The organism is Microbulbifer sp. YPW1 (genome assembly GCF_013367775.1).
Taxonomy (GTDB): Bacteria; Pseudomonadota; Gammaproteobacteria; order Pseudomonadales; family Cellvibrionaceae; genus Microbulbifer.
The window spans coordinates 1,807,030-1,864,700 of the sequence record NZ_CP055157.1; the positions used below are offsets into that span (position 1 = coordinate 1,807,030).

Genomic DNA, 57,671 nt, shown 5'->3' on the forward strand with positions numbered 1-57,671 from the left:
AGTTCAAGTTCCAGCTCGAGTTCCAGTAGTTCGAGCTCAAGTAGTGGTGGATCTAGCTCGAGTAGCAGCTCCAGTTCCAGTAGCGGCGGTGGCGGCACTTCATATACGATTTCCACCGCGCTTGGTGTTGGCCTTGCCGCCGAGCCCGCATCTGCCACTGTTGAAGAGGGCGGTACCGCAAGTTTCACCCTTTCGCAGGTCGAAGCGGGTTACGCTTTAGAAAATATCGCTGGTTGTGGTGGTAGTTATGATTCCGCCACCGGCGTTTACACCACTGGCCCGATAACCGCAGATTGTGAAGTGGTAGCGAGTAGCCAATTAGCGGTAAATCTGCAGCCCTATACGATTACCGCAACGCAACCGTCTATCGTCACCATGATTCAGCGGGTGGTGGATCGTAGCAGTGGTGAGCCGGTTACCAGCCTTACCCTGGATGACTTCAACGTTCTGGAAAATGACACGCCTATTGCGGAGCGCGAAGCCTTTCTGGATCTTGAGCCGATTGATCAGATTCCCTACCAGCTGAAGACCGTGTTGATGCTGGATGTCAGCTCGAGTGTGACGTCTTCTGACCTGGTCGATGTAAAAGCTGCGGCTGAAAAAATCGTCGATAATCTTATTCAAAACCAGCAGATTGCTGTTTACGTGTTTGATGACACGGTCCGCAGAGTGAGTGATTTCAGCAGCGACAAGGAGGCCTTGAAAGCGGCAATTGACGGCATCACCGGCGGCGGCCCTTCAACAAATCTGTATGGTGCAGTGGTCAACGGTTTCAGCCAATGGAACAACAGTTTCACCCTTGATCAGGTGACCCATGGGGCTCTGATTCTGATTACCGATGGCAACGATACGGCTTCGTCTTCTACGCTTGACGCAGCTCTCGCAGCCAAAGGCGACAAGGATTTCTTCGCGCTTACCGTTGGCAGCGAAATCGATCCGGATCCGCTGGTACAAATTGTGCTGGGTGAGAAGCTGGATACCATCGTCGATTCCGACCGCGCCTTGGCTTCGAAACGACTTTTCAGTGTAAGCAATTACGGTGAGGTGGATACGGGTCTGCAGCAGATTGCGGCGGAAGTAGAGCGGCTGACGCAAGGCTTGTATTTCCTCTACTACGCCACGCCCAAGCGCTCCGGAACTCATACGGTGACTGTGAGTATCGAAAACAATGCACCCTGCTCCGAGCTGGATGTAAATTGTGTGACGTCACTTTCCGGAAATTTTTCTGCAAGTGGATTTAGCAATGTCTTGCCCGAATTGCTGTTCAGCGGGCCGGAAGGCACTCTGCGGCCGGGAAATACATACCAGCTTTCCGGGCGCGTGCGCTGGTCAAACCCGCCGTACGAATTTACCTGGGCACTGGAAAATCTTGATGGCCAGATGACGCTCGAGGTAAACCCGGAAGATCCCAGCAAGGCAACTCTCAGCATCGCCTCTTCTGCCCAGGTGAGCAAAGGTTCCGTTACGCTTTCTGTTCTATTGCAGGGCGGCAGTGGCGATGAACTGGTCAATACGGTGGATTACGAGGCCGGTATCTCAGTAAGCGGCCCGGACGGTACGATACTCGACACTATCCAGCTCAGGGGCGGACAGTCCTTGGCACTTACTGCAGATGTTGCCTGTGATCAATGTAGCTGGTGGCTTAATAATTCTGCAGTGGCCAGCCTTAATGTCACTACCGGCAATCGCGTGAACCTTTCTGCAGGAAGTTCCACTGGATACACCAAGCTAACGATTCAGGATCAGTTGTCTGGTGTGTCTTCGAGTTACGCTGTCGAAGTCGGCTTCCGCCCCGGGACCAGCGAGGATGTACAGGTATCCTATTACGACTCTCACGCTTTAACCTTGAAGGCGGATGGCAGCCTGTGGGCATGGGGCTGGAACATCAACGGTGCCTTGGGCACGGGTGACACGTCCTCCGTCTACGTACCTACTCGAGTGGGCATAGATAGCGACTGGATCAATGTAGCGGCAGGCAGTCAATCCTCCTTCGCTATTAAGTCTGATGGCACCCTGTGGGCCTGGGGATCAAACCACGCTTATCGACTGGGTACCGGAGATGAGAATCTCGTTGAGCAGCACCTTCCCGTGCAAGTCGGTGAAGACAGCGACTGGGTGAAGGTTTTCGCGGGTGAAGGCCGCGGTTTCGCGATCAAGTCCGATGGCAGTCTTTGGGCCTGGGGTAGTAATAGTCGCGGAATGCTCGGCACCGGTCCTGATTCACCTACCGCTGCGGAAACGCCCGTACAAATCGGTACCGATACCGATTGGGTTAGTATCTCGGCAGCTCGATACCACACTGTGGCGCTGAAAAGCGATGGCAGTTTGTGGGCCTGGGGTCACAATAACGTCGGTCAACTGGGTAACGGAAATTTCGATGCACAGTACAGCCCGGTGCGAGTGGGCGAAGACACGGATTGGACCGTGGTAGACGCTGGTAACTCTCACACCGTTGCGCTGAAATCCGATGGCAGTCTGTGGGCCTGGGGAGATAATGGCAATTATCAGCTGGGCTCAAGCGATAATACGCTAGACCTAAATGTTCCCACCCAGGTCGGCGACGACACGGATTGGATTTCGGTGGATGCCGGCGCGAATCATACGGTTGCGGTTAAATCCGGTGGCAGCCTGTGGGCCTGGGGAAGAAATGTTGACGGGCAAGCGGGTATCGATAGCACCGACAACTATGTGGTCGTGCCGACACAGGTCGGAGGCGCTTCCAGCTGGAGCAGCGTAGTCGCCGGAACGGCTACGACCTTTGCGATCAGCAGGGATGGCTATTTGTGGGGCTGGGGAGATAACGAGAACTACCGTCTGGCAGTTGGTTCCATGACCGATAAAAGGGCACCTGTAGTTGTTGGCTTCTAATTTAAGTAGTTAACCGTTAGGCAACCATTCCAAATTAAAGGGGGCTTTGTGCCCCCTTTTTATTTTGTTTGCAGATCATGCGCATGGGGTATCCGGCTGCCAGCAAGGTTGTCAGGTTTGATTAAAAATTGATTGTCACCGACTAAAAAGCGCCCTAAAGTTCGCCGGCATTCCGGTGAGCCCAAAAGATCGGGCCCTTTCCCCTCCTCGAGGATGCTCACCCGCCGCTGCCTACCTCTCCTCATTTATCTGTCCGGCAGCGTTTTGTCCTCGTTTTTCGCGCCCGGGTGGGTTTCATGCTCAGTTATCGTCACGGTTTTCATGCCGGCAATTTTGCCGACGTGCTCAAGCACTGCGTGCTTGTGGAAATTATTTCCTACTTGCAAAAGAAAGGTGCGCCTTTCGACTATATCGATACCCATGCGGGTGCGGGCGGGTATGCCCTGACATCGGATATGGCGCAGAAAAACTGCGAGTACCTCAATGGGATCGGCCAGCTCTACGGGCGTTGCGAACTACCGGGACTGCAGAATTATCTGCGTCTGATCGAGGGGCTGAACCCGCAGGGCAGATTGCAGCAGTATCCCGGCTCGCCGTTGATTGCCGCACAGCTGCTGCGCCCCCAGGACAAGGCCTGGTTGTTCGAGCTGCATCCCAGCGATGCGGAAAAGCTGCGTCAGACCCTCTCCCGCGGGCGCCAGTGTCGGGTGCGCGAGGAAGATGGATTTGCCGGGCTGTCGAGCCTGCTGCCGTGCAGCTCCCGTCGCGCCCTGATCCTGATCGATCCGCCCTATGAACAGAAAGCGGACTACCAGCGGATAGTAACCGCGTTACAGCTGATTCACCGCAAGATGGCCACTGCCACGGTGGCGCTCTGGTACCCGGTTGTGGAGCGCCATCGCATTGATGCGCTGGAAAAGCAGATCGCCGGATCCGGCATACGCAATATCGAGCTGTTCGAATTGGGTATCCGCGCCGATGCGGATGGCCTCGGCATGACCTCCTCCGGCATGATCGTGGTCAATCCCCCCTGGACCCTGCGCAAGCAGATGCAGGAATTGTTGCCCGCGCTGGCCGCAGACCTGAGTGCCGATGGCAAGGCTCACTACCGCTGTGTGACCCTGGTTGCCGAATAAGGGGGGGCGGATCGGGCGGCGCTGCGCGTCTCAACTTGTCACCCCCCGGAAGATTGTTGTATGTTTTCCAGACAGAACAATAATCAACCGGGCGCGTGATAGAAGCGGCGACTCTCCCGAGCAGTGGTTCGGCAGGATGAAAGGCTGCTATCGCGTCACCGGGATCCCCGCTATCTGCCCCTGTGGCAATCGCCGGGAACAGCGATGACGATTTGCCTATGTCCAAGGCCTGCCTCAGGTCACTACCCGCCCTTTTGCTGGCGGCACACGTAAGTGCCGTACCGGCGGCATTTGCCGTGGATGCCGCTCAGAGGCCGGAGGGTAATATTGGACCGGGAAATTCCGCACAGGCCGCCACCTACCAATTCCAGATTCCCCCACAGCCGCTCGACCAGTCACTACTGGCATTCTCACGTCAGACCGGGCTGGCGGTGATGGTTGCCACCGCCCAGGATCGCGCTGTCAGCACTCCGGGCGGCGAGGCGCCGGCGGTCGCTGGCGAATACACCGCCGAAGCCGCGCTGGAGCAGCTGCTGGCGCAGTCGGATTTCCGCTACCGGCGGGTGGATGGCCAGGGAGTAGTGATTCTGCCCCCGAAATCGACAGCAGCAGAGGCGGAGACAGAGGCGCAGCTTATCGCCGAGGCGCGCCCACTGCTGGAGGAGATTGAGGTGGTGGCGAGCAAGCGCCGCACCAGTCTCCAGCAGACGCCCATGACCGTCACCGCGATCAGTGGCGGCACCCTGGAAGAGCGCAATATCGATAGCCTGGAGAAACTCGCGGCAGAAGTGCCCAGCCTGCAGGTGGCGCGCAATGGAGACCACACCGCATCCATGCTCTACCTGCGCGGGGTCGGGTCTGATAACCACACCGAGGCGGGGGATTCCGGGGTCGCCACCCATGTGGATGGGATATTCAGCAGCCGGGTACAGGGTTCGGCGGTCCTGCTTTATGACCTGGATCGGGTTGAAGTGCTGCGCGGTCCCCAGGGCACCCTGTTCGGGCGCAACTCCACTGGCGGGGTGATCAACTACCACACGGCGCGACCGCAGGACGAATGGTCGTCGGAAATGTCAGTCACTCTGGGCAACTACCGGCAGCACAAGATCAGTGCCGTTGCCAATGCACCGATCAGCGACAACTGGGCACTGCGCTGGGCGGGGGTATCCGAACAGGTCGACAGCTATACCGACTACACCGAAGATTCGGTTCACGCGGATCGCGACAGCCGCTATAACAACACCCACCTGTTCAGTCACCGCCTCAGCTCGAGCTGGCAGATCACGGATAGTCTCGACTGGTGGCTCAGCTACGAGCGCTTTGAGGATCGCGGCGCCGGCAGTCTGCCGGTGGTGGATTATGCCACCCCGGTCACCATCGATACCCCCGGGCGCACCCGGTTGGACCAGGACGCGTTGCGCAGCCGCATAGCGCTCAGTTTGCCCGGCGGTGCGTCACTATCCTATATCTCCGGTTATGGCTTTACCCGTCGCGCCCAGGACTGGGATGCGGATCGCAGCGGCGCGGTGGGCAGCGAGACAGACCCGGCCATCTATCACCAGAGCAATCGCACCATCTGGTCGAAATACCGCGCGCGTCAGCACGAACTGCAGCTGAAAAGCCGCGACGACCAGCGGTTGCGCTGGCTGCTGGCGTATTTCAACTTTGCGGAAAAGAATGCGATCCGCTTCGACCTGGAGCATCAGGAGCCTGACGGCAGCGGTTGGGGCGGTGCGCCGGCACACAGCTTCCTGCAACCGGACCGGGGTTCCCGGTTGGATGCGGCATACGGCCAACTGGATTACGACCTGAGCGCGCAATGGCGGGTCAGCGTCGGCGCCAGAAGCGGTCGCGACCAGCGCTATGATCGCGTCGGGCGCAACATCGCCTGCCCGGACCTGATCCGCAGCGATCGCGGTGGCGAGCTGGGTTCCGTCGCGGTCAATCGCGAATCCGCTGATCCGGATCAGTGTTATGTAGCAAACTACAATGACGTCGACCGCACCTGGCGCAGCACCACCGCCATGGCGCGCCTTACCTATCACCCTTCCGACCAGACCCTGCTCTATCTGCACTATGCCGAGGGATTCAAACCGGGCATCGTGCAGGACGGCGCCAAGCTCAGTGGCACATACCTTGGTGTCGATGACCCGAATTACCGGCAGGCGCTGGAAACATTGCTCGAGCGCAATAACCGCGGCGCCGCCTTTGTCGGCCCGGAAACCAGTGCCAACCTGGAGCTGGGCTTCAAGCTGGGCCTGCTGGATGGCGCCATGACCCTGAACGGGGCGCTGTTTGATACCCGCTACCGCGACCTGCAGGTCTCTGGCATCGCCGTGGAGGAAGATGGCACCGAGTTGATTCGCAGCTCTAATGCCCCATCCGCCACCATTCGCGGCATGGAGCTGGAGCTGAACTGGGCCAGTAGTCTCAACGGGCGGGTTGCGGGCTTCATATCCCTGCTTGATGCGCACTACGATCACTTCCTCGCGGTGGATAGCGAGTTTCCCGATCACGGCCAGACCTGGAACCCGGGCGCCGGTGACCCGCAATTCCCCAACCTGGTGGATTTCAGCGGCAACCGCCTGAAGCAGGTACCAGAGATCAGTCTCGGCCTGAACTACCGCCATAGCCTCTCACTGGGTAACTGGGCGCGCGCTACCGCACGGCTGGGGGTGCAGTTCGCCTCGGATATGTACTTCGATGAGGCCAATCGAGGCAGTCGCAGCGGCATGTTGCTGGATAACCGCAGCGGTGAGTGGCAGCAGGATCCCGCCGGTCCCGCGGACAACATCGACCGTCAGCCCGCCTGGAGCCGCTGGAATACCGGTATCAAGCTTGAGCCCTACCGAGGCAACTGGTGGCTTGATCTCTACGGAGAAAACCTCACCAATACCGCCGTCGCCAACGATGTGCAGGAGGCGGATATTGCGGTACCTGAGTACTACTACGGCGCGCCGCGTACCTTCGGCCTGCGGCTTGGCGTTCAGATCGACTGAATAGCGTCGCGTGTTCATTATTTTTTTATCGTGGGGGGACGATCCGTTTCTCTTGACCGTTCTATCGACAAGAGAAATAGATTTCAGCGCCCGCCAGAGGCGTCTTCCATACAGACAAATACAACAAAAATGATGGTGAAGAGAATCCATGGCAACAGCGTGGGCTAGCCAATTGGCGACCGATAACGACAAGGACCTGGATTACTACTACCGCGAATATCACCAGGAACTCTGTCGGTATGCGGTGAGTAAGTTCGGACTGTCGCACAGCGAGGCCGAGGACCTGGTGCAGGAAGCATTTGCGCGCATGGCGCCCCAGCTCCGGGTTGGCGATATCGAACATGTGCGGGCCTTCCTGTATCGCTCTGTGCACAACGCCACGATTGACGCGTTGCGCAAGGGGCAGGTGCGGGAGAGTTATGCACAGTCGGTGCAGGACGACCCAGACCGGGAGCAGGACAGCCTGAGCCCGGAGCGCGTTGCCACCAGCCGGCAGTTCCTGGGCCTGATCAATCGCGCCCTGTGGAGCATGCCCCACAAGCGCCGCCGGCTGTTGTTGATGAATCGTGTCGATGGTCTCTCCTACGCGGAAATAGCGCGGAGGGAAGGACTCTCGGCAACCGTAGTTAAAAAGCATGTAGCGAAAGCCCTGGCTGGGTGTCAGGAAGCGCTGCGTGCACATGGTGGAGAATTGTGATGACGACTGGCAACAGTCACCTGCAGACAGATATCCGGCGCGTGGAAGCCGAAGCCCGTGAGTGGTTTATGCTTCGCGGCGAGCGCAGCCTCTCGGGTGACGAGCAGTCCGCGTTTGACGAGTGGATGCAGCAGGTACACAACCGCGGCGCTTACCAGCGCCTGGAACAGATCGATCGCAGCCTGGCAGCCCTCGCCGCCGGCGCGGAGGGCGCACGCCTGCGCCAGCCTGGGGGGCTCTCAGGCTGGCTCGACAAGCTGAATAACTACTTCGGTATTGCGCCGGTCGCCGGTCTCGCGTTTGCCTGCACATTGATGCTCGCCGTGGGGGTGGTTTACCTGGCCCCATGGCAGGCTGAGCCGGGGCCCCAGGCCTACGCCGCGGAACTGGCACAGCAACGCACCGTAACCCTCGACGACGGTAGTCGGGTAACTCTCGGCGGCGACTCCGCCATTGAGGTCGCGTTCAGCGATGACCGCCGCAGCGTGAAACTCCTGCGCGGACAGGCGTTCTTCGAGGTCTCCAGGGATCCTGCGCGCCCGTTCTATGTGGGCGCCCGCGACGCGGAGATCCGCGTGGTAGGCACCCGCTTTGATGTGCATGCCGGCAGTACCCTGCACCCCGCGACAAAAGTCACTGTCGAGGAGGGTATCGTCGATGTCGCCAGTCGTCCGGCAGGCGAGGCTGCTGTTAGCCAAAGCGGCCCGAAGGTGCGCTTGGTTGCCGGTCAGCAGGTCAGGGTTGAGCAGTCCCGGCTGAGCCATGTCACCACCGTGGATAGCACCCAGGTTGCCAGCTGGCGTCAGGGAAAATTCAGCTATCGCGACGCACCGCTGTCCGAGGTAGTTGCCGATGCCAATCGCTATCGCCAAAAGCGTATTGTGATTGGCACTCGCGAACTGGAAAACCTGCGCGTGACTACGGCGTTCACCGCTGATCAGGCCGATACCCTGGTGGCAATGCTTGAACAGTCATTACCGGTGCGGGTGTTCAAGGAGCCCGATGGCCGTGTGGTGATCTGGCCGGGTACCGTGGAAGATTAAACGACTGATTAAGTAAAAAAGCCCGGAGATTTCCGGGCTTTTTTATGTGTGCTTGTTACGAATGTTTGGTATTTCGCTGTTATTCAGTAAGGCGCACCGTAGTTTTAGGGGGCATCATTGCGCCTGGTCATGCGCGTCTCTGGCTTCGCGAAGTATTTTCCAGCCACCGCGGATAACCACGAGCGAAATAATACTTCCGATAATCAAGTCGGGCAGCCGGCTACCGAGAAGTGCAACAAGTACGCCGGCGACTATCACCCCGAGATTAGCGATCACATCGTTTGCGGAAAATATCCACGAGGCTCGCATATGCATGCCCCCTTCGCGGTGTTTTGAAATCAGGGCGAGACAGATGATATTGGCGATCAGTGCCACAGCACCGACGCTCATGATCAGCAGGCTATGTGGCTCGCTACCAAAAAGCAGCCTCCTGAGCACTTCGAGCAGAACTCCCGCGCCTAATAGTATCTGCAGGATACCGCTGATTCTGGCTGCGCGAACTTGCAGCATAACGCCCCGGCCTACCGCGTAGAGAGAAATTCCATATACCAGTGCATCGGCCAGCATATCGAGTGAATCGGCTATCAGCCCGGTGGACTGTGCCAGCCAGCCCAGAATCAGTTCGACAGCGAACATCAAACCGTTGATGGATAGCAGCGCGATTAAGGTTTTTCTCTCGAGCTTCTCTGCTTGTGCAGGATTGCAGCCACAATCGGACATTTTTAAGTTTTCACCCTGGGCTCTATTAATGAACTATTCGCTGCGTTCTACCCTCCACGGAGGGTTCAGGCGATTATTTCCCGCCCAGTAGAGCTTGATCTTGTTGCCCGACGGATCATGCAGTACTGCCTCCCGCCAAAGATATGGCATATCTGTAGGCTCCTGGTCGAAGGCAAATCCTTTTTCCTTGAGATTCGCTACCAGCGTATCCAGCGTGCTATTTTCAAAGTAGATGACGGTGCGGCTTGTAAAATCTTCAGATTCCAGTGAGAGGGAAAATGTGGAGTTTCCCTCGGGGCATTCAAAGCGGGCGTAATGGGGCGTATCCACGATTTGCAGAAAACCCATGCGCCGGTAGAAGTCTGTAGATTCTTCCATGTTTGAAACCGGTAGGGTTACCTGGTTCAAATCCATTCTTTAATCCTGCAAGTAACGAAATGAATTGGCTGAGAGGTTTTTTCCCGTTAGGGAAAAGCGCAAGCTCTGATTGAATATATTAGTCGGGGCTGTCTATCGATTTGATGGCAGTATGTACAAGGCCATCTATCAAATTGTCCTTCACCGAACGGTTTTTTCTTTTTTCGTCCTGCCTTCTCTGCTCTAGCATTTTTTCTCGGGGAGTTTTCCCCAAGTCTCGAATATCCTCGTCACTTTTGGAGGTATATGCATCTGGATCTCCAGACCACAAGTCTGCATGCAACATGTCTTCCTGGCTTGCGCACCCTGAACCAGCTGCGACAAAAATAGCGATAAGAACAAATTTATTTTTCATTATTCCTTGGGGCTCCGGATGGCCGGTAGATTGCTCTGAGTATGGCCTGGCAAGAATGCTAGGGACATTAAACCTCTATGTTGATGGCAAATCTATCGTAGCAGTCACTTCAACTTTCCTCGGTATCCGTTATTGCTTGATGCAGACCTTAGGTTGGTTGAAATTTGGGCAGCTTGTTCGGGTAAGGATTTGCGGCGAATGACGCTCTGGGATGAGAGGGTATTTTTCTGGAGTGGTTTTTTGGATGGGAGCGAAGTGCTTGCTGCAAATCGCTGGCGCGCCCCGTCGAACAGCGGTTGTTCTCGATTGCCCGGCGCAAGCATAAAAAAAGCCGCACCCTTTCGGGAGCGGCTTTTTGTATGGTGCCCAGAGGCGGAATCGAAGCATCTTCTAGCGGTCCTATGGTGTCTATAGGTTAAACAGCTGAACTTGTGGATAACCACAACTATAACCACAGATTACCAATATCTTATAAGTTACAACTCCCGTTTTCATCATGTGGAGAGCCAAGCCATAGAATTTTAGCAATTCCCACCATCGATGCCACGCTGGGCACTAGTGCTCAGGTAAACTGATGCTCTCATACAGGTTTTGGGCTGCAAGCTTGGCCTCGGCGTCTTGCTCGGGGCTAATTGGATCAAGTGTGACACCGTCTCTGCCATCGACAAGCATCGGCCCGCCGATGTCATCGTCATAGAGGGAGCCGTCCTCGTGGAAGGCGTAATATTCATCCTTTGTCAGGTCCGTACCCACCAATCGTGATAGATAGACCCAGGTCCAGCATCTGACTAGATTGTCACTATCATACGCTTCAAGCAGCTTCAGCATTGCATTCGTGTCACCATTCTCAGCACTAACCGTAAGCCGATATTTCGCTCCCTGGTCATGTCCAATTTGCTCAGCGATTTCCGCGATTTCCGCTGGATCGACGTCAATATCGGGGCATGACTGATCGAAAAAGGTGGTGTCGCCAAAGCTTTCCGCCAAATCGAGCAGCGCCATGGGGTAGTTCTGACGTCCAGCCTCCCGAAGGTGGTACTCGTATTTCTTAGTTTGGTTGAGGCGTGCCTCATAAGCTTCGGCCCACTCCTTTTCTACCCCAACTAGAATGCGCCCACTTTGGGCTTGCTCAAACCAGTATGAACTTCCCATTCCAATTTGCCTATGGTCACCGTTGGGGGCATAGATCAATGCAAGTGCATAGTGAGCCTTGGCGTTGCCTTTACTGGCCGCCATCTCCAAACTGTCCAGCAGTAATGGCCCGGTCCGGTCTGGATCATCGAAGCCAAATAGCTCTTCTTCGGTGTCCTCAAAGTAGTCATCTAGCATCCGTAATTCTCCCCTTAGTGAATTGATAAGGGATGAAATACTCACGACGCCTATTTTGTTTTCCGTTAAGAATGCTATCAGCGTGGCCGCGGCTAGATCAGCCGCGTCTCGTTGATATCCAAGGTCGATACAGCGCTGGACGACATGCTCGGTTTTCGGTAAAACCGGACTGCCATGCTTCCGAAAGTGGCCAAAAACATGTTCGACGTTGAATGCTGCGTAGGACTTGAAGTCGAATGAAGACGCCAATAGTTCGTAAACGTGAGCTCTCTTGATTGAGCAGCCTGTATTGGCATGGAGGGATTTCTGCGTGGAATACGCAAGTTCTTTGATAGTCATTTCAAACCTTTCCAAAGTACGCGTCGATTTCGGGGTAGGCGCACACGTTTAAGTCCCCGACGACGAGGTCTATAGAGAGGTTTTTTGACGAATATGAAAGGGACGCCTTTTTTTACTCGTGTGCAAGTAGGGTGGGCACCTTAGAAGGAAGTCTATCGAAGTTCCAAATATCTGTCTACTGAGCCATTTTTTGATTTGGCAAAGTCTATCGCGAAGCTGGCGTGGAGAGATGAGCCTAAATAAGGGCAACCGACAAATGATGTCTGCCTCGGCTTTTAAAACGCAATATGTGGCTGCGCCCATTTCTAGCTGATGTTTGTAAGTGGGGCGGAAACAGTTGATCACAACACTAAAGGAGACTAACTGATCCGGTCAAATGAAGAAATTGGCTTCTTGGGGAGTCTATGCAGATATTCTAAGGAGTCTCTTATAGAGAGTTGTTGCTGGTGGTGGGAGCAGGAATCTCTCATTGTTTCGAATAAGAATGACGTCGGTAGTCTACCCGGGACCGATACCTTTAAGTAGTTCTCCAGTAACTTAGTAAGGGCAAACTGTACACCTAGGTAGAATTTATACTCGCCGTCACCAAATATGAGTTCAATAAACTTGCCTAATCTATCGAAACGAACTTTATCTTTACCGCTTCGTATGTGATGCAGCGAACACGCTAAGCCATCATTCCCTTCCGGCATTCCTAGTTTTACTGCTAAGGCCGTCCAGCTTAACTCTTCTTCTAAGTGGTTCTCGGATAATTTCTTAAAATTTTCCCAATACAAGTTGTTAATGCTACCTCGATCATACACATCAGGTAGTAATCTTCCCAATAAGCAGTCACTAGGATTGGTATTATTTGAGCCGGAGGCTTGTGTCGTGATTTCTGCGTCCATGACGCCAGACAGCCAGAATATAAACAAGCCAAGTATATTCCATCTATCTGATCTGCTGGGGATAGCAAATTTTCGTTTCTCACTGGGTAGTAAATTGACAGGTTCAAATCCTCGCAGTAACTCGGAGAACCTATGATCCCGATAAAAAGATAGAGTTCTTTTAGTTTGGCTTATGTTTTCATTGGATAGTTCGGTTAAAGCAAAATGCTCATTGCAAATTAGATTTTCCAGTATGGCAGCGGTATATGGAACTTCTTCAGTTAACCACGCGATGGTATCTAAAGCATTTGCGGTGCAGACGGCACCATATCCAACGTAGCCATCGTTGAAATATCGAAATGAAAGGTCGTGACCTTGCTTTTCGAAGAAGTCGATTGCCCAATTTGAAATTTTGTCCCGAGACTTCCACTTAATTTTTGAAAATGGATTATCCAACACTTTATTAATTGTGTTGTGGCTTGCTGGAAGAGGGATTGATAGGCGTTCTGATAATTTCTTAAAAAGAGTTGCCTTTGATCCTACTTCTAAAAGTGGGTACAAAACCTCCGTAGGCTGAACTATGACGCTCCAGTCCAGTATTTTGGCAGATCTTGCCATTCCTTAAGTTTCCTATCGTAATTCGCCTACAACGTTCTTGGCGCCGTTCTCTATGGCGAAATTTTTGAAAATTCTACCCACTGTAGCCCAAGGGGCAGGCTATCTACAATGACTACAAATTGGTCTAACAGCTATTTAGAGGTAACGCGTGAAATAAGAATATATATCTGTGTTCATTGAAGCTTTGGGGTGCGAGTTGTACCGCCGATTCGCAAAGGATCATTTTTTCGTCAGGGCAGCGGTATCAATATGAGTGGTGAGCGAGAGACGGATCCCATCCGTCAAAGACTAAAGTCAGATGGTTATGCGTTGCTCAAAAATAGGGCAGTCAAGGAGGCGCTTAATATATGTTCGAAGCTAGGCAAAACGATTCGTCATGATGATGTTTGGGTTGACCCTAACTCACGAGCACATATCAACTCTGATTGCCTGCTTGATTTTCATACTGACCATAGCAGGGCAAAGTACATAGCCTGGTATTGTTTAAAGCAAAGCAGCTGCGGTGGTGAGTCAATGCTCTTAGATTCCTACAAAGTTTTAGATCATCTTAGAGAGTATGAAATCAAGAGCTTAAGAAAAATTTATCTCTATCAGCACTTTGTATTTGAGGGAGACGCTCGCTCTTGGCCATTACTAAGTGATGTGGATGGAGCGCCGCAAATTTACTATGCAAGTTGGCTAATTGATTCTGTGGATCAGAGAAAACGAGAAATAAGAAAATTAAATCGGCTATTAAATTTGGCCGAAAAAATTAAAATTCGACTAACGCCAGGTGATTTTTTGGTGATTGATAATAGAAGAATTTTGCATGGAAGGGGAGAAATCAAAGGGACTAAAGATCGGCATTTAAGACGTTTTTGGTTGGCGTAAATCAGGAGAGTTGTTAATGAGTCATGTAATACATAGAGCAGAGAATCTGGTTTATCCGGATTCGATCAGTGAATCTAGAGTACGGTACCTCATTGAGGAAAAGGGGATTATGAAAGCAGTAGCTGAGCTTGATCTAGAAATGGTCAAGATGAAGCTGAAAGAGGAAGAGGAGGGGCTTGGTTGGAGTGACGAGCAGTGCGAGAGCGCTGAGATTGAATATAAGAGATACCTTCATCTTTGTAGCGTTTTTGGTAAAGGAATCGTTCCAAATAAAATAATGGATTACATGTGGCATTTTCACATTCTTGACACTATTGCTTATCATGAAGACTGCGGGAAAGTGTTTGGAGGATACATGCACCATTACCCCTATTTTGGGATGCGAGGAAATGAAGATGCTAGAGACTTAGAGGATTCCTTCAATAAGTCGAGAATGCTCTACCTTAATGAGTTTGGTGAGGATATCGCGCGAGAAGAACATTCAAAGTGCTGGCATGATTGTCAGAATAGATGTTGGCATGCTTGCCCGTCTCATGGAGAAATGCATGCGGCATAGTGAATAAAGGGAATGGTAACGGCACCTTGATAAATTGGTGCCGTTAATTGGATTAGTTCAGACTTGGCAAGAAACAGAGACTTAGCACATGGCTGGATGCCTCACCCAAATCATGCCTTTGGCGGCCTTTCTCCTATTGGTTTGATTGAGAAAAGAGGCATGTTGGGAATGTATATTTTCAGGAGTTTTCTGTACCAATGAAAAATCTTTGAATAGACAAATTAGATAGCCACTAAATTATTCTTTCTGGCCATCAATGTTCGGGCGGTACGAGGCTCGAGTACTGCGCGCTAATGTCCCGGGTTAAGTCTGCCAGAGGGTCAACCTGTTCATGGCCGAATGCCGGTACTGCCCGCACAGCCTTGAGTGCCGCCCCCAGGCCCAGCAGCCAAGTCTTGAATTCATAGTCGTACCAGAGCTTGTGGATACGGAGTAGCACTCGCGGCACGGGTTCATGCTGAAGAAATTCATGTTCCGTTAGGTGTTTTTTCTCTTCTTTGGGATGAAATCGCATTTCTGATAGGTGAATCGCCACGGGGCCTTCTACTTCCAGTTCAAGTTTCTCTAGTTCGCCCCAGTTGCCGGGAATACGAGGCTTTATTGTTGGATTTGTGTAGTCGATAGAGTGATTTCTTTCCTTGAGGGGGAAGTCATCGACACTATCTGTAATTCCAATATCGATACTGAAGCGGTGCAGGGCCATCTCTTCATAGATGCCCTTGCGTTCGTCGGTGGTACACACGAGGTAACTGATCTGCTCGCGGCGCACCAGCCGCACCGGAAAATAGATGATCTCCCGACCACCCTGATAGCGCGCCGGGAACCCCATTTCTTCCTCAAGTGCTCGCAATGCCACTTGCTCGTGTAGGCGTAACCGTTGCGTATCGGTATTCGGGAATATCCCCGGATAACGCGCAGAGTATCGTAACCTCTTAATGAGACTGTCTATCTTCTGGTTGGAACTAGTGGATTTGATTAGTCTAACCAACGCCTTGCGTTCATTTTTTGGAAGAAAGAACTCATTGAACTTGCCTACCAGAAGTAAGTGAAGGCGCAGGCTGCGGGGGTGCAATATCTCCGGTTCAGCGGTTAACTTGTAGCAACGTACTTTTCCTGGCCGATGTGGGCCTTTTTCATTTTTCTTATTTTTAACCCCGGCTTCGTTTTTTTTCTTTTCCGATTTTGGTGGCCTGGGGATCGGCTCTATTTCTTCGTCGTGTTTACCCCAGTCATTAACACACACGACGCCGCCATGCTCACTGTTGTACTGTCGCAAAAAGGCCTCGGCTTGGTCCTTAAGGAGGCGGCGGTTGCTTGCGCTGGTGAGGCTGGTGGTAGACATGATCTCTTCAAGAGCCTTGCTGAGCCTCAACCCTTTTGTACTATCAGCCCTGAACAGCATCCACAGTAACCTGTACTTGGCTTCCTCATCGAATTCCGCTCTCTTGTCCAATTACCGTCCCCTCAATACTGTCTTGGCGTCCCAAGATTTCCGTCCCGCAAGCTTAAATAAAACCTACGATTACATTCGTAGGTTCCCTTTGTATGCTGGACTTGTCAAATCGGGAGACACCAAATGAATCGAAAAATCCTCCGTGACCCCAAGGGCCAGCTGCTGGGCTGGATCCAGTCAGACCCTTCCACTGGCCACATACTTGCCTACCGCGCTGGCGGCAATGTGCTTGGCTGGTACATACCCAACTTCGGGCCTGGAGGCCGGACCTTCGACAACAAGGGCCAGCCGTTGGGCCAGGGCAACCACTTGTCCAGCCTGTTCTACCGCTAAGTCAGTCGCCAGGAAAAGGAGCGCACAGCATGAAGAAAGCCATCCCGCAGAAAGATCTCCCTTTGAGCGATTATCTAGAGTCGGTGGGCCTGTGGATTGCCGGTGTGGGCAGCCAATACTTTGGGCCGCTGACCAACGGCTGCATGCTGTCGGAAGAGGTGGGCGAGGTTAATCGCTTGCTGTGCCGACAGTACGGCGAGCAGCGCTATAAAGCCGGTGAGGAACCGGCCAATTTCAAACGGGCCCTGGCAGATGAACTCGCGGATGTCATGTTTGTGCTGGCCTGTATTGCCAACGAGCAAGATATCGACCTAGCTGATGCGCTTGTGCGCAACCTGCAGAAAAAGAATACCCGCGACCGCAGTCGTTACAGCCAGCCCGAGCACAAGGAGCAAGCCTATGCAGGTTAAGCGGCGCGATCGCCTTCCCGAGGCCCTGCTATTCCGCAATATCGTCATCCGGGATGCGGTGGCAGCGGAGTACTGCCGCAAGGACGACGACATGACGGTTTTCATCTATGCCAAGGCAAAAAATTGCATCCTCAATGGCAGTCACCCGCTGAACGTCCCGTACAAGGGTGAGCTTGCGCTCGAACTTGTTTTTACCGGGGTGGATGCCTCTTTCCGGGGAGTGCCCACTGGCGAGCACAGCAATATGCCGATTTTTGAAGACTTCTTTGAGGGCGGTGAGGTGCTGCTATTGCCCTCCGTGATAAGTGAGGACACCCGGCCGCTGGGTCTGCCCTGGCGACCGGAGGAAAAGCCGCGCCCATACCGGATCTACACCCAGTATGGTTTTTTCGATGACGACGACGGGTACCGCAACCCGCCTACGGCCAGTATCTACTGTAAAGAGCAGTTCCACTATGTGCGCAAGGGCATGTCGTTCCATGGCGACTTTCTCTGGGATATCCGCGCCGCTTCAGCCCACGCCTGTATCGATTTCGGTCACCCGGAAGTATCCGCTGGTTAAACATTGATTTGTGCGCCAGTTCACACTTATATTGGGTGAACTGGCGGTATCACAATAAAAGATTCGACAAGAACTCCAAAAAACGAGAGATAAGGAAGTTGCATGCCCCAGAGTTCCGCTGTTCCCCAGCGCTCGACATTGCTGACCAAATCGCGATTCAAGCGTGCCCTGGAATGCCCCACCAAGCTGTATTACGCCGAACAACCCGGCTACGCCAATCAGAGCCTGGAAGATGATTTCTTGGCTGAGCTGGCCAAAGGCGGTCACCAGGTGGGCGCGCTGGCCAAGTGCTATTTCCCCGGTGGAGAAGACCTTGCTGGAATATCCCCAGAAGAAGCTCTGGTGCGCACGCAGGAGCTGTTGCAACGGGACCAGGTCACTATCTTCGAAGCGGCTATCCAGCATGGCCAGTTGTTGGTGCGGGTGGATATCCTGGTCAAGGACGCTGGCCGTTACCAGCTGATCGAGGTCAAGGCCAAGTCCTGCGACCCCCTCGACCTTCACTTCATGAAAAAGCGTGGCGAAGGCATCGTCAAGGACTGGGAACCTTACCTGTGCGACGTTGCCTTCCAGAAAGTGGTGCTCGAAAAAGCACTGAGCACGTGCAATATCGACAGCTACCTGATGCTGGCGAACAAACAAGCACGCGCTGCCACCGATGGTCTGAACAGCAAGTTCCGCGTGGCGGGCGACCACAGTGTAATCGTCTCCCCTGAACTGAGCGCGGAAGACCTAGCCAGCGAGCTGCTGGTCAAGGTGGATGTCAACGAGCCGTTGGCCTATATCCGCACAATGTGCGAGTACCACGGCCACACATTCGAGGGCTATATCGCCACCGCCGCCGATGCCTTGCAGCGGAGCGAGCGCTTGCGTGGGTGCGTTGGCGCCCATTGTAAGAAGTGCGAATTCCGCTGCACTCTGGAAGATGAGGCCAATGGCCTGCAAAGCGGCTTCCGCGAATGTTGGAAGGAGGCCATGGGATGGCAAGATCAGGACTTTGAGGACCCGTTGGTGCTCGAAATCGCCAACTTCCGCAAAGCCGATAAGCTGCTAGCGCAGGGTAAGGTCAAAATGATCGATCTGGACGAGGCTGATATCAGTCCCGCACCAGGGGACAAGCTGGGCATGTCCAACAGTGAACGCCAGTGGCTTCAGGTGCAAAAGGTTCAGCAGGGCGACACCAGCCCGGAGATCGATATCGACGGCCTGCGTGCGGAGATGCAGGGCTGGACCTACCCCCTGCACTTTATCGACTTCGAAACCATCACCGCTGCCCTGCCATTCACCAGCGGCCGCCGTCCCTACGAAGGCGTTGCGTTTCAGTTCTCACACCATGTAGTCCTCGAGGACGGCACGGTGGAGCACGCCCACCAGTTCCTAGATACAGAGCCCGGGCACTTCCCCAGCTTCGATTTTATCCGCGCTCTGAAGCAGGCGCTGGAAGGCGACAACGGCACTATCTTCCGCTATGCGGCCCATGAAAACAGCTTCCTCAATCTTATCCACAGCCAGCTGCACGACAGCGACCTGCCGCAGGAAGAAGTACAGGAGCTATGCGCGTTTATCGAGTCCATCTCCCATTCCAAGGAAGATAGCGAACTTACCTGGAATGGCGCGCGGGATATGGTCGACCTGCTGGAGCTGGTCAAGCGCTATGCCTACTACCCGCAAACCAGGGGCTCCAATTCGATCAAGTATGTGCTGCCGGCTGTGTTGAATCACTCTTCCTTCCTACAGGAAAAATACGGCCAGCCCATCTATGGTGCGACAGGCGGAATCCCCAGCTTCAATTTCCAAAACTGGCAGTGGGTCCAGGTGGAACACGGCCAGGTACGCGACCCGTACAAGCTTCTTCCCAAGATGTTCGAGGATGTGCCAGAGAATATCGATGAGTTGCTGTCGGAGGGCGATAGCCTCGCCAATGGTGGGGCGGCGTTAACGGCTTATGCCAGGATTCAGTTTACTGACTTGAGTTCATATGAGCGCGGGGAGTTGCGGGCGGCGCTTCTGAAGTACTGTGAGCTGGATACTCTCGCAATGGTGATGATTTATGAAGCTTGGCAGGCACAAGCGAATAACCGATAAGGAACTAGCTGTAAGATGAAAAAGTTGGCCGAGTGCATCGCTCAATATATCGAAGATCAATGTGGAGATGCGTCACTGCAGTTCTGGTTGAGTCAAAACTACATCTGGCCGAAGAAAGCTGGGGACCGTGAGGCGCTCTATGAAAAATTTAATCTGCAGGACTGGACTGAGTCTGCAGTCGACGTACGCGACGATAGCTGCTATGTAAAAACCAGCAAAATCAAAGCGGCAGTAGAAAAAGTACTGGCCGGAACTGCCGGCGATGCCGACCAATTCAGCGCAATACGATTTTTTCTCAATGATTGGGGCAAGGTTAATGTCAGCGATGAAACTTTGAGAAGGCTCGTAAAGCTGCGAATAGGAATGGCAGGCCCTGATGACGTTTTGGCTCCTGCTGGCACAATTGATGGCATCAATCGGCCGCGCTCCCGCTTCGCCCTAAAAGCAACTGGTACAGAAAAAACGGGAAATGTCAGCAGTTGGTCCAAGTACCTCGCTGTCGCTTTCCCGGAATGGGCTCTCATCTATGATTCCCGAGTGGCCTACGCCATCAACGCGATCATCTACCTGCACGGCCTGGCGGACGAGCCTCTGTGGCCGATGCCCGATGGCGTCAATAGCAAGCTCAACCTCATTGATATCGAAACCATTATCCTTGCCAGCCAAGGCAGACAAAGACGTGCTTTTGAAAAGCTCAGGGCCTTGCAGGGGGCGCCTCACCGGGTGAGTAGATTCCGCGACACTTTGTATCACGATGATAAGGATACATACCAACTTTACTTAGCATTGATCGAGAAGGTGCACAGTATTCTCGAGCAGTCAGGCAAAGTAGCCTGTACCAGTGCAGGGCAGATCGAGGCATTCCTGTTTATGGTGGCAGATGGCGACCTGTTCGAGATGATTGCCGAGCGCGCACTCGCGCCGGCGGTCTGATCTTCATTTCTCACTCATTGTTACATACAACTGGCGCCCCCCTCAGTGGGGGCCGCTTTGGTAGTTTTCAGGGCGTCTTTGGCCACGCCACAGAATGAAGAGCTCTGGATCATAACGACCCTGTACAGGTTCGCCGCTTGTGCGCAATCTTTTCTGCGCTTGGTTAAATGGTGCAGGCTCATACCGAAGCCAGCATAGTGGCAGTCGGAACTGAGCGGTAGCCCATCGTTGCTGCTTGTGTTGCTTGTGACGCTCGGTTTACATGGAGCGGATGATTCGTGCCGGCTGATCAATAATCTGCCAAAGAAATTCAGAGTAACGGCTAGAAATACCTGTCCTACTAGTTCAGCTGTATGTGCCGCCTAGGCGTATCAATGCCTTTTAAGGGGAGTGAATTATGCTATATATACCGGCGCCGAGCATGATAAGAATGAAAATCCAAAGTTGCTTCTGGCCCTGCTTTCTTTCCCATTGCTTTTCAGCACGTAACTTCTTTGCGTAGATGAGGCCATCTTGCGCCTCTTCTAGGCTCCATTCAGCTTTCGTTGGATTACTTTTCGCTTCTTCGACGGCTACTTCCCATTCATGGATGCAATTTTCAAAGTAAGCGTCAAGCTCCTTGGCCGACATATTGTCTCGGTACTTCATGTTTTGTCGTCTTGTTACTACTTATTATCTGATTTGCGAATCGCTGTAGTGGCAACAAGCAACAGCCGCTATACGGCTGTTTTAGTGCTACCACCATGTTGTGTAATGCGAGGTCTACATTTTATCTTGACCGCCCCACGCGTAAAAGCTTCGTCGGAGGCTTTGCTCGACCACACATAAGCTTCACCGGTTCCAAGATGGCTCATCCTGTCTGAGGTCAAGTCACCAAGTGCTGCATTGGCTTTCTGAATGTGTCTCAACCAGGCAGGTGAATTGAACTTGTGCATGATGATCTGCGATGAAAGTTCGATCAGTGAGACTGGTACCGAAGGGGGGTCCTGCGAGGCAACCATGATACTAGTCCCCTTGTGTCGCATTTCACGAACAACTTCTACCAAACCAGAAATCAAATCATCGTTTTCGATGTATTTATGTGCTTCATCGAAGACCACCAGTTTATTGAAGGTACTTCCTTGGTAGGTCGCTTCCGAAAAGATTTGTAACATAACCACAAATAGACCGAGAGCTTCATCTTTTTCAATATACTCGTCGCGAAGGTCCACGATTATCAGGCGGCCAGGCCTTATAAGATCTTGAAGTCGCTGGTTATCATCAATGTACTCAGATGCAAACAAAAGGCGAGTCTGAGCCAAATCTTTAAGATGATCCGATAAGCTTGAAGACTCAATGCCGGCTCGCAAAGCCTCCAAAGTCAGATTGTCGCGCAGCCCCCTCATGATGAGATTAATTTGCCGCATGTACATGCTCTGGCTTCCAATCGCACCCATAAGAAATTTCCAGTGTGCCGCCTTTAACTCTGAGGCAGAGAAGGCTATCGGCTTGACCTCGATATCTGGGTACTCGGCTCGGCGATCATCTACCTTATTTTCGGGAGTAAGAATTAGCACATCCTTTAGCGCTTCCGGATTTGCCTGGTAGCGCTCACGAAGTATCTGGATCTCTTCATCTACCGAATTGGCGCGATTCATTGAGGTAAATTCCGGCGCATAATCCTGCGTCGGGCTGTAATGAAAAATTACTGTGGCGAGAGGACTTGGTAGCACATTGATGTGTTCTACAGGCATGGAAGCCATCTCTATGGCTGTACCAAGGGTATAGCTTTTGCCGCCACCCTGTACTCCAAAGAGGCTAATGGTATGGGTGTGATTGAGGTCTAACGCTATTTTCCTGCCGGAAACCTCTCCGAGCAATCCGTATTGGGGCGAATCGCCATTCACACCCAGCATAATGTCATAGCTGACCTCGCATTGAGGTTTAGTTTGAGATTCAGATTCAAGCTCGGGTTTCTGGGTGGTTCCTTCTGGCACACTATCGACGACGGTAGGCTCGATATCCTCTTCTCGTCCTTCACGCTCAATAACGGAGGGGAGAGCTATTTTCTCGACAGGTTCTTTCTGTGCGTCATTCTCGTCTTTGCCAGAAGCCGCTCCTTCTTCTGCGGCAGGGGATGCTGGCTGGGGAATTTGTGTCTCCGATTCATCATCCCATAGTTCTTCTAAAGTCCAGGACGTCGACCGTTCTCTTTCAGGTGCGATAAAGTCTGCGGTTTTTAGCTTTGGCACACCCGGAATAAACAACTCACTGAGAAAACTAACTGTCGGTTCTTCTTCAGATACGCTAGTGGCTGGTTTGCGGCAGTTTTCTAGTAATTCACGAATTAGATCTTTACCTATGCGGTAAAATTCAATGCCTACCTCTCTATCTGGAGGCTCGGTTCCTGGTTTGTCGAAATCAAAAATCAGTGCACAGCGTCTGAACTGCAGGGCGTAACCCTGCTCTATAGATTCAAGAAAGCCCCGTGCTTCCTGTGCAGCAGCCGTATCAAAGATGCCGTAACGTAGAGAGCGCTCCAAATAGAAATGTAGAATCTGAACTAGTTCACGACTTTTAAGCAGTCTGTCTGGACGATCCGGATTTTTCAGAACTGGGTCGAAATGACGCTGGAGAATACGCTCGCTTTGATTGATTTGTGCGGAAATGCGCTCTTTAAGCGAGTTAAACGCCGAAAGATCGCCCACTTGTGAATAACATTTCACTTCTACCAAATTGCACGTAATTGTTCTCTTGTTCAAATCCAAGTCAAACAACGCTAAGTCAGTGCGCTGTAGGCTGATCCCATCGCTGACATCGTCTGACTCACCGCCTGTGCGGTAGAGGTCTATGTGCGCGTCTAACGGCACGATGACCTGATTACTCAATGCACCCTGATATTCAAGGTAGAGACGCGCTAATGCCAGGCCGAGGGCCTCTGCTTGTTGTGTTCGCGCAGAAATTAGCTTTAGGGCGAGCTGCCCTGATAGTGATCGTAGGTTCGCCAGTAGCTGAACTGATTGCTCGCCGTCGGCGGACAAGCCGTATTCGAGTAATACCGGCTTTAGCATGGCCTCCAGCTCATCGTTTGAGCGCGAAGAGATGATTAGGTTGTGCGTCGCTTGGGAGCTGGCTCCAGGTACATAGTCAATCAAATAGTCTGGCCTATTCTTCCTTCCGCCATGGTCGAAGAATTCAATTCCCATATTACGATCGATGTTGAATACCCAGTCGCTAACCTGGTGGACTTCATAGATTAGCTCTCGTTGAGCCACATCGAGGCCAAGGGTCACGACGGGTACGGCTTTGAAGCTGGCGCCAGAAGCGGCAACTGCTGAGGTCGCGAAACAGAGATTTTTGCTCAGTGATGACAACAAATCAAAACACGGGGCTTGGTCATAGCTAGCGAGGGAACGTCCAACTATTGGCCGTTTGTTCCAGAAAGTACCCGAATCATCATCAACGAATTCGGTGGCGAAGTCCTGTATTAGTCCTTGTAGTGGAACCGCTCCCATTGGCATTTCTGCAATGGAAAGCTCCTCGGCGGGAAATACATCGAGAAGAAGACTGATGTGTGCTGGGAATTTCTGGGGATTTTCGTGGAATTCGTTCAGCGCGTGCTTGGCCAAATTCATCTTTGAGAAAAGATGGCTACCTGTTGAGGTGGCAAATGCATCGGCAGCCTCATTTATGGTGACTTCTGGGCGGACCATGTATTCAAGGGCTTCGCCCAAGACCGGAGAGTCAGGGTCAGAGGTAAAGAGCCGAATGTCATAGCGCAAATCGGCATGCTCTCGCTTCTGCTGAAGCGATAGTAAGGCATCTGCTAGCACTGAACCCGCTCCAGGATTGAAGATGTTCAGTGACAACTCTCGTACATAGGGGTGCTGGGAGAGATAACGCTCAATTTTGTCCGCAATGAGCTTCCCAGAAATATCCGTTCCTGCAGTAGACGGTTCAGCCAAACCCAGAGCAGAACAGATCTCAGCCATTAAGCCGCGGACGTTATCCTCAGTCGTTGGGGCGTAGAGGGCCCAGAACGTATTTAAGTTGTCTACGGGGGTGAAGATTCGTCCATCCTCGACCGGGATGCCGACCGGAAAAGCTGAGGGTACAAGGCTATCCAGTAGGGCAGAGCGGATATGAGGAACATGGTCCCTCCCGCCGGCCTTCAATTTCTCAATCCATTTCTTACCCAAAGTCCCCCAACTGCAAAGCCACAACGCTCGGAGAGGGTGGGTTGGGGAGACCATAACAGCCTCTCTGTGCTTCCCTCGAAAGTCTGTCAATATAACGTGAACGGAATCAACGGCCAGAACGTTTCGGAGTGTTTGAAGATAGTGCTGGCTCTCCGTCCCTGATGTTGTCTCGGCCTGTCGGACAAGATTTCTCACTAGATCGAGGTAGCTTTCAGCATATGTAAGGCATTCCTTCTCGGAGTCTCGGAATGAAAGTCCTTGCATGATCAGTTCGGCAGTATCCTTGCGCACTGTCGAAAAGAACTCTTCGCGGGCGGCGAGGAAAGAAGCCATCGCGGCTGAAGATGGCAGTGTCAGTGCTCCCTCAGACGGTGGTTCGGCGGTATCCAAATTGACTTGCATTCGCCAACCTGATGGATGCTTGGGTTCCGCCAAGATACGCTGCTCAATAGTTTTGAGCATGCGCGAAAGCGGGATCTGAACAGCGCCTTCACGGCCGAATTTTGCAAGCAACGTTTCCTGACGCCCGGCATTTTTCGAGCGACCACCTTCAGCCCATGTGATACTACTTACCGTTATATCTTCCGGATCACGCTCATCACTCAAGGCAGTTAGCTGTAGCCGGAACCGTGCATGCTCCAAACTCTGCTCAATGGGTATCGCACGCTGTGGTGGTTCCTCCTCGATAATGCCACCCGGCAGGACATAGAAAGGCTCACTTTCATGGGAGCGCTTAGCATCCCCAATGCCGGATTCAGCTTCAAGTGGGATCGGGTCACCATCGGCCGTCCAGGGCAAGATGCGGATGAAATGCCATCCTTCCTCGAACTCTATCTTGTTAAGCTTAGTTAAATTGGTTGTGCATTTCAGTCGATTTGGTGTCCAAGCTTTGACCTTTTTGGACTTCCCTACTGGGCCATCGTTTTGTGAAACGATCTGAACTGAAAAGTGGTCGAGCCCACTGACTTGACCTGGGTGAGGATTAACCTCAAACACCACGTTTATTTTACGTCGTTCATTAGGGGCCAGGACCTGCTGTCCTATCAGGCTCGAAAGTTGCTCGTCAGTCTCATCTTCTTGTACAAAAGGTAGGTCGGTTTCCGTCACCGTCAACAGGATCTTGTCCAGCGACAGCTCTTCTCGAAATTTCCACTTGTCGAAAGAAATGCTCCACCAGCTTTTGTCGACGGCAATAGTTGGCGTCCAGGATTCAGGCTCCTGGACATCGTATTTCTCAAAGTAAGCGAATAATCGAGACTCGAGTGCTTTGTCACTCAGCCCCAAATTGGCTATACGACCTCGAACCGATTTGTGCGAGGTCATCAAACTGCGAACGCTGGCAAGGTTACGGCGAATCTTTCCATTCACCGTGCCGAGATCGGCAAAGAGCTTAAAGTCAGGAATCAACGTCAATTCATACAGGCTGGCCCCGAGTGTTTCTCCATCAATCCCATTTTCGAGCGCGGTCAACAGGTACCGAACGCGGGAAACGCTATCGGCAAATAGCCAATCCTCTTCCGTTAGTAGGCTAAACACATCTCTAACATGACCAGCCAGTGTTCCTGGAATCCGATCAAGTAGCGAATCAACAAGATCTTCGTAGATTCCTGTGAATGTCAGTTCTTCAAAAGTCGCCACACCGAACGAGTCTTCGGCGCTGGTGCGAAGCGAAGTCGGTATGAATACCAGTAAAGGCTGACGTAGCCCGCCGTCTGCATCCGGGTTGCGCAACTCCACCAGTTTGGTAGAAGTGACTCGGAATGGCTGACTCTCCTGGTCATGGCCGCCGAGGATAAAGATGTTTCCGTTTGGCTGGATCCTGCGCAGTTCTTTGCAGACCGACTCCATTACATCATCGTCGAGATCGGTTATACGTATGCAGTGCCCTGGACCACGATCACTCAGGATCTCATCAATTCGTGGGCATAGCATACCAGCGACGGCGGCGTTCAATTTGCCCCGGGAAAGCTTGGTGAAGGCATTACTCATTTACTACGTCCGCCTTTATTTGTTCTGTCAATTCTCTCAATCGCATAGCGGGGCGATACTTTTTGCGTCACGTAGGCGTCCGACAGGTCTTCATAGAACCCAATTTCACGCAGGCGACGTTTGAAGGCTTCAAGGTTAAGACGAAGGGCGCGTCTATCTAGGATGCTGCTATGTGCCTGTGCCACTTCTGGCAGTTGGTCAATGTAAAGACCATACCGGTGCCTCAAGAAATCCAGTAACTCTTCGATGCGAACTTCCCGAGTCACGAACTGTCCTCCATCCTGGGTGAGTACCGCTACCTGAAGGAGAACTTCGAGTAGTTTACTTCCGAGAACAAATCGTCGTGGACTTCCTTTGGTGCGAGATTGGGCCAGCAGGCCGCTTTCTTTATTTTTGAGGAGTAATGAGTCAAGACACTGAGTGATGTACTGACGGTGATACTTTCCCCGATACGCCATCAGGATTTCGATGAAGGTTTCGAACTCGCCGAGTCCCATTTCAGTGACTTCGCGAATCTCAGGATCGACATCTCCGTTTCCAGAAGATGATTCCTCGATCAGACTTGCCAAGCGAAACTTGAAGTAGGCCTGCCGATCTGCATCGTGCTCGGGCTTCAGCAGGGATACCAGATCACCTATGCTGAAAAACCCGTTGGCGGGAGTAGCCAGTTTGCCGGTCTTTTTACTCAAGTATTCCGCCATTTCATCGAGCTTTTTGACGACAAAATTAGCTTGTATGAATGAAGGTATCTGGCGGTACAGTCGGTCAGTCGACTTCCGAGCTAACTCAGCCATATGTGGATTGCTGATCTCGCCCATGTCCACAACTAGGGCTATTTGGTAGGGACAGCCTTCCAGTGCATTGTCGAGATCGGGGTTAATCGGGCAATCTTTGGTGGTACAAACATTATTGCCAGAGCGTTGCTTCACCAGCTTGGGAAGCACGTGTAATAACTTGAGGTGGTAGAGCGCCAGGTGGAAAGCCATCAAAGTTTTGAGGTAATCCACCAACACCGAACGCGGAATGTAGGGCTCATAAGCCAGCAGCCGCAGGATGTCATCAGCCATAATATCAGCCTGGCCGATACACAGTGGCTGAAAGCGCGAGGGCTCCTTGGAGTCTTTCATGTCCTGGGTAACCTGGTGGTCCAGGCGTAGGATGGCTTGAGTTTCCACATCCACGGAAGCGGTGGGATCGTAGCGGTCCGTAACTAAGTCGATTCCCGGAAAGAAAAAGCGCTTTAAGGCGTCTCTTGCCGCTTGCCCTTTGCCCTTGCGGGCGTAGAAAAGCATCCAGTAAATCTGCTCTGCCGCTCCGTAATCTCGAGTGTGTTTGGCATTGCGAAATTTATAAGTATTGCCATGCAGTGGTCTGGGTGCAGCTAGGGCCTGATTGCTCTTGCCCCGATTGACCAAGTCCATTAGGTCCGTCTCAATCCAGGCGCGAACGATATCTGGGTGCTTGTCAAAGCCTGCGAACCATTCTCGGTGCTCTAAAAAGTCTTCCAGAAATTCATCGACAGAAAGGTCGCCTCCACGTGGTGGCCGGCGACTGGCATACCCATCGTATTTCAATCGCGGAAAAAGCATCGTCAAAACACGATCCATCTCGATGTGCTTGAAATCGAGATACGAGACTTTGGGAATTCTGAACTCTTTATCGCGTCCTTTAATTGACATTGTATTCAGCACCCTTCTCTGAAACTTCCATCACCAGTCTACCGTCATCTTCCCGGCGTATTTCGTAGAATCTGTGACCAGCCCTAGTGAGTAAAACCTCTTTGTAAGGCACCGAGGCTAGTAGGTTTTTAAATACCGATAGGCTCAGGAGGAAACCCTCTTGCTCCTCAATACTGGGGCGATAGCCGTTGTTGAGGCGCATTAACATTTCATAGATATCAAGATTGATTCGCAGGCTAGCTCTGTGCCCGTCGCCGGAGTCATATTGCAGCACCAGGGCCTGAGGCAGGCTCTCTAGAAAAGGATGAGCTGTTGTTTCTTGCTCAGCGCTCAGCGTGAAATGGTCACCGTCAAACAGTCGGTAGCTACGTATGGTCCCCTTCTCTACCTGGCGGACGCGCAGTGCCAACTGGTTACCCAGTCGAGCCGGATTGCTCAGTCCTTCGCCTCTATTGATGGCCTGTAGAATGTTAGTAATTTGGTCCGCGCTTTTCGCACCAGGTTGTTCAATGGCGTCCACGAAGGGATCGATACTTCCGTAGGGCAGCATCTCCCTCCAACCTCTGTCCCGTCGCTCGAAGAAGTGTCGGCGTCGCATGTGCGACAGATAATTCCGGTGCTTGGAGATCAATCGCGCACGGCTCTTAGACGAATAGTCGCGGGGTAGGCTGCGGAACAGTGTCTCCATTAGCTCATTGTCATATCCGGCTCGCTCAGCGAATGAGTAGCGGCTCATTACCTTAGTCTTGGGGTTGAGAAAGCCTAGTTCTCGGTCCAGAGCCGGATTGCTGACTTCGGCAATGTCAATCTCGCGCAACAAGGCGATAAGTCGGTCATTCGACCCTTCTTCCCCTCCAAGCCAAGAGTTGAAATAAAAGCCGTCAAGAATGCGCTTCTGGGTTTCTTCACCACTCTGTTGGTAGAGCTGATGAATACCCTCACAATCCCGAGTACCCACTAACATGAAGGCTAGCGCCGACCGTAAATCACGCATCGTAATGTGCAGGCGACCGCGCAGATGGGTAATGGTGTAGAGCATCTTCAGGCGTTCAATCACCCTGGTACCGGCAACCGGATCTTGGAAGGTGCGAGCATTGTGATAGGCATAGCACTTAACCTTGAGATCGCACTTCTCGCACGCCTGCCAGTATTCCTGATGTGTCATACGAGCGATCAACCGTTCCATGATGGATGGCTGGCCCTCTTCGGGCTGGGAAACCACCGAGCGCAGATTGAGGTTGATAACCGCGACACCTTCTCCGGGTGTCGCTCCGGCTAACCCTTGCTGGACCTGTTTGGCAAGTAGCGGGAATTTCTCTTCGTGCTCCAGGAAGAAGTCGACCAATCGGCCCTCATTGATGGCGATCAGGCGGGTCTGATTCCCTGGCCATTGTGAGGTATCACTGCCTGCAAACGGCGCAAAGAACTTTTGTAATACTGTGTCGTTGCGCTCGTCCCCCTCATCTTGGCTACCGTCATAGTTACTCTGATAGTTATGCCCATTGAGCTGAAACACCGCCCCATTCGCACCACGCTGCATCTGTGCGCCTTTGCTTTCGGCAAAAGCTTCGAACTGCTGAATAAAAGCCGTTTTACCGTCACCAGCGTTACCACTGATAACAACTAAGCGGAACTCTCCTTTGAGCAGAGCGGGCTTGAGTTTCTCGTCCAGATATGTAGATACGTAGGTGGCCTTGCCAACTTCATCGAGACCTCGAGTCCCCGCATTGGACACTTGGCTTTGGCTATAGAGAGTTAGGAGATGGGTTACAAAGGGGTTTACGTTAGGCCTGGCCGCGCTTAAGCCGAGCTTCGAAGCACCCTTGTACCCAGTGCCAATGTCGGTCGTGGTTAGCAGCGAGCGCAAGTGCTTAACCTCGGCCAGCGCGGCCGAGAATTCCTCCACGGATGCAAAGCGATCCTTGCGCTCGGGCGCTATCGTCTTTAGTAGCACATCAATCAGAGATGGGCTAAGGTCGGCACAACCCTTAAACTGCTTCGGGTTCTTGGGTTGAGTATTGATCGGTGGCGTAGGTTCGTCGAAAGGGTACTTGCCAGTTAGGCATTCGTAGATGGATATGCCCAGTGCATACAGATCTCTGTCTATTCGATCAGAACTCTCTGGCTCGGAGGAATGATCGTAATCCGGTGGCAGGTAACGGCGTGTGCCACCACCGCCTTGAATCTCGTCATTCTCTGCAACTGCGACGTTAAAATCGATGATGCGGACTCCACTGTCGGTCCACAACAGGTTAGACGGCTTCACGTCCTGATGGTACACGCCGTGCTTATGGAGGTGGGCTAGCCCATCTGCCGCCTCCCGCGCAATACATACGGCATCGTCTAAGGATAGGGCCTCCGCATCTATTAGATCAGAGACATCAAGTCCGTCGACATAGTCAAAGACGATATACGGCGTCTGCTTGGCGTCGGCCATGCGATCCGCCCATATCACTTTAACTACGTGCGGGTGCTCGGGAAGATTGGTTAAGGTTTTGTATTCGCGGCGCAACCGTTCGTAAATGCTGCGGCGGTCTCTGGTTACCAACTTGATCACCCGCACGACATCGCCCAGGGAATCGAAGACCTTGTAAGCGACCCCAAAGCCACCACTCCCGAGTTTCTTCTGAATGCGGAAGCGATCTGCCAATATGAAATCTTGTGGCAGATCCATTAAGTTTTCTGGAAGCTGTCGCACATTTTCGCCGGGCCCGCTTGTATCCTGGGCGGGGTCGTCCTTGGCCTCGGGTAGAATCACGTCGTCCAGGGCTTTGCGAGCAATCGCTGCGCTAGTATGGCGATCCTCTGGGTCAAATTCGCAAAACTTCTGCAACCATTTGTCGAGTCCTTTGGGTAGGTCCGGCTTGTGCTCCGATGGCTTAATTGGGAATTTGCCGTCGGCCTCGATCATCTGATCGATATCTTCGTAAGCGAGTTCTCCAGTCAGCAGTCGATAAAAGATCAATCCTGCCGAAAACAAGTCCGATGCGATCGAGGCTTCTTTTGGTTCAGACTTTCTCTCCGATATCACGAGCTCAGGTGCGCGGTAAACGGGATCTAGTGACTCTTCGATTTGATAAGCAATCGTTTCGCTGGTCGAGCGCTGTTTGCCGACCCGAGCATAGTCAAAATCTGTCACCCGCCCGTGACCACCTTTAGTAACCAGTATCGCATCCGGGGTGAGATTGCGGTGGATTACTTCGTTTCGATGGGCGTGGTCCAAGGCAGCCAGCACGTCCCGCATCAATTGCAGCTTTTGATCAAACGTCAGCGCTAGGGAAGCCTTGTTTATGTGGAGGCGTAAGGGCTGACCGGGCAGATCCTCAGTAACCAGCACCACCTTATCTTCATCGTCGGATACGAATAGGTCCTTGACCGAAAGCACATTGGCATGAGCGGGCATGTGCGCTACAGCACGATACGCGTTGCTGATCTTCTTGAACTCTTCCTCGCGAGTCCCCTCATCTTGGTAAGGATCTGCCTGGTAGACGCGCAGTCGGGCTAAACCGCCGCTCTTACCCAATAAATTGTGCTTGGCGCGGTACTCGGTATAGCGGTCGGTTCCACCGAGTTTTTCTTCTACTTGCCAATCGCGATATACCTGTGCAGCACTTTTCGGTTTCGCGTTGCCAGTAATCGCTTTTGCGATTTGAGGATGGAATCGAGAAATGGATTCCAGACGGCTGTTCGGGATTCGACTGGCATCGCGAAAGTACTTCAGGCAGCGTTTGAAGTCGGTGACGTCTGGGCTGTCGATACCAGCTTGATCGAACACCGTCGCATTATCTGCCGTAAGTAGTACGGCGGCGTGTACATGCGCCTTACGTAGTTCCGTAAGGCCTTTATTACTCTCGCTAATAATGCTTGCCAATACCTTGGCATGGTGGCGTAGTTTTGCGAGGGGGGAATGGAAGGACAGTCGTCCTTCCGGATACCATTTTGAGCCATACACATCGATATTGCCCCGCGTGCCTTTAACGTCCACCAGATAGACTGCGTGAGGCGTGAGGATAGCGATGTCGATTTCGAACACCTCTAGCCCCTGCCGCATCTCAAAGTTGTGGAATATCAGCCAGCTCTCCGGGAGATGATCCCGGAGAAAGCCTATGGCTTGGCGTTCAGATTCGTTCGCGGGTTGGCCGATGGGTATGACTTTCGCCACTAGCTGGCTCCTTCCTCGATTGTACGCTCCACAAGAGCTCGAGCCTCATCTTCTAGCTCGATTGCTTTTTCTCGCGCCCTGTATGCTTCTATAACTAACTCATTGCAGCGCCGACGAACATCCTCAGGAGGGTAGGGAATAGGCAGTGCTGGCAGCATCGTATAATGATGATCCTGAAGCTTACTGCCTACTGAAATAGAGCGAAGCATTCTGAAGGCTGTTTCTGATCGCATGAAGGCAAATAATGCACCTCTTTCTATTAATTCTTCATTTGCCAAGACTCGTAGTATGTGTTCGGAATAAGCATTTTCTAAGGCCTTTCCGGTTGCAAACTCGGATCGGCAATAGAGCTCAGATTCACCAAGAGTTCCCTGTGCTGCGACCAGAACGCAGCCATCTTCAACAAGCACCCCGTCAGGGACAAAATTTTTCCCGATCCAGCGGCCTTGGGGTCGCAACCAAAATAATTCCTTCTGCCCTATCAGTCGATAAGCATATTCCGGATCAGCATCAACTCGACTAAAACGAACACCGCGCTTAAGTGTCCCTGGAACACAAAGCTCCCCCAATAGTTTCCAAGAGCCCTGTTTTATCCGATCGCAAAGTCGATTAAATCGAGGGTTGAAATTTAATGCTCGTAGAGATTTGGACCCCGCCAGTGAGCTAAAACCAAGGTCGGAGCCCCAGGAATGCCATTCACCTGGAGTGATATCTTCAAGGCCTACAGATTCTAAATAGAGTTGTGTTGCGTCATTTAAATATTTTTGATATTGGTCCAGTAGTGAGGCAGATCGCTCAATTAATTCATGCGCTTTATCCTCTATGAGATCTCCAAGGCGTGGAACAAGTAAATCACTAAAATGTTCGGGCTCTAGGTGCGTAATTACTGACCCATATTTGCCAGATAATACAAAGGGCACCCCAAAACGAGTGCACAGATATGCATAGAGATAACCTGACTTGACCTTAACTGGATCCGCGACAACCTTTATGATGTCTTCGTTCGACCAGATGCCCGCCATGCTAGAGCGCGCATAGATAGTTCGACCTACACTCCCTGAGCGGGTGATTAACGTCATTCCTTCACTAACTTTTTGGTTGATTAGCTTTCTTGATTCAGCTTCCTTTCTACTAATTAAGGGAAGTCGCGTTAAGTCGGCCTGCATCATGAAAGTTGTCGTCAAAAAAGGCACGCCGTAATTTGCATCTCTTACATAGGTGCGTGTGCTTCTCGGCCCATAGAAAATCCCACCTTCATGCCCTGTCGTTATATCTGGCAATCTTTCAGTGTCGTGCTTTTTTAGAAGTTCGCGAATTTCAGCTGCACCGGACATGTAGGGAGTACAGTCGAGCCGTCGACCATTCTGCTCTAGCCAGCTACTTGGAATCGCTTTTACCTGAAACTTTCTACTCATGACGAAACCTCGCCGCTTTCACAAAATTGCTTATATTTTTCGGCCACTACGGGCAGTTCATCGTGAATACGGCGATTTCGCCTCGTCATCCGGCGAATTCTAACTTCTCCGCCTTCTCGTATTCGCTCGACCACATCCTCATCGAAAACCATCTCTTCGCCGTCGGGAGCCCGTTGGAATAGTTGGTTTCCGCGAGCATCGAGACCGGCTCGGTCCACTACAGCCATAAAGACCTTGTATTCTGGGTGCTCTGTTTTTAGTAATTCCTCTGGACTACGACGGCGTAGCAGCAAAAGACTAGGCAATGCAGGCGCCAGGCCATACTCCTTTACGGTCACCTTAAAGGGCTCTAAGGGCAGATCAACCGAGGCCAGAACTTCACAATGTCGAAGAATCCACCAGCGGATGTATTCGTCACTGGGGTTGCCTAGAACACCATCAGGCAGAAGAATGCCAACACGTCCAGTTCCCGGCTTGACCCAATCGAGCGCGCGCTCGATAAATAAAACTTCTGGGGGCACGCCTGCTGTATTGATCGCCCCGGAGTTAATGTAACCAAGACCTACTTCCTCTTCTTCCCAAACCTTGCCAAGGTCATACTGGGAAAGAATTGATTCATCAGTAATTACATCCCTTGTTGTAAACCATGGGTTAAGCATTACGATATCCATGCTACCCAGGGGGATGGCCGGGCGGGCAGCTTCGATACCATCTAAGTCACCATCGGGAAACGTGCGTGCATCAATGCGGAAAACGCGGCCTGGGTTGCCCGTGGTGAATAGGAGGTTCATCCGGCTGGTCACGGCCAGAAAAGGGTCTATGTCACACCCCAGGGCATTGCTTGCTGCCCATTCAGCGGCTTCATTTTGAGCCTGGCGAATCTGTTCGTTGGTGGCCTCTTCAGGTGTTGTACCTATGGCCGCTAGCTTCTTTTTAAAGATGTGTGCGGCGGTAGTGGCGAGGAAGGTACCTGTACCGCTAGAGCAGTCCATAATGCGATCGCCAGCTTGCGGATCAAGCATTTCCACCGCCATTTCGGCAACGTTCAGCGGTGTAGGGTAGCGCCCCTCTCGGCCATCCATCACACTGCGGGCGACTGCCCGGAAAGCCTCGGTGCGGAAGCGGGGTTGAGTTTCGCTCAGCGAGTAACGAGCCAGCTCCATGACGACACGGGCTGTCTCGTGGGGTTCAAGATTTAGGTCCCAGCCACGGGTTAGTAGATTCGGTTGCCAGGACTTAGCTGCGCTAATGGACTCGTCGATGCGCCGTGCAATGGCCTGTTGGCCTTCTCCAGTAAAAGGTTCATCGCCCTTGGTCCAGAACTTATGCTCTCCGGTCGGGAGTGTCTCATCAAAGATCTTGGCTAGCATCAGAACTGCTAATTGCTTGAAGGAATCTTTGTGGTCGAGGCCCAAGTTCCGGTTTAGATACTGGTGGCAGCGTTTCAGTGCATCTCCTAGGTCTTCAGCATCCGCACTAATCTGGATAACACCTCCTGTACGGTCGAGGTCAGCGGTGTCTTCACCAGGAGCCGGCCATACACCTAGAGGCTTGGTGAGTGTTTCAAACCGCGCGTGCTCAACCTGAATAAGAAACTCTTCTTGGCCGTTAGTCCACATCCCGAGAGTAGCCGCAGGAATATGCTCGAGTAACTCCTTCAGTGGCTGGAGATCTGTATCCGCCTCGTCAAATGAGCGCAGCTTGTTACGGCTACTTTGGGCTTTACATACAATGACTCGCTGAAGGTTATCATTAGTATGTTCTGTGCCGGGACGAAAAATCGCAATATCGACGCGCTTACGCATATGCCCCGGAATACGCGGGTGATAATTGACTTCTATATCACCGCGGTCAAATCCATAGCTTTCGATTAGCATTCGCAAAATTTTCTGCGTAAGTCGATTTTTTGGTGAGGCGCTCTCCTTATTCCCAGTCAGAATGTCGACTAGAAAATTATCTGGGCCGCTCTCTTCGGTGGTTTCCTGTTGCGCCTCGATGGCATCGTTTTGATCGCTCACCCGTTCTGCTCCTTCAGAAATTCACGGTACTTCCCTGCGATAACCGGAAGATCATTGTCTTCAATCTTTTCACTGCGCGTCAGCGTACGTTCCACAAAGCGCCCCCCAATGCGGATACGCTCAATATGCTGCTTTGGCTCAACGATTTCCTCGCCGTCGGGTGTACGCTTGTATAGCTTGTTGCCACGGCGGTCGAAGCCAACCTTGTCTGCCACGGCCATAAAGACTGGGTATTCCTCAATACCGCCAAGCGCTTCCCGATGCTTTTCTTGCTCATCTTTTCTACGAAGGAACAGCAAGCTGGTCAGGATGTTGACATTGGCCTCGGCAATAAATGACTCAACTGGCAGATCGACGGATGCCAAGACCTGAGTTTCACGCATTATCCACCAGCGAATGTACTCTGCCGCCGGATTGCCGAGAACACCGTCGGGCAGCACGATCCCCAGGCGCCCGGAGCCTGGCTTAAGCCACTTGATACAGCGTTCAATAAAGAGAATCTCTGGAGAAACACTGCTTTTGAGAACACCTGTATTGCGGAATCCCCCCTCGCCATCGGACTCCCAGCTATGAGCAAGTTCATATTGCTCCAGGATATGCTTGTCTGTGATCGGGATGTCAGCACCAAATGGGGGGTTGGTCGCTATGATATCGATGGAGCCAAGCGGTATTTCCTTTTTTGCGGATTCCAGGTCCGCTAGGTGACCCAGCGGGAACTCCAGTGAATTGATGTTGTAAATATGACCTCGACCATCGCCCGCCAGCACCATGTTCATTTGCGCAGCACGGATTAAGAAAGGGTCAAAATCCGCGCCGTAAACGTTTGCGCCGGCATACTCTTTCAAGCGCTCAATATCGTTTAGAAAGCCCGTAGAGCTGTCATCACTTGATTTGGCCTCGTCGCGGAATTTATTGAGCATATGACCGAGCGTGGCAACTAGAAACCCGCCGGTTCCACAGGAAGGGTCAAGAATCGTCTCTGATTCCTTAGGATCAAGCATTTCAATAACGAGTTTGACAACCCCCCGAGGAGTGAAATATTGCCCGCGGTCACCACGTAGATTTACGCCCACCAATTCCTGATAGGCTACGCCTTTAGCATCGACGTCGGTACGAGTGAAGTCATACTTGGCGAGTTCTGAAACAATAAACGCCAGAGCTCGATCCGAGAGTGTGATTTCTTCATTACCTCGGAATATATTGCTGTACTGCTTTTTTACTTCCGCAAAAAGCTCTTCGATACGCTTGCGAATGGCTTTTCGGCCCTCTGCTTCGAACTGCTCTTTTGGAGCTGCCCAAAAACGGCGTACCCAAGCCTGGCGAAGCTTTCCGCGAAGGTTTTCGTCATGCATTTTGCAGAATATAAGGTATAAAAACTGCCAAAAAGCAGCATCTTTTGGCATGCCTTCGTTGCCGTGAATAAAATTATGGCAGCGACGGAATGTAATTTTGAGCATCTCATTATCGGCAACCCGCGTATAAGCATCCGATATGACTTCCTTGGTGCCGATCGATTCATCCGCTATTGGCCAGTCGCCGATTGGGCTGCATTTCGTTTCGAAGCGCTTTTGCTCCTTTTCTAAGAAGAAAAATTCGAGGCCGTTGGTCCAAAGGCCGTATTGAACTGCCTCCACTTCACGCATGATGCTCTCGATCTCGTCAAGATCTTTCGCGGCTTGCTCGAAGTCCCGAATGCGAACGGCACTTTTTCCGGCCTTGGGCTCCTGACGGCAGACCACTGCACGACCTAAATTTTCGATCGTATGCTCTTTGCCATGGTGGAATATGGCTACATCGACCTTCTTTCGGCCGCCGAGCTTATAGTCGAGCGCCATATCCTCAGGTGAGAACCCATATTCGTGAATGAGCGCTCGGACTATTCGCTGGCGTACCTGCTCTTTCTTCGATTCTTTGATTGGCTTGCCCGATATATAGTCAAGCGTATAGCCCGCCTGAATTGCATGTTCAACGGGCTTGTTTGGTGTGTTACTCATTAATTATCTCCACGCACCTTGCGGGGCGATTTCATATCTATTTGTTCTTCAATCTTTTGGGCCGTGAGTATTTACTCCTCGGCTCATCATTCATCAGTCGCGCACTCGGGCTGCAACCTGTAAGAACACGGCTCTTACAGTTGCTCAATAGGCGAGTCATCTTGTCGCCATTAATGCTGTCTGAAGTCGCCACACTGTCGGTCAAGAAGTAACCCGTTCGTGTGATATCTGTTCGGCTGGATCGTTCTCGCGTCACGTTAGCTCAGGATGCCATTGGATACTGTTAGGTACCAGACGATAGCAGAATATTTATGTGTTGCATAACACTAAACACTGAGCTATTGTAACTCCTATGAGTAAATTTGGTGAAACTTTGCGCAGCTTGAGGGTGGCGCAAGACTTGGGATTAAGAGAGGCTGCTGTTAAAGCAGGGATCTCGCCTGCCTATTTGAGCAGGATTGAGCGAGGTAAGGAGGGGCCGCCAAGCCCAGAAGTTATCAAGCATTTGGCTCGGGTAATGGCTGCAGACCCCGATGTCCTGTTCCGCTTGTCCTCTTCAACCGATCCTGAAGTGGTTAGCTACATCAATGAGCAGCCCATATTGATGTCTCTCTTACGCTATATCCAGGACTCCGGGTTCAGCGAGGCTGAAATTAAAAAATTGCTTAAGTCGGCAGAAAAAATAAAGAAAACTAGTGAGTAGGTTGAGGTCGAAGTAAGCCAGTTCATCTGCGGCCATGCTTCAAAATTTAATGAGTTCAAACCAATAGCTAAAGGTTGCTGTCGTTTGAGCATGAAGAAATAAAATAAAAGGGGAATCTTAGTGAGTAATAGTCAGGTCGCCAGGCACAGAGATTATGTTGAAAAGCTTCTGAAAGAAAATGTATTCGGGCACCAGCGAAGAGCAGCGAAAAATACATTTAGTGCACTGGGTCCTGGCTGTCGATCAGTAATTATGGCTGCGGAGATGCAGTCTGGTAAGTCTGGCGTTGCGCTTGCTCTCGCGTGTCTTCAAAGAAATAGTTTGTCTGATAGCGATATCGTTGACCAGTCTAAGTTGAGGGACACAATGTATGTCCTGACCATGCCAAACACAGATCTACTGGCTCAGGCGAAAGAAGACCTAAAGCCTTGCATGAATGCTGTAGTGACCAATTTGGTGCATTTTGAAAATGACCTGGAAAAATATTTCATCCGCCACGATCCGAAGCTGATCATTATTGATGAGTGCCATTATGGATCAGGTGAAAGCGCGGTACGCTATGAAAAGTTGTTTGAGTATGTGGAGAAGAAAAATAGGGAGTGTTCTATTGTTTTTATTTCCGCAACGCCGCTGAGTGCCCTTTTGGCCGCGGAAAATGAAGCGGTCCTCAGGAAGGATTTGAATACTAAACTAGTTTTTCATAAAGCAAGTGATGAATACCTTGGTATTACGAAAATGTTAAACCAAGGGCAGGTTATTTCTCTAAATGGTAGAAACCGTAATCTCCTAAATAAGTCTCCCGCTAGAGATAAATTTTTATCCCATGTTCGAGACTCAAAAAGCGAAGGTTGGGCCCTGATTCGCGTGCCTTCAGGGGCTGCGATGGATGCAAAAAAAATGCTCATCAAGGAGGGCTTTGAGGAGGAGAATATTTTTATTCTTGGCTCTAGCCTTAGCGGCGTTCCTGCAAATGAGCTTATAGACATTGACCAGTTCAAAAATCATTGTCAGCAGGGAATGTTATTTGGAAAGAAGGTCATTGCTATTACGGTAGCGGGTGTGCGAGCCGGAATAAATTTTGGCCAGGAAATGAAAGAGAATTTGCTTGCCTCATGGGATAGTACGGTTTCTAGTGTGGCGGCTATTGTTCAGGCGAACATCGGGCGTGCATGCGGCTACCATGGAAATAGTAATGCGCTTCATTTTACTAATATGTCTGGGGTTAAGGCGTATGCAAGGATCGTTGCATTCTTAGAAGAAAATTGTACGACGCATGCTACTGATGACATGGAGGGTCTGAGGGATGAGTTTGAGCGAATTTGTGCAGATAACGATATCCGAGGGCTCGATGCCGGGGCGCGGATAAATAAAGGCAGGAGTCGGAAGGGCAATAAATCTCTGTCCGAATATAAGGCCTACCACACTGATAGTTACTTAGTGGTTCCAGCGCGGTTGACTGAAGATTTTGATTATTCGCAGTATACCGATGACCCAGAATACCTTGAGTCCATAAAGGTAGTACGAGATACCCTAATAAGTGGCGGGCTTATGGTCAAAGGCTCTAGGTCGTTGCCACCCGGAACAAACAGCGTAGCTAACTGGGTAAACGGAGACACTTTCTCGAACCCGGAAAAGGCTATTGCTGGAGGCCCAGTTTTCGAACGTGTTGGGCGATTTACGACGCAGTTAGATCTTGAACATGACGTTAAGTTTAACGATATCGTGCCCGCTGGTGGCGGCGTTGATATTAATGAGCGGTCGATCGCGGTATTCGTGTTCAGTATTTACAATGAGTCGCGTCGGGATGTTGAGAAAAAGGTCATGACTCTTTCTGACGTTCATGAAGTCTCAGATGCCTACAATGTCGAAAGTGATGACACAGTTCTTGTTCTATTCAAAAAGGGTGAGTTCAGCCAGTCTCTAACTGATGAATTTATTGAAAGTAAGATCGAAGAAGAAAATAAGAGTAGAATTGTCGAAGAAAGTAAATTTCAGCGAGATTTTTCATAATATCCATGATTGAGCTGGAGCAGGAAGTATATTCGAGGATCGTGCCTACTAGTGTTCGAGATGTAGGTAAATGCTATTACTGTGGATGTGAAGCTGAAGCATGTTTCGATGATTTTGCGCCACCGAAGTCTAGCGTTTCTTTTTACCTAAATTCGGGTGAAAACTGTTCATTTGCTGTAATACCCTCGTGTAAAGAGTGCCATTTTTTTTTGAAGACCTGTAGGGATGGGCTGCTTGAAGGCAGGAAGTTGTTTGTCAACAGGTGCATAAAGAAAAAATATAGAAAAGCGCTTAATATTTACGAGAGGTGGAGTGAAGAAGAGCTCGAAAATTTAAGTAGAACATTCTCTGAAAGTGTCAAGGCGGGAATTAGGCTAGGTGAGGAGGCTTATGTGCGCCTTAAATTTCCTGGGTATGAGTACGAGATCGACGGCACTGTGTTCCATGCAAGACGTAGGAGTGTCGAATTATTTACCGTTTTCGGAGAAGAATTCGATAATTATAGAAATGCACTTCAATTTGCCGCTCGAACATATCGTATTAATATTAATGTCCTTAAAGAATGGTTGATCGAGCACGGAGCAAACTTCGACGAGGCGATTAATGCTTATTTTCGGCACATAGAGGAAGAAAAGCTTAGAAAGAAAAAGGATAAACTATGCCGTGAGTTTGCTAAAACCTATAAACAAAATAGCAATTTTGTGAAAGGGGCCTTGGACGCATATATGGATGCCAATCCATCGCTTTCTATGGAAGAGTGTCTGCAACTTATTTATAAAGAAAGAGTAAAAAAAGCTTAAGTCCAAAAAAACGTGATTCTCCAATATGGTGCTGCCCAAGTTGCTCGGCTGAAATAACCCAGATAATGCTCAATTTCTTGATGATGCGTTTTGCACTCTGGAGGTCGTCCCATTCAATGGCTACAAGATCGGTTTTCTGAATCCAATTTGTGTATTGCGTACAGTTTCTTATCCACCAAAATCCCCCTGCTCAATCCGCTCTAATAAGGCAATAACTTTTTCTCGCCCGCCGTTAGTGGGAAGCAGGGCTGCTGGTGGGCACCCAATTGCCGGGACATGAGTTACAAACCAAAGCTTGGCTTTTTCCTCGCTCGAAAAGACCCTTACTGCGAAAGTCCATACATCAAGCAGCTGGAGAATTTTCTCAGTATTTTTCTCAACCGCGCAATGATGAGATTCGTTATCTGTCTCGGCGGCAGAGAGCCATTCGGTGTCATCCTGATCAGGAACAAATCTGGTTGCGGGGCTTGCCTTGGTCTGTTTCTCAAAAACCAGATCCTGCACAGAAAGCTGCTGATCAAGGAATCCACGGACCATGTACATCCCCAGCATGCCGTGGCGCTCCACAATCTCTATAGCAGTCAGTCCGTCAAAGTGTTTATTTGGTTGTGATACCCATTGATACACCAAGTCTCTATTCTCGGGAAAAAGTACGCGCAGAGATTTATGGATGCGTAGCAGGGTACTGGCTCGCTCGACCTTGTCACGGTCGACGGCCAAAGATCCCCGGGAGAGATACTCGTTCGGATCAATGTGGCTCTCACGATCAAGACCGAGCAAGCTTAGCCTCTGGGGAGTGCTCAGCTGCCAATGCTCAAAGAGCTTGAGCAGCATCTGACCGATCCGGCTCCTTTCCTTGGGTCCTCCTGTCATGAAGCTTCTTCCCCATTCCGCAGTTGCTGATGGTCCGGTTTTGCGCCATCCCTCCTATGCTCCGGCCAACAAATGGCCTCAGCCAATACCCCTTCTTGGCTCATCCAATCACCTATACACACCCAGGCAAACCAGTCCCCGACTTCAGGAATTGAACAGCCGCTACTATCAGCTAGCACGACGCAGTATGGTTGATTCTGGAATTTGAACCGGGACATTAGTGACGTATGACCGGGATAAGTCGGGATTCTTTCAAAATCGTCTATCTGTTGTGGCATCTCAAAAAAGCAGGCTTCCGCTAGCTGGTCATGCCCATTTTTACGTAGGGCGGTACGCAGTGATTGTCGAATTGTGGATAGCATGATCTTTCTCCTGTTCAGAGATTTCACAATATCCCCAGTTGAATAAATGCAACTTCCCCTGTGTCGACGCCTTTGGCTCCTCTCCATAGCATGGCGATAAGGTCCAATTCTCTGTTGATCCATGAGCTGATGGCTTGCCAGTTAACCACCTTGTCCTCGCCCGGCCAGCTCATGAGTAAACCCAACGTAGGGAGTTGGGTTACACAATGCCAGCTGCGCAACAGGCAGGTAGACGCGAGCGCCCCAAGTTTGGGGGTCTCTCGGATACGCGTTACACGTCGATTTAAAGGGCTAGAGTATCGCCGGACCGGAACAAGCGGTGGTTGCGGCGGCGTGGAGGGCGGTCCCAGAGGCGAGCGCGTGGTAGACAGCAGGAGCTCTGCATCGGAAAGCAGAGGGGCCTTGGTGTAGCGGGTAAGGGCACTGGATCGCACCAGGCGGACATGCCCGTGAGGTGCAACCCTGTGGCCGAGACCAGCAAGGCAGGCGGCCTGAACGGACAGCTGCACAACGTGATTGGGCCACACAGCGGCACGGTTGCCGCGGCGCACGGTCATGGTTTCGACCGTCACTAGCCCCACACGGGTGGTAGTGCCTGATCAATCCGGCAATGGAACGGGTACTGTGCACGCAGGACAGGGGTGCGCAAGTTGAAATATAGCCTGCCACACGCAGGTCATCTGGGAGACCAATACGCACCAACCACCGGCAAATCACGACGAAAAAAAGGGCAAGAAGGGCTGCGATAGTAAGAAGTTTCTGGGCGCGAGCATAGCGGTTGCCCGCAGAAACTAGCAGGCACAGTGGGGCATGTCTTAAGGAGCCTCGCTCCGTTTGCCCCCCCGTTGGGATAATAGTAGTTCGTTTGTCCGAGAATATTCTCGGAGTAACAAACAGAGGGTAGGGTTTTCGGAGTAACAAACGGGATGCACCGATTCCGGAGTATCTAACAAGGTGGGGTTTTTGGAGTAACTAACGAAATGCACGTTTTTCGGAGTAATAAACAACACGGAAAACGCTGGATATCCAAATGTCGCCAGAGGGAGGCGATTTGGGCACCTCGAAGCGGGTATACAGGAGAGGCGTGGATACACTGCCGAAGCCACGATATGAAAAAGCTGAGCCGGAAGACAAGATATGTTCATTGGGTGATGTCAGGTAAGAGAGGGCTGTGGCAAGAGCGTGGTTTCCAGACTGCTAGAAGCATTGATATGCGGTGGTTACTGAAGCCGGAGGATCGACATAGAGTCGAACAGCGCGATCCTCGCTGAATACCGGGGTTTGGAGCATGCGATTTCTACTTTGCTAACAACGAGGAACTGGTGGGTATGCTCTATGGGCTGAGCGTTACTTACGTGGCCAGGTACAACCAGCACTTCGGGAAGCTGGTGGTTGACGGAAAGCCTGTCGATGAATCACCGCAGTGGTTGAGACTTCAGAAAAAATTGAGGTTGCCGTACGTCGGGGAAGGCCGGCACTTCCAGGTACCCGAATGAATGAAGAGTGGCTCGAACGGACCGGGGCTGCGAGATACCTAGGAGTGACACCACCTGATTAAGTTTACCGTGGGTACCGGTAAGAACTTGTCGATGGTGGATGCAGGCACAGCTGCTGGAATTTACGCTACCAACCTACACAATTAACACCCCTATCTCTTCATCGATAGGGTGTCCCCCCCTCCCCGAAAAAACATCTCTCACACCCCACCGAAAAGGCCTCCTTCCCCAATAGGGGCCATGCAAAAAATATCGTGGTGTCCCGAGATAACGCACATGGTTTCATCTGTTCCACGCGGAATGTGGAACGGGAACGGATAAAGCATTTTGAGTTGACTGAAAAATGTGCAATTTACTATAAATCAAGAGCTTGCCGCTGTTATAGAGTGTGTCTTTGCAGAGAAAAAGGGGCAAAAAGATCTGGATTCGTCAGGTGTCTCCCGGGAGACAAAAGGGCAAAAAAATCTAAATTCGTCAGGTGTCTCCCGGGAGACAAAGGGGCAAAAAATCTGGATTCGTCAGGTGTCTCCCGGGAGACAAAAGGGCAAAAAAATCTAGATTCGTCAGGTGTCTCCCGGGAGACAAAGGGGTAAAAAATCTGGATTCGCAGGTGTCTCCGGGGAGACAAAAGGGCAAAAAAATCTGGATTCGTCAGGTGTCTCCCGGGAGACAAAGGGCCTAAAACTCGGGATTCGTCAGGTGTCTCCGGGGGAAAAAGGGCAAAAATGATGGGGATGGACCGCTGATTTCGCTGTCCTTCCATGTGTAAACCCAGCAGATATATAGGTCTTTCATTTTCTGGTGTGCGAGGAGGCGGCGGGAGTCGACCGTCTTGGGTCTAGTTGCCCGCGGATACGGGTGTATATCACGTGCGAGGGCAAGGGTAAGCCTGAGTGATACGGCCCGTGTTTACGAGACAAGCAGGAGGTTAGTTGGCAGGGTGTGCTACATGTTTTACGCGACGCCAGAAGCGCGGCTAATTTCAATTTGCGGCGAGGGACGGGTAATTGGGGGCCTCTCGCAGCAACGCATTTTTCCGGAGTGTGGTATCAATGTTGTTGAAAACCAATAGAGAGGTGAGTCATGGAAAAAGTAGATAAGTTTCAACTGCTACGCCGGTCTGAAGTTGCTCAGCTGCTGGGTATAGGGGAATCAACATGGTCGAGGTGGGTGGCAGAGGGGCGGGCGCCCCGACCGATTCGTCTGTCGTCCCACACGGTGGCCTGGCGCCACTCGGATATACTGGAGTTTATTAATGATAGAGAAGACTGATGTAGAGGCCCCTTTGGCTAGCTGCTTTTTATCGCGACTCGTTTCAGTTCGTCCAGGTAGTCTGCCCATTTTTGCATCATGGTGCGGCGCTCGGGCAGATGTGTGGTGCGATTGTAAGCTCGGCCGAGTGAGTCGCGCACACGGTGCGCAAGTTGCGCTTCGATGAGCTCTACTCGTTCGTGAAGTGTTTCATCAAGCAATGTGCGTGCACTTGCCCTAAATCCGTGTGCGCTATGCTCCGGCCTTTTGGTGTGACTTTTTTGGCTATTAATTCGATCTTTGTAGCCGAGTTTTTCTAGGGCACGATTTAGCGACTCTGGATTCGCGTGATTTTGGTGGTCGCGTTGACCGCGAAACACGTACGGTAGGTGACCAGTGTAGGGATGAATTGTTCTAAGCAGATCGATTGCCTGCCGTGACAGGGGAACTAGGTGATCCATTTTATTGCTTTTCCCTTCCTTTTTATCTTGCCAGGGAATAGTCCAAAGAGATTCTTCCCAATTGATATTCTCCCAGCGCATTTTGGCTAGCTCGACCGGGCGCTGAAAAACCAGTGGTGCGACCTGCAGCATGGTGCGGATGACCATAGACCCTTGGTAATTGTCGATAGCGACAAGTAGGCGTCCGAATTTAGCCGGTTCCACAATTGCCGCATGATGCTCGACCTGTTTCGGTGGCAGCACGCCCTGAAGTACCGCAGCCGGATTGTGGCGAGCGAGTCCGGATTGAACAGCAAACCTCAGAATCTGATTCAAAACTTGCCGTGCGTTATGCGCTGACTCCAATGCACCGCGGCCTGCAATCTCCTTTAGGAGCTGTGCGAGCTCAAATGTCTCAATCTCGGTTACCGGGCGTGATCGCAAACGCGGAATAAGATCATTATCCAGTAGTGCCCGCCGCTTTTTCCGCGTCGACTGTGCCCAGGTTGGTTCACGGAGTTCATACCAGTGCTCGGCCACCTGCTCGAATCGATTATTTTGGATTTGAAATTTCTCCCGATCTTTTTGTTCACGCCAGATGCGGGGATCGATCCCATCTGCCAATAGCTCTCGGTAATGGTCACGAACTGCTCGGGCCTTTTTGAGGGAGACAGCGGGGTAGGTGCCGAGGCCGATGTCGCACCTTTGCCCCTGCCAGACATAGCGGAAGAGCCAGCGTTTGGTGCCACTGGGAAGTACCTCGATCAGCAGGCCCTGCCCATCGCTCTTTCTGTACTTTTTATGCTCTGGCTTCAGAGACTTCAATTTGGGGTCTGTCAAATGCATGGGGCTTGCTCTCCTATCCTCTCTGGCGTGTAGGTAGTGCCGATGATTGTTGCCTCGCGACAAGGCGCACCAAGGGTGCTCGTCGTGCAGAGGTACATGCTGGCAAGGAACCGGTAGCGCAGGTGCGGCGAGCGCCGGGGATAGAGGGGGTGCTCGCCTACGGCGTGATCGGAGGCGGGGTGCTTGAATTTGGAGGGTTGGCGTAGGGTAACAATTCGCGCTAACGCCCATGGTATAAGGGCTGGAGGCCGATTGTGTGGGTACGAAATTGCGGAAAGGCGCCGTAACCACACCCGTAACCACAGATTGTGGGTATACAGGGAGTGGACGTGAGTCGTTCTGAGAAAACAAAAAAGCCAGCAGACCTTATGGTTGCTGGCTTTTGAGCGTATCGGAGAAAATCCGATAATGGTAGATGGTGCCCAGAGGCGGAATCGAACCACCGACACGGGGATTTTCAATCCCCTGCTCTACCGACTGAGCTATCTGGGCTTTGCTGATTTCGGGGATGTCCCCGGCAGCGAGGCGCGTATTAAACCTGCTCTTCCGGGGGGAGTCAACCCCTTGATTGATAAATAGTTTTTGCTGTTTGTGAGCGGTTGCTTACCCGGCGTGGTTATCTTCACTGCGCCGGGTGCTGTGGCGCTGGTGGGGTGCGCTATTTGTCCGCTTCCGGTACGTAGCCTTCCGCTGCGTCGTAGTCTTCCCCGCTGAGGAATTTGGCCATCTGCTCGGCGAGGTAGGCGCGGGCGGAGGGCTCCATCATGTTGAGGCGCTTCTCGTTGATCAGCATGGTCTGGTGCGCCATCCACTCCTGCCAGGCCTTGGCGGAGACGTTCTCGTAGATATCCTGGCCCTTGGGGCCGGGGAAGGGCGGATTGGGGAGACCTTCCAGTTCCTGTTGGTATTTGCGGCAGAAGACGGTGCGGGACATGGGTTCTCCTAGGTTTCAGCAGGGCGCCAGTATTGGCTCCTTGAGCGCGACAAGCTGTTTTACCAACTTGGCGATTGGGGCCGGCACTCCCAGATCCTGTGCGGATCGGGGCCGGTCGAGCTGGCGCAGTTTATACCAGCCACTGGGTCCTTCTGCCACCTGTGCCGGTCTGGACGGCAGAGTTATCCACACCGGATGAATGTCCAGGTGGAAATGGGTGAAGGTGTGGCGCATGGGCGGCAGGGCCTGGATCTCACCGGCATCCATGTCCCTTGCGGCCAACCATTCCTGGGCGCTGGCTTCACCGCCGTCGTCCCCTTCGAGCTGCGGCGGCGTCCACAGGCCGCCCCAGATTCCGCTGGCAGGGCGCTGCTCGAGGTAGAGTTCGTCGTCGTGCTCGATCAGCAACAGGGTAGCCTGGCGTTCCGGTTTTTCCTTCTTGGGCTTTTTGCCGGGATAGGCGGTGGGGTTGCCCTGGGCGCGGGCGACACAGTGATTCTCGAACGGGCAGCGCTCGCAGGCGGGTCGGGAGCGGGTGCAAAGGGTGGCGCCCAGATCCATCATCGCCTGGGTGTAATCGCCGGTGCGCTCTGCGGGCGTGTAGCGCTCGGCGATTTCCCACATATCCCGGGCCACAGCGGTTTGCCCGGGCCAGCCGTCGATGGCGTGGATGCGGGCCAGAACCCGTTTGACGTTGCCGTCCAGGATCGCTGCCGGCAGTCCCATGCTGATGCTGGCAATGGCGCCGGCGGTGGAGCGGCCGATACCGGGGAGTGCTTCCAATAGCTCGACATCCCGCGGGAATTCGCCGGAGTGGTCGTTCACTACGGTCTGTGCACACTTGTGCAGGTTGCGCGCGCGGGCGTAATAACCGAGGCCACTCCAGTGGGCCAGTACCTGATCCTGGCTGGCGGCGGCGAGTGCCTGCACCGTGGGAAAGGATTCCATAAAGCGCTGGTAGTAGGGAATGACCGCGGTGACCTGGGTCTGCTGCAGCATGATCTCAGAGACCCACACCCGGTAGGGGTTGATGTCCTGCTGCCACGGCAGGTCGTGGCGCCCGTGCTGGTCGAACCATTTGAGCAGGGCCTGCTGGAAGCGGGCTGGTGTCTTGGGCTTGGGGGCAGGATTTGGCATAGGTCGAAATAAAAATGGGCACCGCAGAGGGTGCCCATGCTATCGGGATAAGGTTGTGAGGGATAGCCCACTCTGCCGGTAGGCTCCTACGGGTGTTGGGTATTAATCCCCGCGGTTGAACAGGCCTTTGAACTTGTCCTTCAGCTTGTCTTTCAGTTCCTCGGTCTTTTCTTCGACCTTGTCACCGTACTTCTTCTCCGCTTTGTACTTCAGTTCCTCGCGGATCAGGTCGTCGAGTCGACGGCTGTCCGGCTTACAGGTGGTGGCGCCGGCCTCGTCAAACTTGGCTTTGCAGCGCAGCGGCAGGGCGCGGTTGCGCCAGCGGCTGTTCTGCACGGAACAGCCATTACCGGAGGTTTTTTCGCCTACCAGCGCCAGGCCGAGGGCGAAGTCGAACTGCTGCTGTTCCAGGTCCACGGTGCCGTCGCCGGTCAGCGCGATATTCTCGATACCGGCATTGATGCCCTCCACCTTGGCAACGTCACCATTCAGGTTCACGCTGGTGCGCAGGTCCTGCAGGCGGGTTTGTGCGGGCCATTCTTTTTCCGGCATCGGGGTTTTCTCGGCGTAACTCACCAGCTGGCACATCCCTTTCTCCAGATTGAATGGGGCCAGTGACAGTTCCTTGGAATTTAGCTGTACCGCGGCGCGCAGGTTTTTCTGCAGGGCCAGGGTGTCGGCGCCGTTGGTCTGACCCACCCAGGTAAGATCGGTTTTGCCGGACAGGGTGACCTTCTTGGCATTTGCCGCTTCCGGTTCATCGCTGGCGAACAGGGCTTCCTGTACCTTGGAGATCTCCACGCCGGTGAGGCCGCCACTCAACTCGCCGCGGGCAGAGTTGCCGCGGGCGTTGAACACACCTGTGCTGTTGAGGGTGCCGCCGTAGAGGCCAGCCGCCAGTTTGTTCAGCTGATACAGGCCGTTATTCACGTTCACTGCCAGTTGCGGCTGGTCGATCTCGAAGTCCAGTGCGTGCAGTTTTTCCAGGGTCAGATCCAGCTTGGCGTTAAAGCCACGCATGGATTCGAGGGGCAGCGGTACCGGTTGGGCTGCGGCCACATCTGCGGTCAGTTCGTCCGGCTGCGGGCCGGCTGCCGGCGGGGGCAGGTAGTCGTCCACATTCAGCTCGCCGCCCGTCAGTGACAGGGACACGCTGGGAACCCCGTTGGCCGTGGTACTGGCCTGGAAGCTGGCGCTGCCTTCGAGACGGTTGTCGTCCAGTACCAGTTGCAGTGGCTCCAGGAACATCTGCTTGTCGGTGCCGCTGATATCGGTCTCGATATGCAGTTTCTGCAGGGCGCTGCTGCTCTGCGGTTTGAACTCGCTGCCCACCGCGGCGAGCCAGCCGGTGATCGGCTCGACGTCCACATTCAGGTTCAGCTGGATCTGCCAGGGGGCATCGGACTTGGCGCGACGCACGTTGCCGCGCAGGTTGATTTTCGCCTCGGCGCCTTCGGCTCCGGTGAGCTTGATATTGGCGGGTTGTACCCGCAGGCCGTTCAGGCCTTCGTCGATGGCGAGGGTGCTGTGGATATCCAGGTTCACCGGCTTGGGAAGATCACTGCCTGCGATTTCCGCGCGCAGCTGTACTTCGCCGGGCTTGCCGCCGGGTACCAGGTTGTCTGCAGAAATATGCAGCTTGCTGATGGCGTATTCGGTGCCGGTCTGTTTGTCGGTATAGCGCAGCACACCGTCTTCCAGGCGCAGTTGTTCCAGAGCCAGTTCCAGGCCCTGTGCGGGTTCAGCGCTCTCTTCAGGCACATCCAGTTTGGGGGGCTGTTCCTGCTGCTGTTTCTCATCCAGCTTGGCCTTGGCTTCCATGGCCTCCGTGATCAGTTCCCAGTTGCCTTTGCCATTCTGGTCCACGGTGAGTGCAACCTGCGGGCCCAGCAGGACGACTTCCTTGGCTTCGATACGTTTGTCTAGCAGCGGCATCAGCGCAACGCCGACGGCGACCTTGTCTGCTTCCAGCAGGGACTCACTGGGCAGTGCCAGCGGTGCCAGTTTCACACCTTCGAGCTTGAGTGCGATGTTGGGCCAGATCTGCCAGCCGATATCGCCGTCCAGGGTCAGGGCAATGCCCTGGTCCGCGGCCAGTTTTACGATTTTCGGTTTGTACTGATTGGCGTCGAGGCCGGAGAGGAACCAGGCGATAACACCGGCAAACAGAGCAAAAAGAACAACGAGGGTGATAAGTCCGCGCTTGATCCAGGCCATACAGAGGTTTCCTTAATCTGGTATTGGCAAAGGAGGATGCTGCCCCGGCAGAGCCGGGGCGCGTCAATTGCAGACTATTGAAGCAGGTGCCGGTCAGAAATGAAACCTTACCCCGGCTTCGATACTGCGCCCTGCTTCCGGTGCGAAGTCCCGCAGCAGTGAGGTGGCGTTGCGGATTTCTTCATCCAGCAGGTTGCGCGCGTTGGCAAACAGCACGCCGTCGTTGCCCGCCAGTTTGAAGTTGTACTGCGCGGTGAGATCCATGCGTGTGTAGGCGTCGGTGGTTTCCTCGAAGGCGCCGGGGCGATCCTGCGCGGTGGCGCGGGTGTTGCGCCACTGCCAGTTCCAGGAATCGTAGTCACCGCCGAGGGCAAAACCGAAGCGCAGCGGCGGCATGCGCGGCACAGATCGGGGCTCGCCGGCAATGCGATCATCGAAGCTGGCGCGCACGCTGTCGCCGAACAGGGTCAGGCTGAGAGAGCTGGCCAGCGGGAATTGCACCGATGCTTCGGCGCCGTAGAAAGTAGCGTCGCGATTTTCGTAGCCGTAAATGGCGAATTCACTTTCCTCGTCTTCCAGGCCGGTATTGGCGGCGTAGATATAGTCGCCGATACGGTTGTAAAACACGTTGGCCTCGACTTTCGCAGCGTGCCAGCCAATGGCGTCCTGGTTGTGGTGGTGATAGCCCAGCTCCAGGTTGATGGAGTTTTCCTTGTCCAGCGTCTCGTTACCGACGATGTAGCGGGATTCCGCCAGATGTGCGCCGTCGGCAAACAGTTCCTCGGCTACCGGTGCACGCTCGGCGCTGGTGAGACCGACACTCAGGTGCTGGTGCTCGGTGAGGAAATACTGCAGGGCACCGGACAGGCCGACCAGATTGAAGTCCTTGTCGCTTCCGTATTCCGGGTCAATGGTCACGTTTTCCAGGCGCGCGCCCAGATCCAGGTGCCAGTTGCCCCACTCGCGCTCCTTCATGGTGAAGGCACCGATACTGTCGGTGATGGACGGGCGAATAAACGCCTCATCGCCGATCGCGGCGAAGTCCTTGCGGGTCAATTGCAGGCCATAGGCGCCGCGCCATTCGCCGCCGTCGTCGTGGGTCAGTTCTACCCGGCTTTCCCAGGCCTTGTTGGTGAAGCGGGTGCCCGGCTCACCGTGTTCCAGTTCCACGTGCTGGTAATCGTTGTGGCCGAGACGGAAGCTGATTTTGTCCCAGTAGTCGCCATTGAAGTCGTGTTCGCCCTTGAGGTCGTAGCGGGTCTGGGCGAGGTCGATGCGCACCGCCTCTTCCCCGTGCTCCTCTTCCAGGTGCTCTTCTTCCGCGTGGCCCTCTTCCAGGGCGTGCTCTTCCTCCTCGTGATGCTCGTGGGCACCCAGGGGAATACCGTAATTGTTCTCCAGGCGGTTGACGGAGAAGCCAACAAAGCCGCTGTCTGTCACCCAGGAAAGGCCGGCGCTGCCGCTCTTGGCGCGGGCGCTGGTGTTGCCAACGAAACCGTCCGTGTTGAACTCTTCCTCGTGATGTTCTTCGTCAGCGTGCTCTTCGTGTTCTTCATGCTCGTCGTGCTCGCGGATGGCGAGACCCGGAATCTGGGTATCGTCGTTATCGCGGTAGACACCATCCAGATACCAGGCCAGGTTGCCGGCGCCACCGCTCAGGCGGAAGACACCGGCATCCTGCCGGTTGGCAGTGTCGTGGCGCATCTCCACCGCACCTTCGATTTCTTCCGGTACCCGGGTGGGGATACGACCGTCGATCACATTCACCACGCCGCCGATGGCGCCGCTGCCGTAGCGCAGGGCCGCGGGACCGCGCAGGATCTCGATGTTGTTGGCGAGCAGCGGCTCGATACTGGCGGCGTGGTCGGAGCTGGTGTTGGAGGCGTCGGCCACGTCGAGGTTGTCGTTCAGCACCTTGACCCGGTTGGCGCTCTGGCCGCGGATCACCGGCAGGCCCACACCGCCGCCGAAGGAGGCATTGGCCACGCCCAGCTGGCTGTTGAGGGTCTGGCCCAGGGTGGCGGATGCGGCCTTGCGCAGTTCATCGCCTTTCAGCACGGACACCGGCGCCGCCACGGCATCGGCAGGTTTGGCCAGGGGGGAGACGGTGACATTCACCTCCTCAATGGATTCCCCCTCCTTGTTAACCGCCTGAGCGGAAACGGCAGAAGACACAGCAGAAGAGAATGCGCAGGCAACGGCCAGCGCCAGAGTATTTACCCGGTACTTTTCACGAGACATTGTTGATTATTCCTGTCAATCACAGGCAGCGGCCACCCAAAGGCCGGTGCCGGAACTTAAATCTGGTTTGGTTTGCTGAGATTTAGCTGAGAGACAGGTGTGCGGGCGGGCCGCGGGCAGACTGGCGCTCCGGCTGGCAGTCGAGGGCCACCGGGGCCTGCTGTTCGCAGTACAGCGGCGCCAGGTCGGGGCTGGTAAAGGTGTACTCACTACCCACGGGGGCCGGGGTGTGATTGTGGGACAGATCGCAGAGCTGATGAGAGCGATCATCGATATGGATATGCTCCGCCAGCACCGGCTGCGCGAGCATCAGCGCGAACAGCAGTACAAAGCTGACCCAGACGGGGGTCTTGTGGCGGGAGTACATAGTCATGGGCGGTATGATATTTGATCTTTGCGATGAATCAAGTTTCATCTGAGACTATCGGCCAAATTCCACTGCATTTGGGCGTATAATTCGCGCCTTCTGTCTCAGCGGGCCCGGAGAGATCGGGGTGGCCGCTACCCAACCAAGGATGTAGATCCCATGCGCACCGCCAGCGTCAATCGCGATACCCTGGAAACCAAGATCAAGGTCAGCGTCAATCTCGACGGCAAAGGTACCGGTAAATTCGATACCGGCGTCCCCTTCCTCGAACACATGCTGGATCAGATTGCCCGCCACGGCATGATCGACCTGGATATCAGCTGCGACGGCGACACCCATATCGACGACCACCACACCGTGGAAGATATCGGCATCACCCTGGGCAAGGCCATTGCCGAAGCCGTGGGCGACAAGAAAGGCATGACCCGCTACGGCCACAGCTACGTCCCCCTGGACGAGGCCCTGAGCCGGGTGGTCATCGACTTCTCCGGGCGTCCCGGTCTCACCCTGAATGTGCCGTTCACCCAGAAGCGTATCGGCAACTTCGATACCGAACTTTTCTACGAATTCTTCCAGGGCTTCGTCAATCACGCCCTGGTGACCCTGCACATCGACTGCCTCCGCGGCTTCAATGCCCACCACCAGATCGAGACCGTGTTCAAGGCCTTCGGTCGCGCGCTGCGCATGGCCCTGACCCCGGACCCGAGAATGGAAGGCGCCATGCCCTCCACCAAAGGCGTGCTGTAAGGCAGGAGTAAGCAAGAAAATGCAAAAAATCGTCGTCCTCGACTACGGTATGGGCAACCTCCACTCCGTCGCCAGCGCCTTGCAAAAGGTCGCCCCGACGGACGAAGTGGTGCTCGCCACCACCCCGGAGCAGGCCGAAGGTGCAGATCGCCTGATCGTCCCCGGCGTCGGCGCCATCCGCGACTGCATGGAAGGCTTCATTCGCCCCGGATTCGTACCCCTGCTGAACCAGTGCATCGAATCGGGCATGCCCATCCTAGGTATCTGTGTGGGCATGCAGATCATGATGGCGAGCAGTGAAGAAAATGGCGGTATCGACTGCCTCGGCATCTTCCCGCAGCCGGTCAAATTTTTCGGCAAAGACTTGTACGAAAATGGCCAGCACCTGAAAGTCCCGCATATGGGCTGGAACCGGGTGCAACAGAAAATCGATCACCCGATGTGGAGCAATATCGAGAGCGGCAGCCGTTTCTATTTTGTGCACAGCTACTATGTGCCCGCGGAAAACAACGATGCCGTCGCCGGTGAAACCGACTACGGTGTAAAACTTGCCGCTGCCGTTACCAACAATAATATTTTCGCCACTCAGTTCCACCCGGAGAAAAGTGCGGATGCGGGTATGCAGCTGTTGAAGAATTTTGTCGGTTGGAATGGAGCGTTCTGATCGGCATTCGTAGGAGCCTGCCCTGCAGGCGAACATGAATGGCCACCCAGATTGTTCGCCTGCAGGGCAGGCTCCTACGGGGTAATGCCGCGTAAATGCTTACGAAGTAAATAACTAGATGCTCTGCCGCCACCGGACCTGAAAAAACCGGGACCCCGAAACAGGAAGTTAACCAAAATGATAGTAATCCCAGCCATTGATCTGAAAGACGGCGAGTGCGTACGCCTGCGCCAGGGTGAAATGGAAGACGCTACCGTCTTTTCCGACGACCCCGTCGCCACCGCCGAACACTGGCTCAGCCAGGGCGCCAAGCGCCTGCACATTGTTGACCTGAACGGCGCCTTCGCCGGCAACCCGGTTAACGGCGACGCCGTCAACGCCATTGCCCGCCAGTTCCCGCAATTCCCGATCCAGATCGGCGGCGGCATCCGCGACCTGAAAACCATCGAGTGGTATCTAGACGCGGGTGTCAGCTGGACCATCATCGGCACCGCCGCAGTAAAAAATCCCAAGCTGGTTAAAGAAGCCTGCCGTGAATTCGAAGGCCGCATCATCGTCGGCCTCGATGCCAAAGACGGCCTCGTCGCTACAGAAGGCTGGGCCGAAGTCTCCGACGTGCAGGCCACCGAACTCGCCAAACAGTTCCAGGACTGCGGCGTCAGCGCCATCGTCTACACCGACATCGCCCGCGACGGCATGATGCAGGGCGTCAATCTCGAGTCCACCCTCGATATGGCCCGCGCCGTGCAGATCCCGATCATCGCCTCCGGCGGTGTCAGCAGCATCGAAGATATCCAGCAACTGCTGGAAGCCGGTGACGAGAAGACCCGTATCTTCGGCGCCATTACCGGCCGCGCCATCTACGAAGACAAGCTCGACCTGCGCCAGGCGCAGGAACTGTGCGACAACTGGAACCAGCAATAAGCGGATTAACTCAATGGGCCTCGCCAAACGCATTATTCCCTGTCTCGACGTCGACGCCGGCCGAGTGGTCAAAGGCGTCAACTTCGTCGACATCCGCGATGCCGGAGATCCGGTGGAAATCGCGCGACGCTACAACGAAGCCGGTGCCGATGAAGTGACCTTCCTCGACATCACCGCCACCCATGAGGGCCGCGACACCACGTTGCACACGGTGGAAAAAATGGCTTCACAGGTGTTCATTCCGCTGACCGTGGGCGGCGGGGTGCGCGAATTACAGGATATCCGCAACCTGCTGAATGCGGGCGCGGACAAGACCGCAATCAATTCCGCCGCGGTATTCAATCCCGACTTCGTGCGCGAAGCCGCCGACCGTTTCGGCAGCCAGTGCATCGTTGTCGCCATTGATGCCAAACAGGTTGGCAATGACAAAGAGCCCAAGTGGGAGATTTTTACCCACGGCGGACGCAAGCCCACCGGTATCGACGCGGTGGAGTGGGCGAAGAAGATGGACAGTTACGGTGCCGGGGAACTCCTGCTGACCAGCATGGACCGGGACGGAACCAAAAACGGTTTTGACCTGGCGCTGACCCGTGCCATTTCCGACGCGGTTTCCGTACCGGTGATCGCCTCTGGTGGTGTTGGCAACCTGCAGCACCTGGCGGATGGTGTATTACAGGGCGGTGCGGACGCGGTGCTCGCGGCGAGCATTTTCCACTTCGGCGAATACACAATTGGAGAGGCCAAAGCCTTTATGCAGGAAGCGGGCATCGAGATGCGGATCTAATCCCGCGTAAAGATTGTCCGCAATCAGAACTTGTGTGCATTGTGCCAGCGCCTTGCGCGCTGGCTGCCAAACGGGCGTACATTTCCGGAGTATTCTGTCAGTGGATTGAGGAATCGCTCCACCGCCTTCTGTGCTTCCGCCTTGCAGGCGAATGGACCGAACGTATTGCCACCGCGTACGGTGAAATACCAGTCGTCATCCAGTTTGAAAAAACGGTCAGCACGGGGAGGGATGGATTCCCCCTGTTCGCCACGACGATACCGCTGCATGACTACCTCGCTACTGCTTCCGTTACCACTTTCACTGCTTCCACTGTGCCGAATACTCGACAGTGGAATACCGCACCCAATTTAAAGACTAGCCAAAAACCGGGTGCGGTTTGCGGGAATACGCGAAGATTACAGATCCTCGGCGCGAATCCGCGCCACCTGATCCTTCGCTGCCGGCGCGCTGCTTTCCTCGCTCGCAGCCGGCGCACGACGCACGTACAGGTTCAGGCCTTTGAGCACATTCAGTGCCTCGAACACCTGATTGTCGCGGCTGTACCAGTCGTCCTGTTTCGCCTTGGCGCGCTTGCGGTCTTCCGATCCGCTTTCTTCACCGCCGTTGCCATTGCCCAGGTGCCCGGCCAGATCCGCTTCTGTGGTGCGGGCGCGGCCATCCATCCGGGTCACCTTCACACGCTCAACAGTGATATCCGGCTTGATGCCCTGGGCCTGGATGGAGCGTCCCTTGGGGGTGAAGTAGAGCGCGGTAGTGAGCTTGATTGCCCGTTCATCGTTGATCGGGATGACCGTCTGTACCGAGCCCTTGCCAAAGCTGTCGGTACCCATCACCACGGCGCGGCGGTG

41 protein-coding genes, 1 tRNA gene and 1 pseudogene (2 of these 43 only partly in view) are annotated in these 57,671 nt (G+C 53.3%); 20 read left to right on the forward strand and 23 right to left on the reverse strand.

The window, feature by feature from the left end; genetic code table 11:
* The 5 genes from HUW35_RS07715 to HUW35_RS07735 all read left to right on the forward strand — a co-directional run.
* A protein-coding gene (locus HUW35_RS07715) for a VWA domain-containing protein (RefSeq protein WP_181255004.1) crosses the window boundary here: on the forward strand, positions 1-2,868 show its 3' portion. 120 nt of this gene lie to the left of the window's left edge; 2,868 of the gene's 2,988 nt are visible here — the last part of the coding sequence; its start codon lies off the left edge, out of view; its stop codon occupies positions 2,866-2,868.
* A gap of 296 nt (positions 2,869-3,164) precedes the next feature.
* Complete coding sequence (locus HUW35_RS07720) at positions 3,165-4,004, forward strand: 23S rRNA (adenine(2030)-N(6))-methyltransferase RlmJ (protein WP_181255005.1); 840 nt, start codon at positions 3,165-3,167, stop codon at positions 4,002-4,004.
* A gap of 218 nt (positions 4,005-4,222) precedes the next feature.
* A complete protein-coding gene (locus HUW35_RS07725; protein ID WP_181255006.1) occupies positions 4,223-7,003 on the forward strand; it encodes a TonB-dependent receptor in 2,781 nt (926 codons plus the stop codon).
* Positions 7,004-7,151: 148 nt separating this feature from the next.
* Positions 7,152-7,700 carry an RNA polymerase sigma factor gene (locus tag HUW35_RS07730; protein WP_181255007.1) on the forward strand — a complete coding sequence of 183 codons (549 nt, stop codon included), beginning with the start codon at positions 7,152-7,154 and terminating at the stop codon, positions 7,698-7,700.
* Positions 7,700-8,743 (forward strand): FecR domain-containing protein, encoded by a 1,044-nt coding sequence (locus HUW35_RS07735; RefSeq protein WP_181255008.1) that lies wholly within the window; start codon positions 7,700-7,702, stop codon positions 8,741-8,743. Before HUW35_RS07730 ends, HUW35_RS07735 begins: the two co-directional genes overlap by 1 nt.
* A 114-nt stretch (positions 8,744-8,857) precedes the next feature.
* Here the strand turns inward: HUW35_RS07735 and HUW35_RS07740 are convergent.
* The 5 genes and pseudogenes from HUW35_RS07740 to HUW35_RS07760 form a co-directional block, all read right to left on the reverse strand.
* Positions 8,858-9,439: pseudogene (locus HUW35_RS07740) on the reverse strand (cation transporter); the annotation flags it as partial.
* A gap of 57 nt (positions 9,440-9,496) precedes the next feature.
* Complete coding sequence (locus HUW35_RS07745; protein ID WP_181255010.1) at positions 9,497-9,877, reverse strand: VOC family protein; 381 nt, start codon at positions 9,875-9,877, stop codon at positions 9,497-9,499.
* An 82-nt stretch (positions 9,878-9,959) separates the two neighbouring features.
* Positions 9,960-10,235 (reverse strand): hypothetical protein, encoded by a 276-nt coding sequence (locus HUW35_RS07750; RefSeq protein WP_181255011.1) that lies wholly within the window; start codon positions 10,233-10,235, stop codon positions 9,960-9,962.
* A 555-nt stretch (positions 10,236-10,790) separates the two neighbouring features.
* A complete protein-coding gene (locus HUW35_RS07755) occupies positions 10,791-11,903 on the reverse strand; it encodes a hypothetical protein (protein WP_181255012.1) in 1,113 nt (370 codons plus the stop codon).
* A 359-nt stretch (positions 11,904-12,262) separates the two neighbouring features.
* Positions 12,263-13,387 carry a hypothetical protein gene (locus HUW35_RS07760; RefSeq protein ID WP_181255013.1) on the reverse strand — a complete coding sequence of 375 codons (1,125 nt, stop codon included), beginning with the start codon at positions 13,385-13,387 and terminating at the stop codon, positions 12,263-12,265.
* 189 nt (positions 13,388-13,576) lie between these two features.
* Here HUW35_RS07760 and HUW35_RS07765 point away from each other — a divergent pair, with 189 nt between their 5' ends.
* Positions 13,577-14,257: a TauD/TfdA family dioxygenase gene (locus tag HUW35_RS07765; RefSeq protein ID WP_181255014.1), complete on the forward strand. Its 681-nt coding sequence runs from the start codon at positions 13,577-13,579 to the stop codon at positions 14,255-14,257.
* A gap of 109 nt (positions 14,258-14,366) precedes the next feature.
* The gene (locus HUW35_RS07770; protein ID WP_181255015.1) at positions 14,367-14,813 is read left to right on the forward strand and encodes a hypothetical protein; all 447 of its coding nucleotides are present in this window, start codon (positions 14,367-14,369) and stop codon (positions 14,811-14,813) included.
* 253 nt (positions 14,814-15,066) lie between these two features.
* Here the strand turns inward: HUW35_RS07770 and HUW35_RS07780 are convergent, their stop codons facing one another.
* Positions 15,067-16,266 (reverse strand): hypothetical protein, encoded by a 1,200-nt coding sequence (locus HUW35_RS07780; protein WP_181255017.1) that lies wholly within the window; start codon positions 16,264-16,266, stop codon positions 15,067-15,069.
* A gap of 123 nt (positions 16,267-16,389) precedes the next feature.
* Here HUW35_RS07780 and HUW35_RS07785 point away from each other — a divergent pair, with 123 nt between their 5' ends.
* The 5 genes from HUW35_RS07785 to HUW35_RS07805 all read left to right on the forward strand — a co-directional run bounded on the left by HUW35_RS07785 (position 16,390) and on the right by HUW35_RS07805 (position 20,589).
* Positions 16,390-16,599, forward strand: coding sequence for a hypothetical protein (locus HUW35_RS07785; protein ID WP_161857104.1), 210 nt, complete (start codon positions 16,390-16,392; stop codon positions 16,597-16,599).
* A gap of 29 nt (positions 16,600-16,628) precedes the next feature.
* Complete coding sequence (locus tag HUW35_RS07790) at positions 16,629-17,009, forward strand: MazG nucleotide pyrophosphohydrolase domain-containing protein (RefSeq protein WP_181255018.1); 381 nt, start codon at positions 16,629-16,631, stop codon at positions 17,007-17,009.
* Complete coding sequence (locus HUW35_RS07795; protein ID WP_181255019.1) at positions 16,999-17,571, forward strand: hypothetical protein; 573 nt, start codon at positions 16,999-17,001, stop codon at positions 17,569-17,571. The genes HUW35_RS07790 and HUW35_RS07795 overlap by 11 nt, the downstream gene beginning before the upstream one ends.
* Positions 17,572-17,673: 102 nt before the next feature.
* Positions 17,674-19,656 carry a DUF2779 domain-containing protein gene (locus tag HUW35_RS07800; protein WP_181255020.1) on the forward strand — a complete coding sequence of 661 codons (1,983 nt, stop codon included), beginning with the start codon at positions 17,674-17,676 and terminating at the stop codon, positions 19,654-19,656.
* Positions 19,657-19,671: 15 nt separating this feature from the next.
* Positions 19,672-20,589, forward strand: coding sequence for a hypothetical protein (locus HUW35_RS07805; RefSeq protein WP_181255021.1), 918 nt, complete (start codon positions 19,672-19,674; stop codon positions 20,587-20,589).
* Positions 20,590-20,970: 381 nt separating this feature from the next.
* Here HUW35_RS07805 and HUW35_RS07810 read toward each other — a convergent pair whose 3' ends face one another.
* The 7 genes from HUW35_RS07810 to HUW35_RS07840 all read right to left on the reverse strand — a co-directional run bounded on the left by HUW35_RS07810 (position 20,971) and on the right by HUW35_RS07840 (position 38,024).
* Positions 20,971-21,237, reverse strand: a complete 267-nt coding sequence (locus HUW35_RS07810) for a hypothetical protein (protein WP_181255022.1) — start codon at positions 21,235-21,237, stop codon at positions 20,971-20,973.
* Positions 21,238-21,305: 68 nt separating this feature from the next.
* A complete protein-coding gene (locus tag HUW35_RS07815) occupies positions 21,306-26,756 on the reverse strand; it encodes an ATP-binding protein (RefSeq protein ID WP_181255023.1) in 5,451 nt (1,816 codons plus the stop codon).
* Positions 26,753-28,435, reverse strand: a complete 1,683-nt coding sequence (locus tag HUW35_RS07820; protein WP_181255024.1) for a hypothetical protein — start codon at positions 28,433-28,435, stop codon at positions 26,753-26,755. Before HUW35_RS07820 ends, HUW35_RS07815 begins: the two co-directional genes overlap by 4 nt.
* Positions 28,425-32,597 (reverse strand): protein kinase, encoded by a 4,173-nt coding sequence (locus HUW35_RS07825; protein WP_181255025.1) that lies wholly within the window; start codon positions 32,595-32,597, stop codon positions 28,425-28,427. The genes HUW35_RS07820 and HUW35_RS07825 overlap by 11 nt, the downstream gene beginning before the upstream one ends.
* A complete protein-coding gene (locus HUW35_RS07830) occupies positions 32,597-34,012 on the reverse strand; it encodes a restriction endonuclease subunit S (RefSeq protein WP_181255026.1) in 1,416 nt (471 codons plus the stop codon). Before HUW35_RS07830 ends, HUW35_RS07825 begins: the two co-directional genes overlap by 1 nt.
* Positions 34,009-36,030 (reverse strand): N-6 DNA methylase, encoded by a 2,022-nt coding sequence (locus tag HUW35_RS07835; RefSeq protein WP_181255027.1) that lies wholly within the window; start codon positions 36,028-36,030, stop codon positions 34,009-34,011. The genes HUW35_RS07830 and HUW35_RS07835 overlap by 4 nt, the downstream gene beginning before the upstream one ends.
* The gene (locus tag HUW35_RS07840) at positions 36,027-38,024 is read right to left on the reverse strand and encodes an N-6 DNA methylase (RefSeq protein ID WP_181255028.1); all 1,998 of its coding nucleotides are present in this window, start codon (positions 38,022-38,024) and stop codon (positions 36,027-36,029) included. The genes HUW35_RS07835 and HUW35_RS07840 overlap by 4 nt, the downstream gene beginning before the upstream one ends.
* 352 nt (positions 38,025-38,376) lie before the next feature.
* On the opposite strand from HUW35_RS07840, the gene HUW35_RS07845 reads away from it, so the two are divergent.
* The 3 genes from HUW35_RS07845 to HUW35_RS07855 all read left to right on the forward strand — a co-directional run bounded on the left by HUW35_RS07845 (position 38,377) and on the right by HUW35_RS07855 (position 41,537).
* Positions 38,377-38,727, forward strand: a complete 351-nt coding sequence (locus HUW35_RS07845; protein ID WP_181255029.1) for a helix-turn-helix transcriptional regulator — start codon at positions 38,377-38,379, stop codon at positions 38,725-38,727.
* Positions 38,728-38,847: 120 nt separating this feature from the next.
* Positions 38,848-40,737, forward strand: a complete 1,890-nt coding sequence (locus HUW35_RS07850; RefSeq protein WP_181255030.1) for a DEAD/DEAH box helicase family protein — start codon at positions 38,848-38,850, stop codon at positions 40,735-40,737.
* Positions 40,738-40,742: 5 nt separating this feature from the next.
* Entirely contained in the window at positions 40,743-41,537 is a 795-nt protein-coding gene (locus HUW35_RS07855) for a hypothetical protein (protein WP_181255031.1), read from the forward strand.
* A 168-nt stretch (positions 41,538-41,705) separates the two neighbouring features.
* On the opposite strand, the gene HUW35_RS07860 is transcribed toward HUW35_RS07855, so the two are convergent.
* Positions 41,706-42,410: an antitoxin Xre/MbcA/ParS toxin-binding domain-containing protein gene (locus HUW35_RS07860; protein WP_181255032.1), complete on the reverse strand. Its 705-nt coding sequence runs from the start codon at positions 42,408-42,410 to the stop codon at positions 41,706-41,708.
* 2,941 nt (positions 42,411-45,351) lie between these two features.
* Here HUW35_RS07860 and HUW35_RS18970 point away from each other — a divergent pair.
* A complete protein-coding gene (locus HUW35_RS18970) occupies positions 45,352-45,540 on the forward strand; it encodes an AlpA family transcriptional regulator (RefSeq protein WP_181255033.1) in 189 nt (62 codons plus the stop codon).
* Positions 45,541-45,557: 17 nt separating this feature from the next.
* On the opposite strand, the gene HUW35_RS07870 is transcribed toward HUW35_RS18970, so the two are convergent.
* The 7 genes from HUW35_RS07870 to HUW35_RS07900 all read right to left on the reverse strand — a co-directional run bounded on the left by HUW35_RS07870 (position 45,558) and on the right by HUW35_RS07900 (position 53,707).
* Entirely contained in the window at positions 45,558-46,805 is a 1,248-nt protein-coding gene (locus tag HUW35_RS07870) for an integrase arm-type DNA-binding domain-containing protein (protein ID WP_181255034.1), read from the reverse strand.
* A gap of 416 nt (positions 46,806-47,221) precedes the next feature.
* Positions 47,222-47,297, reverse strand: a tRNA-Phe gene (locus tag HUW35_RS07875).
* 166 nt (positions 47,298-47,463) lie between these two features.
* Positions 47,464-47,739: an oxidative damage protection protein gene (locus tag HUW35_RS07880; protein ID WP_181255035.1), complete on the reverse strand. Its 276-nt coding sequence runs from the start codon at positions 47,737-47,739 to the stop codon at positions 47,464-47,466.
* 15 nt (positions 47,740-47,754) lie between these two features.
* Positions 47,755-48,876, reverse strand: a complete 1,122-nt coding sequence (gene mutY / locus HUW35_RS07885) for an A/G-specific adenine glycosylase (protein WP_181255036.1) — start codon at positions 48,874-48,876, stop codon at positions 47,755-47,757.
* Between the two features lie 102 nt (positions 48,877-48,978).
* The gene (locus tag HUW35_RS07890) at positions 48,979-51,093 is read right to left on the reverse strand and encodes an AsmA family protein (RefSeq protein WP_181255037.1); all 2,115 of its coding nucleotides are present in this window, start codon (positions 51,091-51,093) and stop codon (positions 48,979-48,981) included.
* A 93-nt stretch (positions 51,094-51,186) separates the two neighbouring features.
* Positions 51,187-53,334, reverse strand: a complete 2,148-nt coding sequence (locus tag HUW35_RS07895; protein WP_181255038.1) for a TonB-dependent receptor — start codon at positions 53,332-53,334, stop codon at positions 51,187-51,189.
* An 82-nt stretch (positions 53,335-53,416) separates the two neighbouring features.
* On the reverse strand, positions 53,417-53,707 hold the full coding sequence (locus tag HUW35_RS07900) for a hypothetical protein (protein ID WP_181255039.1): 291 nt from the start codon (positions 53,705-53,707) through the stop codon (positions 53,417-53,419).
* 153 nt (positions 53,708-53,860) lie between these two features.
* On the opposite strand from HUW35_RS07900, the gene hisB reads away from it, so the two are divergent.
* The 4 genes from hisB (at position 53,861) to hisF (ending at position 56,820) form a co-directional block, all read left to right on the forward strand.
* A complete protein-coding gene (gene hisB, locus HUW35_RS07905) occupies positions 53,861-54,448 on the forward strand; it encodes an imidazoleglycerol-phosphate dehydratase HisB (protein WP_181255040.1) in 588 nt (195 codons plus the stop codon).
* A 19-nt stretch (positions 54,449-54,467) separates the two neighbouring features.
* Entirely contained in the window at positions 54,468-55,112 is a 645-nt protein-coding gene (gene hisH, locus HUW35_RS07910; protein WP_181255041.1) for an imidazole glycerol phosphate synthase subunit HisH, read from the forward strand.
* A gap of 177 nt (positions 55,113-55,289) precedes the next feature.
* Complete coding sequence (gene hisA, locus HUW35_RS07915; protein ID WP_181255042.1) at positions 55,290-56,036, forward strand: 1-(5-phosphoribosyl)-5-[(5-phosphoribosylamino)methylideneamino]imidazole-4-carboxamide isomerase; 747 nt, start codon at positions 55,290-55,292, stop codon at positions 56,034-56,036.
* Positions 56,037-56,049: 13 nt separating this feature from the next.
* Positions 56,050-56,820, forward strand: coding sequence for an imidazole glycerol phosphate synthase subunit HisF (gene hisF / locus HUW35_RS07920; RefSeq protein ID WP_181255043.1), 771 nt, complete (start codon positions 56,050-56,052; stop codon positions 56,818-56,820).
* A 23-nt stretch (positions 56,821-56,843) separates the two neighbouring features.
* On the opposite strand, the gene HUW35_RS07925 is transcribed toward hisF, so the two are convergent.
* The gene (locus HUW35_RS07925) at positions 56,844-57,089 is read right to left on the reverse strand and encodes a DUF6316 family protein (protein ID WP_181255044.1); all 246 of its coding nucleotides are present in this window, start codon (positions 57,087-57,089) and stop codon (positions 56,844-56,846) included.
* 129 nt (positions 57,090-57,218) lie between these two features.
* Positions 57,219-57,671, reverse strand: partial view of a S41 family peptidase gene (locus tag HUW35_RS07930; RefSeq protein WP_181255045.1) — the 3' end only. The gene runs 933 nt beyond the window's last position; only the last 453 of its 1,386 coding nucleotides appear in the window; its start codon lies off the right edge, out of view — the gene reads right to left on this strand; the stop codon is at positions 57,219-57,221.

What these genes read in the sequence shown, in the direction of transcription:
- HUW35_RS07720 (WP_181255005.1), top strand. Translation starts at nt 3,165, where the DNA reads ATGCTCAGTTATCGTCACGGTTTTCATGCCGGCAATTTTGCCGACGTG.
- HUW35_RS07725 (WP_181255006.1), top strand. Translation starts at nt 4,223, where the DNA reads ATGTCCAAGGCCTGCCTCAGGTCACTACCCGCCCTTTTGCTGGCGGCA.
- HUW35_RS07730 (WP_181255007.1), top strand. Translation starts at nt 7,152, where the DNA reads ATGGCAACAGCGTGGGCTAGCCAATTGGCGACCGATAACGACAAGGAC.
- HUW35_RS07735 (WP_181255008.1), top strand. Translation starts at nt 7,700, where the DNA reads ATGACGACTGGCAACAGTCACCTGCAGACAGATATCCGGCGCGTGGAA.
- HUW35_RS07745 (WP_181255010.1), bottom strand. Translation starts at nt 9,877, where the DNA reads ATGGATTTGAACCAGGTAACCCTACCGGTTTCAAACATGGAAGAATCT.
- HUW35_RS07750 (WP_181255011.1), bottom strand. Translation starts at nt 10,235, where the DNA reads ATGAAAAATAAATTTGTTCTTATCGCTATTTTTGTCGCAGCTGGTTCA.
- HUW35_RS07755 (WP_181255012.1), bottom strand. Translation starts at nt 11,903, where the DNA reads ATGACTATCAAAGAACTTGCGTATTCCACGCAGAAATCCCTCCATGCC.
- HUW35_RS07760 (WP_181255013.1), bottom strand. Translation starts at nt 13,387, where the DNA reads ATGGCAAGATCTGCCAAAATACTGGACTGGAGCGTCATAGTTCAGCCT.
- HUW35_RS07770 (WP_181255015.1), top strand. Translation starts at nt 14,367, where the DNA reads ATGAAAGCAGTAGCTGAGCTTGATCTAGAAATGGTCAAGATGAAGCTG.
- HUW35_RS07785 (WP_161857104.1), top strand. Translation starts at nt 16,390, where the DNA reads ATGAATCGAAAAATCCTCCGTGACCCCAAGGGCCAGCTGCTGGGCTGG.
- HUW35_RS07790 (WP_181255018.1), top strand. Translation starts at nt 16,629, where the DNA reads ATGAAGAAAGCCATCCCGCAGAAAGATCTCCCTTTGAGCGATTATCTA.
- HUW35_RS07795 (WP_181255019.1), top strand. Translation starts at nt 16,999, where the DNA reads ATGCAGGTTAAGCGGCGCGATCGCCTTCCCGAGGCCCTGCTATTCCGC.
- HUW35_RS07800 (WP_181255020.1), top strand. Translation starts at nt 17,674, where the DNA reads ATGCCCCAGAGTTCCGCTGTTCCCCAGCGCTCGACATTGCTGACCAAA.
- HUW35_RS07805 (WP_181255021.1), top strand. Translation starts at nt 19,672, where the DNA reads ATGAAAAAGTTGGCCGAGTGCATCGCTCAATATATCGAAGATCAATGT.
- HUW35_RS07810 (WP_181255022.1), bottom strand. Translation starts at nt 21,237, where the DNA reads ATGAAGTACCGAGACAATATGTCGGCCAAGGAGCTTGACGCTTACTTT.
- HUW35_RS07815 (WP_181255023.1), bottom strand. Translation starts at nt 26,756, where the DNA reads ATGAGTAATGCCTTCACCAAGCTTTCCCGGGGCAAATTGAACGCCGCC.
- HUW35_RS07820 (WP_181255024.1), bottom strand. Translation starts at nt 28,435, where the DNA reads ATGTCAATTAAAGGACGCGATAAAGAGTTCAGAATTCCCAAAGTCTCG.
- HUW35_RS07830 (WP_181255026.1), bottom strand. Translation starts at nt 34,012, where the DNA reads ATGAGTAGAAAGTTTCAGGTAAAAGCGATTCCAAGTAGCTGGCTAGAG.
- HUW35_RS07840 (WP_181255028.1), bottom strand. Translation starts at nt 38,024, where the DNA reads ATGAGTAACACACCAAACAAGCCCGTTGAACATGCAATTCAGGCGGGC.
- HUW35_RS07845 (WP_181255029.1), top strand. Translation starts at nt 38,377, where the DNA reads ATGAGTAAATTTGGTGAAACTTTGCGCAGCTTGAGGGTGGCGCAAGAC.
- HUW35_RS07855 (WP_181255031.1), top strand. Translation starts at nt 40,743, where the DNA reads ATGATTGAGCTGGAGCAGGAAGTATATTCGAGGATCGTGCCTACTAGT.
- HUW35_RS07860 (WP_181255032.1), bottom strand. Translation starts at nt 42,410, where the DNA reads ATGACAGGAGGACCCAAGGAAAGGAGCCGGATCGGTCAGATGCTGCTC.
- HUW35_RS18970 (WP_181255033.1), top strand. Translation starts at nt 45,352, where the DNA reads ATGGAAAAAGTAGATAAGTTTCAACTGCTACGCCGGTCTGAAGTTGCT.
- HUW35_RS07870 (WP_181255034.1), bottom strand. Translation starts at nt 46,805, where the DNA reads ATGCATTTGACAGACCCCAAATTGAAGTCTCTGAAGCCAGAGCATAAA.
- HUW35_RS07880 (WP_181255035.1), bottom strand. Translation starts at nt 47,739, where the DNA reads ATGTCCCGCACCGTCTTCTGCCGCAAATACCAACAGGAACTGGAAGGT.
- mutY (WP_181255036.1), bottom strand. Translation starts at nt 48,876, where the DNA reads ATGCCAAATCCTGCCCCCAAGCCCAAGACACCAGCCCGCTTCCAGCAG.
- HUW35_RS07890 (WP_181255037.1), bottom strand. Translation starts at nt 51,093, where the DNA reads ATGGCCTGGATCAAGCGCGGACTTATCACCCTCGTTGTTCTTTTTGCT.
- HUW35_RS07895 (WP_181255038.1), bottom strand. Translation starts at nt 53,334, where the DNA reads ATGTCTCGTGAAAAGTACCGGGTAAATACTCTGGCGCTGGCCGTTGCC.
- HUW35_RS07900 (WP_181255039.1), bottom strand. Translation starts at nt 53,707, where the DNA reads ATGACTATGTACTCCCGCCACAAGACCCCCGTCTGGGTCAGCTTTGTA.
- hisB (WP_181255040.1), top strand. Translation starts at nt 53,861, where the DNA reads ATGCGCACCGCCAGCGTCAATCGCGATACCCTGGAAACCAAGATCAAG.
- hisH (WP_181255041.1), top strand. Translation starts at nt 54,468, where the DNA reads ATGCAAAAAATCGTCGTCCTCGACTACGGTATGGGCAACCTCCACTCC.
- hisA (WP_181255042.1), top strand. Translation starts at nt 55,290, where the DNA reads ATGATAGTAATCCCAGCCATTGATCTGAAAGACGGCGAGTGCGTACGC.
- hisF (WP_181255043.1), top strand. Translation starts at nt 56,050, where the DNA reads ATGGGCCTCGCCAAACGCATTATTCCCTGTCTCGACGTCGACGCCGGC.
- HUW35_RS07925 (WP_181255044.1), bottom strand. Translation starts at nt 57,089, where the DNA reads ATGCAGCGGTATCGTCGTGGCGAACAGGGGGAATCCATCCCTCCCCGT.